The following is a 54439-nucleotide window of genomic DNA, read 5'->3' on the forward strand; positions in this document are numbered from 1 at the left end:
TGGGTCAACTGATTGCGGGCACCTGCTACGTCAAAGTGGACGGCGCTCAACTGACCATCAACGGCGGCTGCGAAGCGCCGCTGATGTCCGTGAAACGGGAAACCATCGTGCCGGGCTTCTACAAGGAAACCGACATTGCCCCGTCCTTCAAGGTCACGGCGCTGCACACCCCGGACTTCCCGCTCAAGCAGCTGGTGGCCGGTTCCGACATGACCGTCACCTGCGAGTTCAGCAACGGCAAGGTCTACGTCCTGGCTGGCGCCTACCTGGTGGAAGAACCGGTTTCCAAGGGTGACGACGCGAGCATCGAACTGAAGTTCGAAGGCATCAAGGGGACCTGGCAATGAGCGATAGCGTAAAGCTGCGTGTGGCCATCGAAGCCCACGGCGAACCGCTGACCGAACTGACCCTGCGCCGCCCGACGGTGCAGGAGGTGCGGGCGATCAAGGCGCTGCCGTACAAGATCGACAAGAGCGAAGAAGTCAGCCTCGACATGGACGTCGCGGCCAAGTACATCGCGGTCTGTGCCGGCATTCCTCCGTCCTCGGTCAACCAGATGGACCTGGCTGACCTCAACGCCCTGAGCTGGGCGGTCGCGAGTTTTTTCATGAGTGCGGCATCGGAGCCATCAGCGACCTGATCGCGGTTGCCTATGACCTGGCCTGGTTCTGGAAGGTTGACCCCGAACAGATGATGGCCAGGCCACTGGATGTGCTCCGGGAGTCCCTGGAGCACGCGCAACGGATCAATGCGATGCAGCAGGTGCAGTGATGGCGAACATCAATCAAAGCTTGAATCAGACGAGCATCAAACAGCGCCTGAGCGTGACCAATGTGCAGACCACGGTGAACATGCTGGTGGTCATGCAAGGCATGCAGAAACTGGACGCCGAACTGGGCGAGGTGCGTTCGAAAGTCAGCCGCTTCAAGAAAAGCATCGAAGACAGCGGCCTGGGCGGGCTGGATTTTTCCGGCCTGATCAAGGGCGGTGGCCTGGCCGCGCCTTTCGTGGCGGGGGTCAATTCCGCCATCGAATTCGAGAACCAGGCGGCGCGGGCCAAGCTGGTGGCGCAGGGCATCGAACCGCCCAAGGATGTGCTGGGCGAGACGGGCACTAACCTGAAGGCGTTCAGCGACAGCGTCGACGACATCTCGCAAAAGTTCGGCAGCGCGCTTCTGCCGGCGGTCAATTCGGTAGTGACCGCCGTGCAACCGCTGCTGGGCTTTGTGGCCAAGGTCATTGAAAGCAACCCGCAGCTGGTCCAGGGCCTCGCCGCCGGCGCCTTGGCCTTCACCGCGATCCGCGGCGCCATGACCCTGGCCTCGTCCGCCGTGACCCTGTTCAGCAGCGGCCTGCTGGCCTCGCCCATCGGCCTGATCGCCCTGGGGATCGCGGTAGCGGCGGGCCTGATCGTGGCCAACTGGGAGCTGCTGTCGGCGTTTTTTGTCACCCTCTGGGCAAGCATCAAGGACGCCGCCGCGCAACTGATGGTGGGGTTGAAGACCGTCTTCGGCTGGACCCCGCTGGGGATGGTGATCGCCAATTGGGGAGCGATCACCGGCTTTTTTGCCGGCCTCTGGGAGCAGCTCAAGACGATGGCCGCGTCCGTGATCGACTTCTTCAAGCAGGTGTTTTCCTGGACGCCGCTGGGGCTGGTGATTGAAAACTGGACGCCCCTGAGCGGCCTGTTTTCCGCGCTGTGGGAGTTGCTCAAGGCGCTGTCCGTCCCGGCGATGGACTTCCTCAAAGGCCTGTTCGCCTGGACGCCATTGGGGATGGTGATCAACAACTGGGGCGCGATCAGCGGTTTCTTCGCCTCGCTCTGGGCCGGCCTGCAAGGTCCGGCGCAGCGGGTCAAGGCCTTCTTCATCGGGCTGTTCGACAGCTCACCACTGGGGATGGTGATCAACAACTGGGGCGCGATCAGCGCTTACTTCGCTTCGCTCTGGGCCGGCCTGCAAGGTCCGGCGCAACAGGTGAAGGACTTCTTCGTCACGTTGTTCGATACCTCGCCACTGGGGATGGTGATCAATAACTGGGGCACGATCGGCACCTACTTCGACGCCATCTGGGCAACCCTGAAAAGCGCGGCGCAGGTCATCAAGGACTTTTTTGTCAGCCTGTTCGAGTGGTCGCCCGTGGGGCAGATCATCGCCAACTGGCAGCCCATCAGCGATGTGTTCGCGGCCCTCTGGGAGGTGTTGAAAGCCCTGGCGGCGCCGGCCATCGAGTTTATGCGCGGTATGTTCGAGTGGTCGCCCCTGGGGCAGATCATCAAGAACTGGGAGCCGATCACCGAATGGTTCAGTGGCCTGTGGCAACGGCTGCAGGCGGTGATCGCACCGATCAGGGAACTGTTCGACGGTGGTTTCGCCGGTTTCGTCGCCCGCGTCACCGGCAAGGTGGAAAACCTCACCGAGGCGCAGCGGCAAACCAATGCCGAAGGCAAAGGCGCGCTGGCGCCGGCGTTCTTCGGTGGCGGCCAGCCGGCGCCGGGTTCTTCGGCGCTTTCCGCCGGCCTGCCGCAAAGCTCCACCTCGCTGTTGCAGCAGAGCGCGGCCAACAACCGCACGCAATTGCAGGGCGGGCTGACGGTGAGCTTCGAAAACGCCCCGGCGGGCCTGCGTACCAGTGCGCCGCAAATCAACCAACCCGGCGTGGCGTTGTCGTCGCGTGTCGGCTACCGCTCACTTTCGCTAGGAGGTTCCAATGAGCTGGCGTGATCGTTTGTTGCCGGCGTCGTTTCGTGGCGTCGGGTTCTGGGTCGACCAGGCGAAAACCCCGGTCGGCCACAAGGGCCAGTTGCACGAGTACCCGCAGCGTGACTTGCCGTTCTACGAGAGCCTGGGGCAGCAGGCGCGGACCCACGACCTGACGGCGTTCATCGTCGGCGCCGATTGCCTGGAGCAGCGCGACAAGCTGCTCCAGGCGCTGGAGGAGGGCAGCGGTGAACTGGTGCACCCGTGGCTGGGGCGCCTGCAGGTCAAGGTCGGTGAATGCGAGATGACCCAGAGCCGCCAGGAAGGCGGCCTGGTGACCTTCACCCTGAAGTTCTACCCCGACCAGCCGTTGCAGTTCCCCAGCGCCACGGTCAACACCCGCCAGCTGTTGCTGGTGTCGGCCGACAGCCTTATCGGCTCGGCGGTGCGCCGCTTCGAGGAGGCCATGACCCTGGTCAAGGCCGCGCGCATCGGCATCGCCGACCTGCGCAACAGCCTCAAGGAGGTCTACCAGACCATCGAGCAGGAGCTCAAGCCGCTGATCGACACCTACCGCGATCTCAACCTGCTGGTGCGGGCGATCAAGGACTTGCCCAAGGAAGTGAGCGCCGAGTTCAAGGGCTTGCTGGGGGACATCAAGGACCTCAAGGACTATGCGCGCAACGGTTACCGCGGCGTGCTGGCCAATGTCTCGCAGCAGGTCGAGGCGGTGAAGAAGATCGACACGCCGAAACTCACCACCGGCAAGGACACCACCGCCGCGGCGCAAGCCATGGCCGACCTGGTGCAGGACGCCGTGCTGGTGCGGATTGCCCAGGCCGTGGCCTCGCTGCCGGTGGCAACCCCGGCGGTCAAGCTGAGCGGCACGCCGCCTTTGGCCAAGCAGGCGATCCAGCCGGTGACCCGCGCGGAAGTGCCGGTGGCCGATGAGGTGCTGGCGCTGCGCAACGCGATCAACGAGGCGATCTGGCAGGCCGCGGAAAAAGCCGACGCCCTGCATTACGAGGTGCTCAACGGCCTGCGCCAGCTGGTCTACGGCCACCTCACCGCGGTGGCTTCGTCCGGAGTGCGGCTGGTGGTCAAGAACCCGATGCAGAGCCTGCCGACGGTGGTGCTTGCCTATCGGTTGTTTGGCGATGCTACCCGGGCGGCCGAAGTGCAGCAGCGCAACGGCGTGGCCCATCCCGGCTTCCTGCCGCCAACCAACGTCAAAGTGGCGGGGGAGTGAGCCATGGGCAACTTCGATAACCGGGTGCTGTTGACGGTGGACGGCCAGGATTACGGCGGCTGGAAAAGCGTGGAAATCAGCGCCGACCTGGAGCGGCAGTTTCGCACCTTCAAGCTCGACGTGACCTGGCAATGGCCAGGGCAGACCCTGGACCAGCGCATCCGTCCCGGCGCCAAGTGCCAGGTGCGGATCGGCGCCGAGCTGTTGCTCAGCGGCCATGTGTTCAAGGCGCCGATCAGCTATGACGGTCGGCAGATCGGCTTGAGCATCGAGGGCAGTTCCCTGACCCAGGACCTGGTGGATTGCGCGGCGATCAACCAGCCCGGCCAATGGCGCGAGCAGAGCCTGCTGAAAATCGTCCAGGCCCTGGCCGCGTCCTACGGCGTCGGGGTGGTCAGCGAGATCGCGGAAACCACGCGGCTGAGCAGCCACAGCATCGTGCCTGGGGAAACCGTGTTCCAGTCCATCGACCGCCTGCTGACCTTGTTCCGGGTGTTCTCCACCGACGATGCCGAAGGCCGGGTGCTGTTGGCCCGGCCGGGCAGCGGCGGGCGCGCGGTGGATGTGCTGGAGTTGGGCAAGAACATCCTCTCGGCCAGCGCGCCGATGGACTTCAGCCAGGTGTTTTCCGAGTACCGGGTGATCGGCCAGCACAAGGGCAACGACCAGAAAAGCGGCGCCGCGGTCAGCGAAGTGTCGGGCGTGGCCAGCGACGGCACGGCCAAGCGCAAGCGGGTCACGGTGATCAACGAACCGGCCCAGCTGACCCAGGAGCTGGCCCAGCAACGGGCCGACTGGGAAAGCGCCATTCGCACCGGCAAGGCCCTGACCAGCACCTACAAGGTGCAGGGCTGGCGCCAGAGCAACGGCGAGCTGTGGCGCCACAACACCCTGGTCCGGGTGATCGACCCGATGCTGGGTTTCGACCAGGACCTGCTGATTTCCAAGGTCACCTACTCGCTCTCCGAGCAGGGCTCGATCACCACCCTGCAGGTGGCGCCGCCCCATACCTTCGACGCCAGCCCCGTGCCACCTAAAGCCTAAAACCCCCCGGTAGTGTAGGAGCGAGCTTGCTCGCGATGGGGGCGACACGGTGTGCCTGTAAGGCCGCTATCGCGAGCAAGCTCGCTCCTGCACAAGGGGCAAGGAAAAAACCATGAGCCTACTGACACGCCTGTTGGCGCGCGGCACCGTCGTGCTCGCCAACTCGGCCAACAAACTGCAATCGCTGCAAATGCGCCTGACCGCCGGCGAAGTGAACGACGACATGGAGCACTTCGAACCCTACGGCTTCACCAGCAACCCGCTGGCCGGCGCCGAAGGTATCGCCACCTTTCTCGGCGGCGATCGCTCCCATGCCATCGTGCTGGTGGTCGCCGACCGCCGTTTTCGCCTCAAGGCCCTGGCCCCCGGCGAAGTGGCGATCTACACCGACGAGGGCGACAAGATTCATTTCAAGCGTGGGCGGATCATCGACATCGAGACCGCCACCCTCAATATCCGCGCCAGCAGCGCGGTGCATATCGACACCCCGACCCTGACCCAGACCGGCAAGATCGTCTCCCAGGGCGACCAGGTCGCTGGCGGCATCAGCCAGATCAAGCACCTGCATGGCGGCGTGCAGTCGGGTAGCGGGCAGACCGGCGCGCCGGCGGGAGGCCAATGATGTTCATCAGCCAAGACCTGCACCGCGCACTGACCCGTGCCGTGCTGATCAGCCTGTTCACCTGGCGCCGCGCGGCGGACGACGACCCGCTGGATGACGAGGAGCGCTTCGGCTGGTGGGGCGACAGCTTTCCCACCGTGGCCGACGACCGCATCGGCTCGCGGCTGTGGCTGCTGCGGCGGGTCAAGCTGACCCGCCAGACCCAGCTCGACGCCGAGTTCTATGCCCGCGAAGCCCTGCAATGGCTGATCGACGATGGCCATTGCAGCGCGGTCGAGATCATCAGCGAACGTCTCGACGACCAGCGCCTGAACCTGCGCACGACGCTGGTCCTGGCCAACGGTGAACGCCTGGACATCAACCCCGATAACAGTTGGCAGGTGACCTATGCCCTTTGATACCCCTTCGCTGCCGGTGCTGATCAAGCGCACCCAAAGCGACCTGGCCAGCGATGCGCTGCGCCAGTCCGATGCGCAAGTGCTGGCCCGTACCCTCGGTGGCGCCGCCTATGGCCTCTACGGCTACCTGGACTGGATCGCCGATCAGATCCTGCCGGACAAGGCCGACGAGTCGACCCTGGAACGCATCGCCGCGCTGCGCCTCAACCAGCCGCGCAAGGCCGCCCAGGCGGCGAGCGGTTCGGTGAGCTTCACGGCGGCGGCAGGCGCGGTGCTGGACGTCGATACCTTGCTGCAGGCCAGTGACGGCCGCACCTACAAAGTCACCGCCGCCCGCACCACCAGCGCCGGCAGCAACAGCACCACCGTCCAGGCCCTCGACGCCGGCACCCTGGGCAATGCCGAGGCCGGCCTGAGCCTGATCCCGGTGCAGCCGATCCAGGGCATCGGCAACAGCTTCACCGTGCTCGCCCCCGGTCTGAGCGGCGGCGTCGCCGCGGAAAGCCTGGAATCGCTGCGTGCCCGGGTGATCCGCTCCTACCGCATCATCCCCCACGGCGGCTCGGCCCAGGACTATGAAACCTGGGCGCTGGAGTGCCCGGGGATTACCCGGGCGTGGTGTCGTGGCAGCTACCTGGGGCCAGGCACCGTGGGTCTGTTCGTGATGCGCGACGACGATGCGCAACCTATCCCGAACGCCGAGCAACTGGCGGAGGTAAAGACCTACATCGAACCCTTGCGTCCGGTGACGGCCGAGTTGCATGTGCTGGCGCCGCAGCAGTCGCCCGTGACCTACAGCCTGCGCTTGTCGCCGGACACCAGCGCGGTGCGCGCGGCGGTCGAGGCCCAGTTGCGCGATCTGCACAACCGCGAGGCCGGCCTGGGCGACACCTTGTTGATCAGCCATATCCGCGAGGCCATCAGCAGTGCCGCCGGCGAGAACGATCACCGGCTCAGCGTACCGGCCGCGGATGTTCCCGCCGCCAGTAACCAGTTGCTGACGTTCGGAGGTTGCGTATGGCTGGAGTAAGAACCGCCGCGCAATACCAGAGCCAGCTGCGCAGCCTGCTGCCCAGCGGTCCGGCCTGGGACCCGGAGCGGGTGCCGGAACTCGAGGAGGTGCTTGAAGGCGTCTCCCAGGAACTCGCCCGCCTCGACGCCCGCGCCGCCGACCTGCTCAACGAAATGGACCCGGCGGGCGCCAGCGAGCTGGTACCGGATTGGGAGCGGGTGATGAATCTGCCCGACCCCTGCCTGGGTGCGACCCCACTGTTCGACGACCGCCGTCTGGCCGTTCGCCGGCGGCTGCTGGCTGTCGGCAGCCAGGCGCTCGCCTACTACGTCGAGATCGCCCGCAGCCAGGGTTATCCGAACGCCACCATCACCGAGCTCGAAGCCCCGCGCATGGGCCGCGCACGGTTTGGTGAAGCGCATTTCGGCACCTGGCAGGCGCAATTCATGTGGACGCTCAACACCGGTGGACGACTGCTCCTGGGCCGCCGCTTTGGCGCGAGTTACTGGGGCGAGCGTTTCGGCATGAATCCGGGCTCGGCCCTGGAATGCCAGATCCACCGCAGCGCGCCGGCCCATACGCGGGTGCATATCAATTATGACTAGGGGATAGACCGATGGATTATCCGAAGAGTGTGCCCAGTGCCGGGTTGGTCAACGGCAGGTTCGTCGATGAGAACCCGCTGACCGGCACCCCGGGTTCGCTGATTCCGGCGGACTGGGGCAATGGGGTGACCCAGGAACTGCTGGCTGTGATCACGGCGGCCGACCTGACGCCCAGCGAGGCGAACCTGACGCAGCTGTTGAGCGCGATTCGCAACATCAGCCGCAAGAGCGCGGGGCTCGGCATTCAGCGCTTCACCGCCAATGGCAACTTCACCGTGCCGGAGGGCGTGACGAAGATCTGGCTGAGTGGGTGTGCGGGTGGGGGCGGGGGCGGGGCGTGTCCGGGAGGCACGAGCGCGACTGCTTCCGGTGGTGGTGGCGGTGGTGCCGGGCAGCCGGTTATCCGCTTTCCTGTCTCCGTGACGCCGGGGCAGGTCATTCCTGTGGTGATTGGGGCGGCCGGGGTGGGTGGCAATGGCGCGGTATTGGCGACCAGTGGGGGAAATACATTGGTCGGTACAGCCGGCTCCCTGCTGTCGCTGTCTGGCGGGAACGGAGGTCCCCCTGGGGTCAATCTCTCTGGTTATGTGCCAGGTCCTCCAGGTGGCAATGGCTTTCCGGCAGGAGGTGATGCTACGGATGTCTCGCCCAATACTGTTGCCGGTATAGGAGGGGCAGGGGCCAGCGGGCCATTCGGTGCGGGTGGAGGTATCGCAAGGTCGGGTACGTCCTCCGGGGTCCCTGGTAAGCCAGCCTTTGGTTATGGCGCAGGCGGCAGCGGCGCGGGTGGCTATTACCTCGCGGGTACCGGACTTGCCCAGCCTGGCGGTAATGGCGTGCCCGGTTTCATGCTGATCGAGTGGTGAAAACATGAGCAAACAGATTCTTTATTGCGTGACCTCGGGAACAGTCATCGATTGGCAGGACCTCGATCAATTCGCCTATGCCGCTCCTGCGCCGACCATGAAGGTACTACCGGTCACTGCCGAACAATGGAAGCGCAAAGATGCACTGCATTTCGTGCTGGATGGCGAGCTGACCCGGGTCGATGTACCTCCACCCTCCGCGGCTCACTACTGGGATGGCAGCCAGTGGGCGCTGGACTCCCAGCAGGCCGCGGCAGCCGCGGAGCAAGAGACGGAGCAACTGTGCCGGCGAGTGGATGCAGAGGCTGACACCGCCCGGCAGATGATCAGTGGCGATCCGCTCAAGGCCGCGGAGTATGCCCAGGCCGCCAGCGACGCCCAGGCGTTCAAGGAGGCCGGCTACCCGAAAAAAGCAGTGCCCCTCGCGGTAAGCGCCTGGGTGGTGAAAGGCCGTACCGCCAGGGAAGCGGCCGACCAGATTCTCGCCAAGGCGGCCGAGCTCAGCAGCAAGCTGCTCGCACTTCGCACGCTGCGATTGCAGGCAAAAGAGCGTATTCGGGCTCAGGCGAGCAAGGGCAAGCAGGAAGCTGCGAAAGACGTCTGTGAGGCAGCGATCGAGGCGATTCGCAAGGTTGCCGGCGACTGATCGGGTTTCTGTCGGGCCTGTCTTTCGTAAACATGCTATGGCGCTCACTGCAAAGTGGGCGGCTTTTCGCACAGAGCTCCCTGAGCAAGGGAAATCGCAGGGCAATGATATGGATTATCCAAAAAGTATCCCCAGCGTCGGGCTGGTCAATGGCTGGTTTGTCGATGAGAACCCCCTTCTCGGAACGCCGGGTTCCTTGATTCCCGCTGCCTGGGGCAACGGGGTGACGCAAGAAATCCTCAATGTCATCAAGGCTGCCGGCCTGGCGCCGGACGAAGCGAAAAACGACCAGTTGGCGCTGGCGATTGCCGCACTGGTCGACTTCACCAAACTGAAGAACACCCCAACCACCTTGAGTGGATATGGCATCACTGATGCCGGTGGGCGTCTGTTGGCGGTGAAGCAGTTCGACACCGTTGGCGTCACGGTCTATCGCCCCAACCCCAAGGCCAGGCGGATTCGGGTCCGTCTGGTCGGTGCGGGAGGCTCAGGTGCCGGTTGTCCGCCGGTAGCGGCCACTTATCAAAGCCTGGGCGGTGGCGGAGGGGCTGGTGCCTATGCGGAGAGTCTTTACGACGTGACTCCCGAAATGTTGGCGGGTGTACCCGTCACATTGGGCGCCGGTGGGGCCGCTCGAACCAGTACGGGGGCCGCAGGAGGCGCAGCGTCGTTTGGCAGCCTCATGAGCGCCGCAGGGGGAGGAGGGGGACAGATTCTGACCTTCGTGTCGAACACCCCTGGATTTGTCCAGGGCGGCATGGGGGGCCAAGTCGTAACGGGTGGCAACCTTGCCAATGCGCGTGGTGCAACGGGGGGGTATGCGATGAGTAATCCCAATTGGGGCCTGCTTTCCGGATGGGGGGCTGCCAGTCCATTCGATGGCGGCGGCCCCTTCAACGGGGTGAATGGCAATGGCAATGCGGGACAACGAGGTTCCGGCGGCAGCGGCAGCTGCTCGAGCAATCCATCTGCTTCATATGTGAGTGGCGCCGGCGGCAATGCCTATTGTGAAATCTGGGAGTACGAATAATGGCCCTCTATGCACGAGTCGAAGACGACGTTGTCGTCGAGCTGATCGAGACCGGCAGCTTCATGATTTCCCAGCTGTTTGCCGCGGATTTTCTCAGTTCGATGGTCGCTGTCCCTGAGGGTGTCGAGGTTGAGCTGGGGAAGCCGATCCACCTTCCCGAACAGGTTGCGCCGCTTTCCCCCGTGGTGGACGTGGTGGCAGCAGTGGCGCTTGCTTCCGAAGTACGGGGCAAGGCGACTGACAAGGATGCTCCGGACCAGGCGCGCAAATGGCGCCAGTCCGTGTTGACGGACAGCCAATGGCTGGTAACCCGCCATCATGATGAACAGGAGCTGGGACGGGGCACGACGCTGACGGCGAAACAGTATCTGGAGTTGCTCGAGTATCGCCAGGCACTGCGCGATTGGCCCGCCTCCGATAGCTTTCCCGAGATGACCGCCCGTCCGCCGATTCCAGAGTGGTCAGTGCGTTTTTTTCAGATAGCTGATTGATCGAGTGCTGCGTTTATTTCAAATAGATCAGCAGCGTATTTATCTGCATCGCGCTCATCACGCCCGCTTCAAGCGGGCTTTTTTTGGCGCGCAGTTGGCCGCTGTATGGCCCTGGTCCGCAGGTGGGCCAACAGAATTTATTATCAGGAGCAAGACCTTGGATTATCCAAAGAGTGTGCCCAGTGTAGGGCTGGTGAATGGAAGGTTTGTTGATGAAGAGCCATTGGCCGGCACGCCAGGCTCGCTCATTCCGGCAAGTTGGGGGAATAGCGTTACCCAGGAAATTCTCGGTGTAGTTCAGGCGGCGGGCATGACGCCGGACGAAGGGGCGAATGATCAACTGCTGGGTGCATTACGCAGTTCAACACTCTTTTCTACACCTCCTCGTTTTGACGTGAGTCGTTCGGTCGCTACTCCAGAGTTTGTACAGCGCGCGCTGGGTAATTACTCCAGCGCTCGAGGAATATCGGAAAGCACGCAACTGACCATTGCCGATGTCGGTTGTTCCATCGGCCTGGGTGGGACTACCGCCTTTACCGTCACCCTGCCGGATGTCTCGACTGTTCCAGATGGCGCGACGATCAGCTTGCATTGTCGTAGTAGCGCGCAAGTGACCGTGGCTAGCAAGAGCGGTGCGCAGATCAGTCCACAAGGGAACTATCTGAACTCCATCGTGATGAGCAGTGGTGAAAGTGCGAATCTGGTTCGGGAGTGGGGAGTCTGGACCGTTTATGGTACGGCTAGCCTCAAGTACTCCGCGTTGTATGGGGCTCAGCTTTCGACCGCGGGTTATCAGAAATATCCGAGCGGCTTGATTGAGCAATGGGTGTTAGGTGGGTCTGACGCCAATGGCGTTATGTCCCTGTCATTACCCATGAAGTTTCCCAATGCAATATTGGGAGGTATTGCTGACGAAGGCTATCCCGCAGGTTGGGGCGGTGCGAATGTTACGGTCTGGTCGTTTGACTTGAGTTCATCAAATACTTCAACAGCTGTCGCCCGTGTCAGATCGGTCGAAGTTGGGACCATTAGAGTGGCCGCGGGTATAACCGGGCGCATAGTTGTGTGGGGACGATAACCATGAAGATTTATTTCTTTGCGAAAACCCTCGGTTTCGATGTTGTCGCCTCTGCGAACGAGGCCCCGCCAGAAGGCGCAGTGGAAATCAGCCAGGCTGAATATGCCGAACTCTTTGCCGGGCAGGGCGTGGGCAAGCGGATTGTGGCCAATGACAACGGTGCGCCCATTCTTGTCGACCCTGCCGGTCCCTCGCCTGAACAATTAGTTTCAATTGAGCGCGCCTGGCGTGACTCGGAGTTGCTCAAGACCGATGCGCTGGTCGCCCGGCACCGCGATGAGCTGGAGTCTCAAGCCACCACCACTTTGTCCGATGCCGACTACAACGCCCTGCAAGCCTATCGCTGCGATTTGCGCAGCTGGCCAAAATCACGAAAGTTTCCTGCCGCCGCAGATCGCCCCGTGCTGCGAATGACTTCCGGCACTACAGGAGCGACGGTGAAAAGAAAGAGGGTGAGAAAGCCGGTGCAGATGACCGAGTCCGTTTGAGTTTGTCGACTCTGTATTGGGCTTTGCCGAATGCTGAAGTTTTTTATGTTTAATTTGTATGAGGGCTAGACAGTGGACTACCCAAAGAGTGTACCGAGTGCCGGTTTGGTAAATGGAAAGTTTGTCGATGAAAATCCGATCGCAGGAACGCCAGGGTCTCTAATCCCCGCGAGTTGGGGGAATGCGGTCACTCAAGAGATTGTTAATGCAATCGATGCGGCAGGAATGTCTCCTGTAGAGGATCAGAACAATCAGCTAACACTGGCTATCAAAGAGCTTGCCAAGCTGGATCCGTTGCAAGCATTTCCGGTTCAGGTCTATCGAAAGAACCATGTGATTAATGGGAACTTCGATATTTGGCAGCGGGGGGGCGCTAACCAGGGGACCAATATTGGAGGATATGTTGCAGATCGGTTTCGTTGTGACTGGAATGGCAATGCTGGAGTCAATATTTCGCGTCAGAGCTTTACTTTGGGACAAACAGAAGTTCCCAATGAGCCACGATTTTTTCTACGTTGGCAGCAAGTCACGGCCGGTGCTGGGGCAAATACACATAAGATTTCACAGTATGTTGAGTCTGTTAGAACCCTGGCCGGAAAGCTGGCAACCGTGACTTTCTGGGCGAAAGCCGATGCAGAGAGAAATATCACGGTGACGGTGACCCAGTCTTTTGGCGGTGGCTCGGAGTCTGTGGTCACGACTGTGGGAGTGTTTAAGCTGACCAGCACATGGGCGCGTTATACAGCGACTGTGAAAGTCCCATCGATTGCAGGCAAAGTCCTGGGCGGTGCGGAGAACGACTCTCTTAGGTTGGCCTTCGATTTGCCATTGAATGTCTTGCAAACAATCGATTTAGCTCAAGTTCAGTTTGAAGAAGGAGCGGTTTCAACGCCTTTTGAGTTTAGAAGTCCCGCCGAAGAGTTGATGCTGTGTCAACGTTATTACGAGAAAACATTCAGGCAGGACATTCAGCCAGGCGATACATCAAGCTCTATTGCTGGGGCTCTTATATCAATCGTCGTGGAGGGGCAGGCGGGCTCTCTTTCCCAACCCTTGGCACAGTGGTCTTTCAAGGTAGAAAAAAGAACGACTCCCAGTATTGCCCTGTACAGGACCTCGCAGAGCGGGACTGTTGGTCAGTGGCGCTCCGGGAGCGACGCGATTTCGTCTGGCAATGCGCGTCCCTTTTCAGTCTCTACACGAGGAGCCTGGGTGTACAACTCGGATGTCGCGGTGGTACCTCAGGCTTATTACATCCATGCAACGGCAGATGCCGAACTATAGGGATAAAACCATATGAGTTATCAACTGACCGCTAATGGGGTCTATCGCCTTGCCGATTCGGTTTTTATTCCAGAAGACTTGGCCAATCGCGATTGGGCTGCCTACTTGCAATGGCTGAGTTATGGGGGAGAGCCACAACCGATCACGATCAATACTGAGTCGGATGGGGCTGAGCGTGTCTGGCGTGATTCGCAGCTGCTACAAACCGATGGCATCGTCGCAAGGCATCGCGATGAGCTGGAGGCTGGGATCGATACAACGATATCAATTGCTGACTATGAGAACTTACAAGCCTACCGCCGGGCTTTGCGTAGCTGGCCGGAGTCCTCGAGTTTTCCTTCTATTGTCGCAAGACCGTCCCTCAACATCGGTTTGATTTCTGCTCTTGCTGTATCGACTGCAGGCGCTTCTGCGCGGAAAGCCGAGGCGATTGAAAGGGCATGGCGCAGCAAGATGCTGGAGTCCACTCAGTGGCTGGTTATTCGTGATAACGAAGAAATGGACATGGGCGAAGGTACGACGCTGAGTGCCGAGCAGTTCAAGGAGCTGCTGGCCTATCGACAGGGGTTGCGGGATTGGCCTTCGGCCGCCGATTTTCCGAACGCCGAGTATCGGCCTGTCGAGCCAGGTTGGCTTGAACCTGTTCTGCAGGAGCATAAATGACCCTGTTTGTTCCGAACGTCCTCGAGGCAGAGGAGGTAGAGTGAAATGCCTGTTACCCTTGAAATGATTCAACGCATCATGCCCAACGCCCGCTCCCAAGCGGGCGTTTTTGTTTCTGCGCTTAACACCGCCATGCTGAACCGCCATATCAACACGCCCAAGCGCATGGCCGCCTTCCTCGCGCAGGTCGGTCATGAGTCGGGGCAGTTGCGTTATGTGCGGGAGCTGGGCAATGACCAGTACCTGAGCAAATACGACACCGGCAGCCTGGCGGCCCGTCTGGGCAATACCCCGGAGGCCGATGGCGACGGCCAGAAATACCGTGGCCGCGGTCTGATCCAGGTCACCGGTCGCAACAACTACCGGCAATGCAGCCTTGGGCTGTTCGGTGACGAGCGTTTGCTGGCGTTGCCCGAATTGTTGGAACAGCCGCAGTGGGCCGCCGAGTCGGCCGCCTGGTTCTGGCAGCAGAACGGTCTTAACGAACTGGCCGACCGCGACCAGTTCAACAGCATCACCCGTCGTATCAACGGCGGCTTGAACGGGCTGGAGGATCGTCTGCAGCTCTGGGCGCGGGCGCGGGAGGTGTTATGCCAGCCTTCGGCCTGATGCCTCTGTCTTCCCGGGCAATGGTTGTCGTCGTGCTGCTGGCCGTGGTGGCCGGCGTCGCGGGGACGCTGGCCTGGCAGGTTCAGGAGTGGCGTTTTGGCCGGCAACTGGCGGAGCAGGCCAGGCTGCACGGCGAAGCTCTGAATCAGTTGAACCTGGCGGCCGCTGCCCGGCAGCGGGACGAGCAGGATAAACGCCTGGCCCTGGAGCAACAGCTGCAAGCCAGCGACCAAACCCATTACCGAGCCTTGAACGATGCACAACGTGATCAAGGTCGCCTGCGCGACCGTCTTGCCACTGCTGATCTGCGCCTGTCAGTCCTCCTCGCCGCCGATGACAGCGCCGGCGGCTGCCCGGTGCCTGCCACCCCCGCCACCGGCGGCGTGGTTCATGGAGCCCCGCGAGCCCGACTTGACCCGGCGCATGCTCAACGAATTATCGGCATCACCGATGCCGGCGACCAGGGACTGATCGCCCTGCAGGCGTGCCAGGCCTACGTCAGGGCGTTGAACCGCTAAACATTTTGATCCGCTCCGTGCCTTGCAAGCGCGTATCGCTCGTGTACGGTAAGACCTCCGCCAACCCGATCAGGAGAGGACCGTGAACGAAATCACCCAGCTTGCCGCTGAACTTGGCAGGCGCCTGCAGATTCTGAATACCCACGTCACCACCGCCGAATCCTGCACCGGTGGCGGGATTGCCGAGGCCATCACCCGCATTCCCGGGAGTTCGGCCTGGTTCGAAGCGGGTTATGTGACCTACTCCAATCGGCAGAAGACCAAACAGCTAGGGGTGCCGGAAGCGCTGTTCGCTTCCGTCGGCGCGGTCAGCCGCGAGGTGGTCGAGGCGATGGTGCAGGGCGCGCAGGGCAAAAGCAGGGCGCGTTTTGCCGTGGCGGTCAGCGGCGTGGCCGGCCCGGACGGCGGCTCGCCGCAGAAACCGGTGGGCACCGTATGGCTGGCCTGGGGCGTGGGAGAGGCGGTAACGGCCGAGTGCCGACACTTTGCCGGGAATCGGGACGACGTCCGCCGACAAACGGTGAAGGCCGCGCTAGAGGGCTTGCTGCAACATGCCGCGGCAGAAATCTCAAAACAGGGGTAGGCGATCCACGAACGCTGTGGAATAATACTGGCTACTTATACAGGTGTTGGCCGTCAGGCCTTATTGATTACGTGAGGACTTTAATGGACGACAACAAGAAGAAAGCCTTGGCTGCGGCCCTGGGTCAGATCGAACGTCAATTCGGCAAGGGTGCCGTAATGCGTATGGGCGATCACGACCGCCAGGCGATCCCGGCCATTTCCACTGGCTCTCTGGGTCTGGACATCGCACTCGGCATCGGCGGCCTGCCAAAGGGCCGTATTGTTGAAATCTACGGTCCGGAATCGTCCGGTAAAACCACCCTGACCCTGTCCGTGATTGCCCAGGCACAGAAGATGGGCGCCACTTGCGCCTTCGTCGACGCCGAGCACGCACTGGACCCGGAATACGCCGGCAAGCTGGGGGTCAACGTTGACGACCTGCTGGTTTCCCAGCCGGATACCGGTGAACAGGCGCTGGAAATCACCGACATGCTGGTGCGCTCCAATGCCATCGACGTGATCGTGATCGACTCCGTGGCGGCATTGGTGCCCAAGGCCGAGATCGAAGGCGAGATGGGCGACATGCACGTGGGCCTGCAGGCCCGTCTGATGTCCCAGGCGCTGCGCAAGATCACCGGCAACATCAAGAACGCCAACTGCCTGGTGATCTTCATCAACCAGATCCGTATGAAAATCGGCGTGATGTTCGGCAGCCCGGAAACCACCACCGGTGGTAACGCGCTGAAGTTCTACGCTTCGGTTCGTCTGGATATCCGTCGTACTGGCGCGGTGAAGGAAGGTGACGAAGTCGTCGGTAGCGAAACCCGGGTCAAGATCGTCAAGAACAAGGTGGCTCCACCGTTCCGCCAGGCTGAATTCCAGATCCTGTACGGCAAGGGTATCTACCTGAACGGCGAGATCATCGATCTGGGCGTGCTGCACGGTTTCCTCGAGAAGTCCGGTGCCTGGTACAGCTATCAGGGCAACAAGATCGGTCAGGGCAAGGCCAACTCGGCCAAGTTCCTGCAGGACAACCCGGAAATCGGTAACGCCCTCGAGAAGCAGATTCGCGACAAGCTGCTGGCTCCGACCGCTGATGTCAAAGCTTCGCCGGTCAACGAGACCATCGATGACATGGCCGACGCGGATATCTGATCGATCCGATGACCGCCGAACTCGATACCCTTGTCGCGGTGCGGCGAACCGCAATGGACCTGCTCGCGCGACGCGAGCACGGTCGAGTCGAGCTGACGCGTAAACTGCGTCAGCGCGGCGCCTCTCCCGAGATGATCGAAACAGCCCTTGACCGTTTGACGGAGGAGGGGCTGCTATCCGAATCCCGCTACCTCGAAAGTTTCGTTTCCTATCGTGCCCGTTCCGGCTACGGCCCCATGCGTATTCGCGAAGAACTCAGCCAGCGCGGTTTGCAGCGTGCCGATATCGAACTCGCCTTGCGTGAGAGCGGCATCGACTGGCAAGCACAACTGGAGGATGTCTGGCGGCGCAAGTTTGCCGGGCATTTCCCGATAGATGCCAAGGAGCGTGCCAAACAAGGCCGCTTTCTGGGGTATCGGGGATATTCGATGGACATGATCGGCCGCTTGTTGAGCGGCCGAAGGGTGGACGATTGACCTGTAGGGCCCGCGAGTCGAATGCGCGGGCCGCTGCTTCCCCGCTCAAGTGACCTTGATCGGTTCTCTATTGCGTTGTGGCGTCCTGGCCTGATTCATCGCCCAGTTTTCCGGCAGGTTGATGAAGTCGATCAGTTCGCGCAGGCGACCATTGTCGCGGGCGTTGAAGGTGAACGACAGGCGTGCCAGATGGCTGAACTCCGGTTCGTTGTGCTCCTCGACATTGTAGGCATGTTGATGGAAGCGATCGCTCAGGCACAGGTCAGCAAAAGCCGTCTGCATCTGCTCGAGCGCCGGTTCGCTGAGCTTGTGATTCATGCGAATGACAAACTGATGTTTCAGCCAGCGACTGGAGTGGAAGTTGCTGTAGAACTGGTTGATTTCTTCGACCGCCTCCTCGGTGTTGTGCGCCAGGCGCATCAGCTTCATGTCGGTTGGCAGGATGTAGCGGTTGTTCTCGAGCTGGTTGTGGATAAAGTCCAGCGCCCCTTGCCAGAAGGTTCCTCCCGGAACATCCAGCAGCACCACCGGTACCAACGGGCTCTTGCCGGTCTGGATCAGGGTCAGTACTTCCAGCGCCTCATCAAGCGTGCCAAAGCCACCCGGGCATAACACCAGGGCATCGGCTTCCTTGACGAAGAACAGCTTGCGGGTAAAGAAGAAGTGGAAGGACAGCAAGTTCTCGGTGCCGTCCACCGTTGGGTTGGCATGCTGCTCGAAGGGCAGGGTGATATTGAACCCCAGGCTGTGATCGCGACCGGCACCTTCGTGGGCCGCGGCCATGATGCCGCCACCGGCGCCCGTGATGACCATCAGGTCGGAGCGGGCCAGGGCCGCACCGAGTTCTCGCGCCAGGCCATACAGCGGGTGTTCGATCGGCGTGCGCGCGGAGCCGAATACCGTCACCTTGCGTCGCCCCTTGAACTGTTCCAGCACGCGAAAAGCATGTTCCAGTTCGCGCAGGGCCTGCAGGGTGATTTTCGCGTTCCAGCGGTTGAGATCGTCCTGGGCCATGCGCAGGACGGTGAGAATCATGTCGCGATAAAGAGGAATGTTGGGGCTGTTGGGAGCGATCAGGTTGAGTTGTTCTTCGACCTTGCTGAGGTCGATACCGTTGCTCTGAAAATGACGACTGAGGAGGTCATTCGGTTCGTAAGGCATTCAACTTCTCCTTCTGCACAGAACCTTTGACACGAACGAAGCATTCGTTGGCATCACGACACTGCATGTGTCGCTGTCAGCCCGGCTTTGGCGGCTGATTCGCCAGGGCGGAAAAACCCTGACGTGGCCAGCGGGCCATCCATACAGGTTCTGCTATTCCTTGATTTAGAAAGCATGTGCACTGCAAGACGCGCTTGGGCGGCCTCCGGATCCACCCAGGAAAATTCAGCATGAACACTTTGAAATCTAGACCTTCATGATGATTCGCGCTGACTTGATCATGGGCCTTGAAAGTCGGGGCTGGCAATCACTTATTAGCGGTGGTGTGCAGCGCTTTCACCGCCTGTCTGAACGCATGCCGGCCGGTGGAGGCTCTGATTTACTAAGTTACAGCGCTAGCAAGACAGCTTGGCGTCAAAGGGCAGGATGCACAGGGCGGGGTTGTCGCGCAGGTAATGGCGAGTGGGGCACGGAGGCTGGTCATGCACAAAGTCGTACTGGAAATAGATGCGCAGCTGTATCAACTGCTGAAGTCAGCGGCAGACGCCAATCATCTGACTCTTGAAGAGGAATGCCGACGCCGGCTTGAAGGTGGGGAGCGCCGTTCGAGCTATTTGCAGGCCCTGTTGGCGGAGCTGCGAGCCGATGATCAACAGCGGCACGCAGCGGGGCACTGAATTACTTTTTCTTCTTCGTCGGGGCCGGGCAGTCCGACTCCTGGAAGCGCGCCGAGGCGACCGGGCGGTTGGTGCGGTTCTCGGTGAATTCGTAGCGCATGATCGCGCCCTTGGCCATCAGCTTGCGGTAGTTCGGGTCACGACAAACGCTGGCGCCCAGTTGCAGGTAGACCGCCTTGGGGTTGGCGCGCATTTTTTCCGCGTGTTCGGCCTGGACGCTGAGGTGGTTGATCAACTCCTTGCCTTCGACGGTATAACCCTGGTCGAGGATGTTCTCGTTGACTTCCCGAGGCGTGCCGACGTTACTTTCCTCGGCGGTTTTCTGCAGGGTCTTGTTCAGTTCGAAGTCTTGCAGCGATGCAGCCTGGGCACTGAACGGCAAGGCCAGCAGAAGGGTGGCGGTGGGAACGATAAAGCGCAACATGAAACTCTCCTGGTTCAGTGACTGATGCTTCGACCAGTCACGCGACTGTGCGTTCAGTGGCGGCGAATTATAGGGGAGCGAGGGTAGGCGGTACAGGTTTGAGCAGAGAGCTCTGATAAACTTGTGCGAATTTTCAGCTTTCCGAGTTCTTTTCGTGTCGATTCCTTCTTTCTGCCAGGGCGGCTTCTAATGAGTCATGCCGTATCCCGCCTGCGTGCCCAACGTCTTGCGCGTGCCGTCAGACCTTTTACCGCCCGGGGTTCCCGGGCGGAGCGCTGTGCGGGCTGTCGGGTGATTCCCAGCCACTGCATGTGCGCCTGGCGCCCCAAGGTTTCCGCGCAGTCGGCGATGTGCCTGATCATGCATGACGTCGAACCCATGAAGCCGAGCAATACCGGCTGGCTGATCGCCGATGTCATAGAAGACACCATGGCGTTCCCCTGGTCGCGAACAGAAGTCGACCCACAATTGCTGGCCTTGCTGGCCGATCCCCAGTGGCAGCCTTATGTGGTGTTCCCCGCAGAGTTCGTCGCGCCACAGCGGGTGGTGAACGAAGTCCACCTGGAGGCGGGCAAGCGCCCGCTGTTTATCCTGCTGGATGCGACCTGGAGCGAAGCGCGCAAGATGTTTCGCAAAAGCCCTTATCTTGAACACTTGCCGGTATTGAGCCTGGAGCCGGAGCAGTTGTCGCGCTACAAGCTGCGGCGCTCCAAGCGCGATGACCATTTCTGTACCGCGGAGGTTGCGGCGCTGTGCCTGGAGTTGGCCGCGGACCGGCAGGCCGGCGAAGTGCTGGATGCTTATCTGGATGTGTTCAGCACCCATTATCTGTCGGCCAAGTTCCAGCTTGAGATCGACCCTGACGACGAGACGCACACGCGCCTCAAGCCTTTTCTGTAATACCTGAGGCAAGGGACTGGAGTTTTTTCGGCCGGAGCTGTGCCACCAGCATCCCGCTCAGCATCAAGGCGCAGCCGTGCGGGCATGGCTTTGTATGATGGCACTGTTATTAGTTAGCAAGCTAAGATGCCGCACAGCCCGAAGCTTGACCACCCCGGCTTCGCTGGGCATGCTTGGCGCCGATTAGGGCGCGACCGATCTTTGAAACGCTGCATTTCCGGGCTCTTGGCGTTGATCGTGCTCTTTGGGTGCAGCATTCTGGCTGACACCTGTGTTGCCTTGGCGAGGACCGAATGCATCGGTACTCCCATAAAAAACAGGATCATTTGAAAAATGGCCACATACGAAATCCTGATTGCCGATGACCACCCCCTCTTTCGTAGCGCACTGCATCAAGCGGTGACCCTGGGCCTCGGCCCGGATGTCCGTCTGGTGGAAGTGGCGAGCATTGCCGAACTGGAAGCCCGCCTGACCGAAAAGGCCGATTGGGACCTGGTGCTGCTGGACCTGAACATGCCGGGCGCTTACGGCTTTTCCGGCCTGGTGCTGTTGCGCGGTCAGTACCCGCAGATTCCGGTGGTGATGGTGTCGGCACAGGAAGAAGCATCAGTGATGGTGCGTTCACGCGAATTTGGCGCCAGCGGTTTTATTCCCAAGTCCAGTTCTCTCGAAGTCATTCAACAGGCCGTGCGCAGCGTGCTCGACGGCGATGTCTGGTGGCCGCCACAGGCCTTTGAAGAGGTCAGCGTCTCCGCTGAGGCCAAGGCGGCCAGCGAAGGCCTGGCGAGCCTGACGCCACAACAGTTCCGCGTGCTGACCATGGTTTGCGAGGGTTTGCTGAACAAGCAGATCGCTTATGAACTGAGCGTTTCGGAAGCCACCATCAAGGCCCATGTGACGGCAATCTTCCGTAAGCTGGGGGTGCGGACCCGCACCCAGGCGGCGCTGCTCCTGCAACAACTTGAGTCAATTTCCAGCCAGTAACTGGCTCTTTCTTCACGCTTTTTTGACTTTTGTTGAACTAGCTTGCCCATTCCTTATTGTTCTAGTTGCCTATTTATGTCGCCTTTCAAAGGTCAAACCGGTCTTAAACGCATCCTCAATGCCTCGGGATACTCCTTCGATGGCCTGCGGGCCGCCTTCACCGGCGAAGCTGCGTTTCGTCAGCTGGTGCTGCTCAACGCGATTCTGATCCCCGTGTCTTTCCTGCTGAATGTCAGCCGGGTCGAGCGGGCGTTGCTGATTGCTGTCTGCCTGCTGGCGCTGATTGTCGAACTGCTCAATTCGGCGGTCGAGGCGGCGATCGACCGGATCTCCCTGGATCGCCATCCACTGTCGAAAAATGCCAAGGACATGGGCAGCGCCGCGCAACTCGTAGCCTTGAGCATGATCACTGTGGTCTGGGCGGTGATCCTGATCTAGGTCTGTACGAAAAGTGGCTGCACTCGGCCATGCTGCGTTAAAAACAGGCTCGTGCGCGAGTCCGATCGGAATGCTCATGTAGGCCCCTAAAGTCGAACGCGACCCCGGCCGTTCCTCGCCTGTTTTTGCCTTGCCTGACCTTCGCTCGCCGACTTTTCGTACAGACCCTAGGGAATGCTCGGCAGCACGATCTCGTCGCTGCGCTGCACCCCGGCGGTAAAGGCACGGCAGAGTTCGAGGAATTCGCGCATCGCCGAGGTCTGATATTTCTGTTTGTGCCAGATGAAATAGAACTGCCGGGCCAGGTCCAGGTCCGGCGTCTCTACCGGCACCAGGCTGCCACGCCGGAAGGCGTCGCGCAGCGCCAGCCTGGAAATGCAGCCAATCCCCAACCCCGACTCCACCGCGCGCTTGATCGCTTCGGTGTGTTCCAGTTCGAGCCGGATATTCAGCGCGCTGCGGTGATGACGCATGGCCTGGTCGAAGGTCAGGCGCGTGCCCGAGCCCTGTTCCCGCAGAATCCAGGCTTCGTGGGTCAGCTCCTCCATGCTCGCATGGCCGCGTTTGGCCAAGGGGTGCTGCGGGGCGCAGAACACCACCAGCTCATCCTCGACCCAGGTTTGTACTTCGATGTCCGGATGGCTGCAGTCGCCTTCGATTAGACCCAGGTCAATTTCGTAGTGGGCGACCTGTTGCACGATATGCGCAGTGTTCTGCACATGCAGTTTGACCTGGCTCTCCGGGTGGACCTGCATGAAGCTGCCGATCAACAGGGTCGCCAGGTAATTGCCGATGGTCAGGGTCGCGCCCACCGACAACGAGCCGAAGCCGGACTTGCCGTTGAGCAGGTCTTCGATTTCCTTGGCCTGGTCCAGCAACGCCACCGCCTGGGGCAGCAGCTGTTTGCCCAGGGCGTTGAGGCTCAGGCGCTTGCCGGCGCGATCGAACAACTGGCAACTGGATTGCCGTTCCAGTTCGGTGATTGAAGTGCTTGCCGCGGATTGGGAAAGGGCCAGCAGGCCGGCAGCACGAGAAACGCTCTCTTGCTGGGCGACGGCGACGAATACTTGCAGTTGACGGAGAGTAAATCGCATATCGATATAACCGATAACCCTTATCTTAATAATCCAGTTAACAGATATTGTCGCCGCCATTAGAATGCTGTGCAATTGCGCTCGGCTCGCTTGTCGCAGAGCAGGCGCCGACAACTTTCCAGGAGTCCCCCGTACATGAGCAACATGAACCACGAGCGTGTCCTCAGTGTTCATCACTGGAACGACACTCTGTTCAGCTTCAAGTGCACCCGCGATCCGGGCCTGCGCTTCGAGAACGGTCAGTTCGTGATGATCGGCCTGCAACAGCCCAATGGCCGCCCGCTTATGCGCGCTTACTCGATTGCCAGCCCGAACTGGGAAGAGCATCTCGAGTTCTTCAGCATCAAGGTTCCCGATGGCCCGCTGACTTCCCAGCTGCAGCATTTGAAGGAAGGCGACGAGATCATCATCAGCAAGAAGCCTACCGGTACCCTGGTACTGGACGACCTGAAGCCTGGCAAGCACCTGTACCTGCTCAGCACCGGCACCGGCCTGGCGCCGTTCATGAGCGTCATCCAGGATCCGGAAACCTACGAGCGTTTCGAGAAAGTGATCCTGTGCCACGGCGTGCGTTACGTCAACGAAGTCGCCTACCGCGAGTTCATCACCGAGCACCTGCCGCAGAACGAGTTCTTCGGCGAAGCGCTGCGTGAAAAACTGATCTACTACCCGACCGTGACCCGTGAGCCGTTCGAGAACGAAGGCCGCCTGACCGACCTGATGCGCAGCGGCAAGCTGTTCAGCGACATCGGCCTGCCGCCGATCAACCCGCAGGACGACCGCGCCATGCTGTGCGGCAGCCCGAGCATGCTCGACGAGACCAGCGAAGTGCTCAACAGCTTCGGCCTGACCGTTTCGCCACGCATGCGCGAGCCGGGTGACTACCTGATCGAGCGCGCTTTCGTCGAGAAGTAAGCGACTCGCAGCACAGAAAAAGCCCGCGTTGCCTGAGAAGGCAACGCGGGCTTTTTCGTTTCCGGCTTCCGGTCAGCGCGCGGGGACCACTTCCAGGACCTGGATCAGGCCCGGCTGGGGGTAGTGCCAGCGCACGTCCAGATCCCAGAACTGCGCGCCGTATTCGCGTTCCGGGGTGGGCGTCTGGTAGGCCGGGCGTGGGTCCTGGGCCAAACATTGCTCGATCAGCTCCACCAGCGGCTCCTGCAGGCGTTGAGCGTGCGTATGAGCCTGTTGCAGGGCGTTGTCGCTCCACTGCACCGGGATCAGCTGCGGCGCCGCGCTGGCGATGCTGTTGCTCGCGCTATCGATGATGTCGGCGTAAGGCACGTAGGGCTTGATATCGAGAATCGGCGTGCCGTCCAGCAGGTCGATGCCGGAGATCCACAGGCGGTTGGCCTCGACCTTGTCCAGCTTGACCACCGACTGGCCAATGCCGTTGGGCCGGTGGGTGGCGCGGGTGGCGAAGACCCCCATGGACTTGTTGCCACCCAGGCGCGGCGGGCGGACCTTGAGCCGCGGTTTGTCTTCCAGCGCCTGGTGAAACAGGAACAGCAGCCAGACGTGGCTGACCTGTTCCAGGCCCTGCACCGCGTCGCCCTGGTTGAAGGGCGCCACCAGCTCCAGCACGCCACGGGCCGCCGGGGCCAGTTGCGGCTGGCGCGGGATGGCGAACTTTTCCTTGAAGCAGGAGCGCACGAAGCCGATGGGGGAAACGCTGTAGGTCATTTTGCAAATCTCAAGTTGCAAGCTTCGAGCTACAAGCTTTGAACTTGCAGCTTGTAGCTGTCTTAAGCCCTGACGCGTAGGGTCAGGCCCTTGAGGAAGTTGCGCAGCAACTGGTCGCCGCACGGGCGGTAGTTGGTGTGGCCGAACTTGCGGAACAGCGCGCTCAGCTCTGGCTTGGACACCGGGAAGTCGGCGGCCTTGAGGATGGCGTGCATGTCGTCTTCCTTCAGCTCGAAGGCGACCCGCAGCTTCTTCAGGATGATGTTGTTGGTCACCGGCAGTTCGATCGGCAACGGCGGACGGCTTTCGTCCTTGCCACGCTTGAAGATCACCAGTCCGTCGAGAAAGTGCGCCATGACCTCGTCCGGGCAATGCACGAAACCTTCTTCCTCGTCCTTTTTCAGGTAGCCGACTATGTCGTCCAGGCTCACGTCAAAGCCGGTGAGCTTGATGATCTCGACGACCTTCTTGTCGCTGATGTCGAGCATGTAGCGCACGCTGCGCAGTACATCGTTATGAATCATGTCTACAGTCCTGGTCTGTTCACGTTGAGCGCCGCATGCACGCGCGGCGTCTGAATGGGTGTCGGCCTAGAATTTTTCTTTGGCGGACAGGTAGCGCCATTGCCCGACCGGCACCTTGCCGATGGAAACCCCACCGATACGGATGCGGCGAATGGCGACCACCTTCAGGCCTACCGCTTCGCAGAGCTGGGCGATCACGCCCGGTTGCGGGTTCTTCATGGCGAAGCGCAGGCGGTTTTCGTTCTGCCAGCTGGCCTTGACCGGCGGCAGTTCCCGGCCCTTGTAAGTCAGGCCGTGGTTCAGGCGGTTAAGGCCGTGGGCGACCATCTCGCCTTCCACCTCGACCACGTATTCCTGCTCGATCTTGGCCGCATCGGCGGTCAGCTTGCGCAGGATCTTCCAGTCCTGGGTGAACACCAGCAGGCCGCTGGCATTGGCTTGCAGGTCGGCGCTGGCGGTCAGGCGCAGGAAGTGGCCCTTGAGCGGTCGTTTGCCGAAGCGGTGCTCCTCGGACAGGCTGGCGGCGCTCAGCGACTGCATGGCGCTGTCGACGTCCTGGCCGGCCGGTACGTTCAGCAGCAGGGTCACCGGCTCCGGCGCGGTGGCCTTGGCCTGTGGGTCGAGTTCGACTTTCTGGGTGTCGACCTTGAACTGCGGCTCGTCGATGACCTCGCCATCCACGGTGACCCAGCCGCCCTCGATGAACAGCTCAGCCTCCCGGCGGGAGCAGCCGACGAGTTCGATGAGGCGTTTGGAGAGACGAATCGGGTCAGTCATGACAGGGGCCGTAGCAAAAGGGGGCAGGCATTGTACCTGCCCGGCGCCGGTTAATCGCGGGTCCATTTGCCCGCTGTGGCTTTTAGCCGCGCAGTGCCTGCTGCTGGGGCTGTTTCAGGCGCATGTGCAGCAGCGGATAGGGCTGGCCCATGCCGTCGTGCTCGGAGCGACCGATGACCTCGAAGCCCTGCTTGAAGTAGAAGCCCAGGGCTTGCGGGTTCTGCTCGTTGACGTCCAGCTCGTCGGCGTTCAGGTGTTCGATGGCGTACCTGAGCAATTGCTTGCCCAGGCCCTGGCCGCGATGGGCGGGATCGATGAAGAGCATCTCGATCTTGCCGGCGGCGACCCCGGCGAAGCCGGTGATGTGCTGGCGCTGGTCCCGGGTGCAGATCAGCATCACTGCATCCAGATAACGGTTCAGCACCAGGTTTCTCAGCAGTTCGATGTAGCTGTCCGGCAGGAAGTCGTGGGTGGCGCGCACCGAGGCCTCCCAGACCCGGGTCAGTTCCGGGTAGTCGCTGTGTTTCGGGGTGTGGATGACCGAATGATGGCGCATGCCGCCTGCTCCTTTGTGGTGACGCATCCGTGGTCCTGAGCAAACGATAGACGTAAAAAAGCCCCGCATCTCGCGAAGAGAGCGGGGCTTTGCGGTTTTTTACGCCTTACAGGACTTCGGCCCACAGGTCGTATTCGTCGGCGTCGGTCACCCGGCACCAGACCTTGTCGCCTGGTTTGAGGTCGCCGGCACCGTCGATGAACACGTTGCCGTCGATTTCCGGGGCGTCGAAGAAGCAGCGGCCCACGGCGCCCTGTTCGTCGACTTCATCGATCAGCACTTCGATTTCCTTGCCGATGCGCTGTTGCAGGCGCGCCGAGCTGATTGCCTGCTGGTGCGCCATGAAGCGCTCCCAACGGTCCTGCTTGACTTCGTCCGGGACCACTTCCAGGTCCAGGTCGTTGGCTGGCGCGCCTTCCACCGGTGAGTACTGGAAGCAGCCGACGCGGTCGAGCTGGGCTTCGGTCAGCCAGTCGAGCAGGTACTGGAAGTCTTCTTCGGTTTCGCCGGGGAAGCCGACGATGAAGGTCGAGCGGATGATCAGCTCGGGGCAGATCTGGCGCCAGTTCTTGATCCGGGCCAGGGTCTTGTCTTCGAAGGCCGGGCGCTTCATGGCCTTGAGCACTTTCGGGCTGGCGTGCTGGAACGGGATGTCCAGGTACGGCAGGATCTTACCGGCGGCCATCAGCGGGATCAGCTCGTCCACGTGCGGGTACGGGTAGACGTAGTGCAGGCGGACCCAGACGCCCAGGGTGCTGAGGGCTTCGCACAGCTCGGTCATGCGGGTTTTCACCGGCGCGCCGTTCCAGAAGCCGGTGCGGTACTTGACGTCGACGCCATAGGCGCTGGTGTCCTGGGAGATCACCAGCAGTTCCTTGACCCCGGACTTGACCAGACGCTGGGCCTCGTCCAGTACATCGCCCACCGGGCGGCTGACCAGCTTGCCGCGCATCGACGGGATGATGCAGAAGCTGCAGCTGTGGTTGCAGCCTTCGGAAATCTTCAGGTACGCGTAGTGGCGCGGAGTCAGCTTGATGCCTTGTGGCGGTACCAGGTCGATCAGCGGGTTGTGGTCCTGTTTCGGCGGCACCACTTCGTGCACCGCGCTGACCACTTGCTCGTACTGCTGCGGGCCGGTCACGGCCAGCACGCTCGGATGCACGTCGCGGATATTGCCTTCTTCCACGCCCATGCAGCCGGTGACGATGACCTTGCCGTTTTCCTTGATGGCTTCGCCGATCACTTCCAGGGATTCGGCCTTGGCCGAGTCGATGAAACCGCAGGTGTTGACCACCACGACGTCGGCGTCCTGGTAGGTGGACACCACGTCATAACCTTCCATACGCAGTTGCGTGAGGATGCGCTCGGAATCGACCAGCGCTTTCGGGCAGCCCAGGGAAACGAAGCCGACCTTGGGGTTGGCTGGCGCGGTAGGGGTGGACATGTCTAACCTCGGCATAGGTGTCGGGTCGCTCGGCGGCTTGGGTAAAACCGCTGGCGACGGACGGGCGCTTGGCGCGCCTCTGATCAAAAAGTGCGCAATTCTAGCGATGGCCGGCGCACTTGACCAGCTTTATGCAGGGAAATACGACGAGTGCTGCGCTATGCTTCGCGCCGTTGCGCCCAGGTGAATTCTTATAGTCAAGAGAACCTCTGTAACTGTAAGTAAAAGGGCGCATGCTGCATTGGCATTCACGAGAGTCTTGCAAGCTTGGCGTTGTCTTGAATGTCATGCCTTTTATAAGAAGCCCCGATCTGGGTAGTAGGAGTGGTGGATGGGTCAGGCAAGTAGTCAGGCGGTAGGCGGCGAGCATTCCAGGGCCAGGCCCCTGGGGATGCTGGTGGCGGCGGTCGGGGTGGTTTATGGCGATATCGGTACCAGCCCGCTTTATACCTTGAAGGAGGTATTCGCGGGGCATTACGGGGTCCCGGTCAACCACGACGGTGTATTCGGCATTCTTGCATTGATCTTCTGGTCGCTGGTCTGGGTGGTCTCGATCAAATACGTGTTGTTCATCCTGCGGGCCGACAACCAGGGCGAGGGTGGCATCATGGCCTTGACCGCCCTGGCCCGGCGGGCGTCGACGCCCTATCCGAGGCTGCGGGTGGTCCTGGTCATCCTGGGCCTGATCGGCGCGGCCTTGTTCTACGGCGACAGCATGATCACCCCGGCGATTTCCGTATTGTCGGCGGTGGAGGGGCTGGAGATTGCCTTCGACGGGCTCGAGCACTGGGTCGTACCGATGGCGTTGATCGTGCTGGTGGCGCTGTTTCTGATCCAGAAACACGGTACCGATCGCATCGGCAAGCTGTTCGGACCGGTAATGGTCCTGTGGTTCGTGACGCTGGGCGGGCTGGGGATCTACGGCATCGCCCAGCATCCGGAAGTGCTGCAGGCGCTGAACCCGGTCTGGGGCGTGCGGTTCTTCATCGTGCATCCGGGCATGGGCGTGGCCATTCTCGGCGCGGTAGTGCTGGCATTGACCGGTGCCGAAGCGCTGTACGCCGACATGGGCCACTTCGGGCGCAAGCCGATCGCTCGCGCCTGGTTCGCTCTGGTGCTGCCGGCGCTGGTGCTCAACTATTTCGGCCAGGGCGCCTTGCTCCTGGAGAACCCGGAAGCGGCGCGTAACCCGTTCTATCTGCTGGCGCCGAGCTGGGCCCTGATCCCGCTGGTGGTGCTGGCGACCCTGGCTACCGTGATCGCCTCCCAGGCGGTGATCTCCGGCGCGTTCTCCCTGACCCGCCAGGCGATCCAGCTGGGTTATATCCCGCGCATGTACATCCAGCACACCTCCAGCGCGGAGCAGGGGCAGATCTACATCGGTGCGGTGAACTGGGCGCTGATGGTCGGGGTGATCCTCCTGGTGCTGGGCTTCGAGTCTTCCGGCGCACTGGCTTCGGCCTACGGCGTGGCGGTGACCGGGACCATGCTGATCACCAGCATCCTGGTGTCGGCGGTGATGCTGTTGCTGTGGAAGTGGTCGCCGGTGCTGACGGTGCCGATCCTGGTGGGCTTCCTGCTGGTGGACGGGCTGTTCTTCGCCGCCAACGTACCGAAGATCTTCCAGGGCGGTGCTTTCCCGGTATTGGCGGGGATTGTGCTGTTCGCCCTGATGACCACCTGGAAACGCGGCAAGGAACTGTTGATGGACCGCCTCGGCGAGGGCGCGTTGCCGCTGCCGATCTTTATCAACAGCATCCGTGTGCAGCCGCCGCATCGAGTCCAGGGCACCGCGGTGTTCCTCACTGCGCGCTCCGACGCCGTGCCCCATGCGCTGTTGCACAACCTGCTGCATAACCAGGTGCTGCACGAGCAAGTGGTGCTGCTGACGGTGGTCTATGAAGATATCCCGCGGGTGCCGACGCAACGGCGCTTCGAGGTGGATTCCTATGGCGAAGGCTTCTTCCGGGTGATCCTGCACTTCGGTTTCACCGACGAGCCGGACGTGCCTGAAGCGCTGAAACTGTGCCATCTCGACGAGCTGGACTTCAGCCCGATGCGCACCACCTACTTCCTCAGCCGCGAGACGGTCATCACCTCCAAGATCGTCGGCATGGCGCGCTGGCGCGAGACGCTGTTCGCCTTCATGCTCAAGAACGCCAACGGCAACCTGCGCTTCTTCAAGCTGCCGGTGAACCGCGTGATCGAGTTGGGTACGCAGATCGAGATGTAAGCTGGCGCGACAGCAGAAGCCCCCGTCACCGCTGTGGTGACGGGGGCTTTTTTGTTGGAGGAGGGCGCTTTCCCCTGTAGGAGCGAGCTTGCTCGCGATGGCGCTCTACCTGGCAGCCCGCGCTGATCGCGAGCTAGCTCCGCTCCCGCAGAGGGGGATTTCAAGGATGAAAAAGCCCCCGGTGCCGGTTGGCAGCGGGGGCCTTGTCTGGGCATTCAGATCACTCTTCGGCGACCTTGTCCTTGCCCTGGCGTTTCTCGATGACGTTGACCAGGCGCTGGGCCAGGGCCGGGTAGTTTTCGTCGAAGTGATGGCCGCCCGGCAGTTTCATGGCTTCGCCGACGGCGGTCTTGTCGGTGCAACCGCTTTCGTCGACTTCTTCCTCGCCGTAGATGCACACCACCTTGGCCGCTGGCAGCTTGGCCATTTCCGGGCCGGTGGCGGCTTCCTTGCCGGCGTTGCCCAGCCAGCCTTCGACTTCGATCTCGAAACTGCCGGTGCGGGCGAAGGCCAGCAGGATAATGGCGTCGACTCGCTGCTGCTCGGCTTCCGGCAGGCGGTTGTAGATGGCTGGCAACACGTCGGCGCCGAACGAGTAGCCGGTCAGCACGAAGCGCTTGGTGCCCCATTTCTGCCGGTAGTGCTGCATCAGTTCGGTCAGGTCGGTGGCGCTCTGCTCCGGGGTCTTGTGCTGCCAGTAGTAGCGCAGGGTGTCGATGCCGACCACCGGGTAGCCGATCTTCGCCATCTCGCCGGCCACGTCACGGTCCAGGTCGCGCCAGCCGCCGTCACCGGAGAGGAACAGGGTCACGGTGTCCTTGGCCTGGCCGGCCGGCACTTCGACCACCGGGATGTTCAGGCCGCCGTTGTCCGAACCCACCAGCAGCTTGCGCAGCTCGTTGTTCAGCACCTGGGGCAGGTGAATGTCGTAGTCGCTGATGCTGGTGCTGGCATTGGGGGTGTCACGCACGAAGCCGGCGCTTTCGTCATCCGGGTTGTCGTTCCAGGCCACCAGCCAGTGGCCGTGGGCCAGGGTCTTGGGCAACGGGTTGGTACAGCCCGGGGCCGGGTTGATGGTAAAGCCCACCGACACGGCCTGGGCCTTGTCGTCGTTCTGGGTGGCGATCCAGCGCCAGGCCAGGGCGGCACCAGGGCCGATGCCGCTGACCAGGGTCGCCGGGCCCGCGAGTTGGCCCAAGGCGGTCTGCAGGGCTTGTTCCTGCAGCTTGCAGTCGTCCTTGGGCAGGATTACCTGGACGATCTGCGCCGCGCCGCCGCGGCTCAAGGCCAGGAGTTGGGTATCGGTCAGGGCTTCGTCGGCGAGGACGGCCACGGCGACCCGGGCTTTGGCCTGGGCGGCCGGGGTGACACGGGTCAGGGTCGAGCCATCGGTCTGGGCCAGGTGTTCCAGGGTCGGTTGTGGTGCCGGACGATTCCAGTACCAGTAGCCGCCTCCCGCTATCAGGGCAAACACCACCAGAGTGGCTAATACATACCGCCAGGAGCGTTGAATCATCAGCGTTTCACCAATCCAGTCAGGCCGCCCGCAATCAGGGCGGCGGTATCGGCCAGTGCCACCAGCGGATCCAGTCCGGCGGGCACGGCCATGTAACGAGGTTCCCAGTCAGGCTGGAATTTGTCTTTGAAACGGCGCAACCCTTGGAAGTTGTACAGCTGCTCACCCCGACGGAAAACCATCGATCCAAGGCGCTGGGTCAGTGGCGCGCCACGCCGGGGTTGCAGACCCGACAACGGCACCATGCCCAGACTGAAGCGGGCATACCCATGGTTTTTATAATGCTGGATCAGGCCGACCATCATGAATTCCATGGTCAGCTTGGGAGCCTCCGGGTGGGCGCGCATCAGGTCGAGGCTGGCCAGGTCATGGCTGTAGGTCTCGAGCAGGTTGGCGAAGGCCACCGGACGTCCTTCAAAACGGATGATCGCGATACGGAAATGCTTGAGGTAGTCCTCGCTGAAACGCCCGAGGGAGAAACCTTTCTCGCGGACATTCTTGCCGGTCAGCCAGGCATCGGAAATGACTTTCAGCTCGTCCATCGGCGCCTGCCCGGCTTCATGGATTTCCAGCGACAGACCGTCGCGGGTACCGCGGTTCCAGGTGTAGCGCAGGTCCTTCATCTCCTTGCCCTTGGCTTCGAGGTCAAAGCGGTTCAGGTCGACCCGGGCTTCTTCGCCAAGCTTGATCGCGGTCAGGCCGATGTCCATGTAGTACGGCAGGTTTTCCGCGCGCACTTGATAGAACACCGGACGCGCATGGTGGACGTCGCACAGGTCGCGGAACTGCCAGATCATCTCGGCCCGTTGCTGGGTCGGCCCGATCGGGTCGTACAGCGCCACCAGGCTGCGGCCGCGCCGGGCATACATGAGGAAGGCGTCGTCGTTGGGATGGAACAGCAGGGCCTTGTCGCCGGTCAGGGACAGGCCGCCGTCGGGCTGCGAAGAGGCCATGAGGATCTTCGCCGCGCGGTCCAGCTCCTCACCATTGGGCAGGTGAATCACCGGGCGCGCGGTGCGCAGCAGCCAGGTCAGGGACACCACCACCAGCAGCACCGCGGCCCCCAGCAGCGAGCGCAGGCCCCGTGGGGCATCGGCGTCGAGGGTGAACTGCCACCACAGCTGATGGCTGTAGGGCACGTCCTGATAGGCGAACAGCAGCAGCCAGATCGATGCGCCCAGCACACAGACGCTGGCCACCAGGTACAGCGGCGAGAATGGCAGTTCGGTGAGGCGGCTCGGCCGGTAGAAGGAGCGGCGGAAGACCGCCAGCAGGCTGGCGGTCAGGGTCATCAGGCTGGCTTCTTCCCAGTCGAAACCCTTGAGCAGCGAGAGCACGGCACCGACCAGCAGCAGGATGGTGGTCAATATCCAGGCCGCGGACAGGCGCCGGCGCAGGCCCTGGGCCAGCAGCAGGCAAAGCACCCCGACCAGGCTGGCGCCGAAGTGCGAGGCATCCACCAGGCGGTGCGGGATCAGAAAACCGATGTGTTGCAGGCGGGTGTCGATTTCCGGGGTCACGCCGGAAAACAGCAGCACCACGCCGGACAGGAACACCAGCACCGCGAGGATCGGTGCGGCCAGGCCCGAGGCCACCCGCAGCGATTGACGGGTCTGGAACAGGCGCTGGGCCTCATTGATCAGCAGCAGGACGCAGGCCACCAGCATCGGCAGGATCACGTAGATCAGCCGGTACAGCAGCAGGGCGGCGGCCAGTGGCGCCGCACCGAGCTTGTCGGCGAAGGCGGCCAGCAGAATCGCTTCGAACACCCCGACGCCGCCGGGTACATGGCTGAGCACGCCGGCCGCCAGGGCCAGCAGGTAGACCAGCAGGAAGGCGCCGAAGGGCGGTGCCTCGGGCAGCAGCAGATAGAGCACGGTGGCTGCGGCGGCGACGTCGAGGGCGGTGATCAGCAGTTGCAGGAGCGTCAGGCGGCGTCCAGGCAGGCGCAGGGTGCGGCGCCCGGCCTTGACCAACAGGTTGTCCGGCAGTGGCTGTTCAGGCAGGCGGCGCCGGTAGATACCGATGACCAGGATCGCGCAGAGCAGCAGTACGGCGCCGGCAATGCTGGCCAGCAGGCCTTCGGAGAGGCGCAGGGCGGCGGAGGCGGCGGGCAGGTTGCTCAGGGTCGCCAGGGCGGCGAGCGGTGGCAGGGCACAACCCAGGGACAAGCTGGCGAACAGCGTCATATGGGCGACGTCGCCGGCACCCACGCTATGCCGGGCATAGAGGCGGTAACGCACCGAACCACCGGAGAGCAGCGACAGGCCGATGGCGTTGCCGATGGCAAAGGCGGTGAAGCCCCCGAGGGCCAGGGTGCGCGGCGGCAGGTTCACCCCGGCGTAGCGGCTGGCGGACCATTCGTAGCCGAGCAGGATGACGAAACCGACCACGGTCGCGGCCAGGGCGCCGAGCAGGGCCGGCTTGGGCACGTCGAGGATCGAATCATGCAGGGCATACAGATCCAGCTCGCTGAGCAGGTGACGACAGGCAATCAGGGCGATGCCGAACAGCAGCAGGGTCACGACCATGCCGATGGGCTGGCGGTATTTGCTCAATAGCTCCAGCCAGCGCAAGCGGGTGGCCGCGACCGGTTGGTTCGCTGTAACGGTATCGGTGTCTTGTGAATCAGACGAGTTGGCACGCATCAATCACCTCGTGGATTGTGCGCGACAGGATGGGGGTATCCAGCCAAGTTACCAATCCCTGCAGAAAAAATAGTTTCAAATATTAACGCGTCTCACCATGGCCCTGCGAGCCCGGACGGCTAGCGTTTTCAAGCGGCTGCCTGGCAATGAGCATAGCGGGTTGGAAAGAGTGGGGGAGGTGACTGACGGTTCACGGGAGGTTGCCAGGTCATTGTTGCGAAAAGATTTTTTCGACAGATACAAAAAAGGCCACTCTTTCGAGTGGCCTTTTTTGTTGTTTGGTTGCGGGAGCCGGATTTGAACCGACGACCTTCGGGTTATGAGCCCGACGAGCTACCAGGCTGCTCCATCCCGCGTCTGTGTGGCGGCATTCTACAGACGAATGCTGGAGTGTCAACCGTTAATGGTCCATTGAGTCAAATAAGTGTTGAATGACTCGCAAGGCGGGTTAAGTCCCGGTACTGCAAAGGGTTTTGTTTTGTGCGACAACAAAACGGGCGCGCACAAAAAAGGCCACTCTTTCGAGTAGCCTTTTTTGATGTTTGGTTGCGGGAGCCGGATTTGAACCGACGACCTTCGGGTTATGAGCCCGACGAGCTACCAGACTGCTCCATCCCGCGTCTGTGTGGCGGCATTCTACAGAGGATCGCCGGCCTGTCAACCAATTGGCCGAAAAAAACTGTTTTCGTTCAATTGCTTAGCTTGAAAATGCAGCCCCTCAATCGGCCCTGAGGGCATGCTGCACAAGGTTTTCAGCTCTATTGAGGGGCTTTGACCGATTGAGAAAATAAATTCATCTTCCGATTTTTCTGGTGATAGGCAGGAGAAATCAAACTACTGGTGCTATATACAGTTCTCGGTGAGATACTGTCGCCCTGTCTTGTGATCGACCTCTTGCTTCCATGAACTCTGCCTTTATATGACGCAGCGCAAAATCATCCACATCGACTGCGATTGCTTCTACGCCGCCATCGAAATGCGCGACGACCCGCAGTTGGCCGGCAGGCCGATGGCGGTGGGCGGCTCGGCGGAGCGACGTGGGGTGATCGCCACCTGCAACTATGAGGCCCGCGCTTTTGGCGTGCGTTCGGCCATGTCCTCTCGGCATGCGCTGACGCTGTGCCCAGACCTGCTGATCGTCAAGCCGCGCATGGAAGCCTACCGGGAAGCGTCGAAAGAGATTCATACGATCTTTCGCGACTACACCGACCTGATCGAGCCTTTATCCCTGGATGAGGCCTACCTGGATGTTTCCGACAGCCCCAACTTCGCCGGCAGCGCCACGCGAATCGCCCAGGACATTCGTCGCCGCGTCTCCAACCAGCTGCATATCACGGTGTCGGCCGGGGTGGCACCGAACAAGTTCCTGGCCAAGATCGCCAGCGACTGGAAAAAGCCCAACGGCCTGTTCGTGATCACCCCGGACCAGGTCGAGGACTTCGTTTCGGCCTTGCCGGTCAACAAGCTGCATGGCGTGGGCAAGGTCACGGCCGACAAGCTGGGACGCCTGGGCATCGTCAGCTGCGAGGCATTGCGCGAATGGGGCAAGCTGGCGCTGGTGCGCGAGTTCGGCAGTTTTGGCGAGCGGTTGTGGAACCTCGCCCGGGGTATCGATGAACGGCCGGTGCAGAACGACAGTCGCCGGCAGTCCATCAGTGTGGAAAACACCTACGACGTCGATCTGCCCGATCTGCAGAGCTGCCTGGATAAACTCCCGGAGCTGATGCAGACCCTGGCCGGCCGGATCGAACGAATCGACAGCAGCTATCGTCCGGGCAAGCCCTTCGTCAAAGTGAAGTTTCACGATTTCACCCAGACCACGCTCGAACAGGCGGGGGCAGGGCGGGACCTGGAGAGTTACCGGCAGCTTTTGACCCAGGCGTTCAAGCGCGGGGACAGGCCGGTGCGGCTATTGGGGATCGGTGTACGTTTGCAGGATCTGCGTGGCGGGCATGAGCAGTTGGAGTTGTTCAGCCGTTCCTGAAACAGCATCGCGAGCCAGCCCACCCCCGCAGTGCGGAAACAGGCTGGCTCGCGATGGTTATCTGATCAGTGGGCGCCGGGATCGGCGACCAGGCGGCCGGCGTTCTTGGTCAGCGACTTGAGAAATTCGCTTTGCAGTTCCGGATCGTTGCGGGTCAGCTCGATCAGGCTCTGTTCCAGTTCGCTGGCTTCTTCTTCCAGACCCAATTCGGAGAGACGCTTGACCCGGTGCACCCACTGGCTCACTTCGTCATCTTCGAGGTCGTCGTAGATCAGGTTGTGCGCTTCCAGCAGCTTGCCGCGCAGGGTGTTGCTGATGGCCAGCGACGAATCGGAATGCACGTCGTCCTGGGCATCCGCGACGCTGATCTGCAGCTTGCCGATGTGGTTCAGGTCCTGTTCGGAAAACGGGCTGTCCAACAGGTTCAGGCGCAGTACGCCGTTGCGGTCGGTGCTCAGCTCGTGGGTTTCCTTGCCGGCCTTGACCTGCACCGGGCGTTCGCTCCAGGGCAGGCTCGAATACTCCACGCGCTTGTCGCGCTGGACTTCATCGATCCCTGCCAGGTTCTGCTGCGCCCGGCCGTGGGACTGCACGTTCATGAACGGGTTGAGCCCGGCCACGCCGTAGCTGATCCAGTCCTTGGTGACGCTGTCCGGCAGGTTGCCCAGGGCAAACACATTGACCACGTTGGCGCCGACACCCGCGACCACGGCCACCGCGCCCAGCGGGATCTCGTAGATCTCCCGCCAGGGTTGATAGGGCGTATAGCGATCGTAGCGACGCGTGACTTCGAACTCGGTGACTTCGAAGGTCTTCTGCTCGTGGATACGTACCCGGCGTTGCGGCAGCTCAAGCACCTTAGGCTCACCGACATCGATCTGCAGGCTGTGATCGAGCAATTTGCGCTCGACACGTTCCTCGTGCTCGCTGCGTTGCGACATCTGGTTGGCACAGCCGCTGAGCAACAGGGCGCCGCACAAGGCGGCGCCACCGAGGCTTAAGGTGTTTCGCTTGAACATGACTTCTCTATCTGGTTTCAGCGACGGATACGGGCTTGGAGGAAGGACAGCACGTCAGCCACCGGCAGCGCTTGCGCCTCGGCTTCGGTACGGCTCTTGTATTCCAGGTTGCCTTCGGCGAGGCCGCGGTCGCTGACCACGATCCGGTGTGGAATGCCGATCAGCTCCATGTCCGCAAACTTGATGCCCGGGCTGGTCTTCTTGTCGCGGTCGTCCAGCAGCACTTCGAAGCCGGCAGCGGTGAGTTGCGCGTACAGCTTGTCGGTGGCTTCGCGAACCTGCTCGGTTTCATAGCGCAGCGGTACCAGGGCGATCTGGAACGGGGCCAGGGTGTCGCTCCAGATGATGCCGTTCTCGTCGTTGTTCTGCTCGATGGCCGCGGCCACCACGCGGGACACGCCAATGCCGTAGCAGCCCATTTCCAGGGTGACCGGCTTGCCGTTCTCGCCCAGCACTTCGCACTTCATCGCCTTGCTGTACTTGTTGCCCAGCTGGAAGATGTGCCCGACTTCGATGCCGCGCTTGATTTCCAGGGTGCCCTTGCCGTCCGGGCTTGGGTCGCCGCTGACGACATTGCGCAGGTCGGCGATGGTCGGGACCGGCATGTCGCGTTCCCAGTTGAAGCCGAAATAGTGCTTGTCGTCGACGTTCGCGCCGATACCGAAGTCGCTCATCAGGGCCACCGAGCGGTCGACGATGATTGGCAGCGGCAGGTTCAGCGGGCCCAGGGAGCCGGCGCCGGCGCCGATGGCGTCACGCAGTTCGGTTTCGGAAGCCATCACCAGAGGGCTGGCGACGCCAGGCTGGTTGGCGGCCTTGATTTCGTTCAGCTCGTGGTCGCCACGGATGATCAGGGCGATCAGCTTGCCGGCTTCCTCGGCGTGCACCACCAGGGTCTTGACGGTCTTTTCGATCGGCAGGTTGTAGCCTTCCACCAGCTGCGCGATGGTTTTCGCGTCAGGGGTGTCGACCAGGCGCAGTTCTTCGCTCGGCGCCGGGCGCGAGGTTTCCCGTGGCACGGCTTCGGCTTTCTCGATGTTCGCCGCGTAGTCGGAGCCGTTGCTGAAAACGATGTCGTCTTCGCCGGACTCGGCCAGTACGTGGAATTCGTGGGAGCCGGCGCCGCCGATGGAACCGTTGTCGGCTTCGACCGGACGGAACTTCAGGCCCAGGCGGGTGAACACGTTGCAGTAGGCCTGGTGCATGCGGTCATAGGTGACCTGCAGCGATGCCTGGTCGGCGTGGAAGGAATAGGCGTCCTTCATGATGAACTCGCGACCGCGCATCAGGCCGAAGCGTGGGCGGATTTCATCGCGGAATTTGGTCTGGATCTGGTACAGGTTGATCGGCAGCTGCTTGTAGCTGCTCAGTTCGTTGCGGGCCAGATCGGTGATCACTTCTTCGTGGGTCGGGCCGGCGCAGAAATCGCGACCGTGGCGATCCTTGAAGCGCAGCAGTTCAGGGCCGTACTCCTCCCAGCGACCGGATTCCTGCCACAGTTCAGCCGGCTGCGTGCTCGGCATCAACACTTCAAGCGAGCCGGCGGCGTTCATTTCTTCACGAACGATGGCTTCGACCTTGCGCATCACCCGCAGGCCCATCGGGAGCCAGGTGTACAGGCCCGAGGCCAGTTTGCGGATCATGCCGGCGCGCAGCATCAGCTGATGGCTGATCACGACCGCATCGGAAGGCGTTTCTTTCTGTGTGGCGAGCAAAAATTGACTGGTGCGCATGGTAGGCCGTTGTCGGTTGCTGAAGACTAGAAATGACGAAGCATTGTACGGGCGAGAACCGTTGGCGTACAGGATTGCGGCCGGGGGAGATCGGGGCGCCGGATGAAGGCCGGCGTGCCCCGGGGTTTCCTAGGGTTCTTCGCTGGCAGCAGCTGCGGGTGGAGTGGCCGGCGGTGTGGCTTCGGGCGCTTGCGGCGGTTCGGCGCGGCGGCTTTCCTGGAACCAGTGCAAGGCGATCAGGACCAGGGTCGGCACGCCGAGCAGGGCGGTGATCAGGAAGAAGTCGTGATAGCCGAACTTCTCCACCATGACCCCCGAATAACCGCCGATCAGGCGCGGCAACAGCAGCATGATCGAGCTGAGCAGGGCGTACTGGGTCGCCGAGAACTTCAGGTTGGTCAGGCTCGACAGATAGGCGACGAAGGCCGAGGTGGCCAGGCCCGAGCTGAAGTTGTCCAGGGAAATGGTCACCACCAGCATCTGCAGGTTGGGGCCCATGTCGGCCAGCATCAGGAACAGCAGGTTGGTCCCGGCCGAGGCGGCGCCGCCGATGAACAGGATCGGGAGGATGCCGAAGCGTACGATCAGCAGGCCGCCCATGCCGGCGCCGACCAGGGTCATGATCAGGCCGAAAATCTTGCTGACGCTGGCGATCTGATCCTTGGTGAAGCCCTGGTCGATGTAGAACACGTTGGCCATCACGCCCATCACCGTGTCCGACATCCGATAGGTGGCGATCAGGCCCAGCAGCAGCAGGGCTTGCCAGCGGTAGCGCAGGATGAAGTCATTGACGGGGGTCAGCACCGGGGCCAGGCCGCGGCGGCCCATGGCCGACAGGCACAGCGAAGTCAGGATGATGTAGAGAATGGCGCGCAGGAACGCCCGGTCTTCCAGCAGCAGGTCCAGCAGGCTGGCGCCTTCGAACAGCACGCTGGCGAAGTCAGTGTTGTACAACTGGGTGAACATCGCCGGCACGGACACCAGCAGCACGATCAGCACGAACACCGACACCAGCTGGTGCACGAAACTGTAGCGCCCGGCCGACAGCTGGGTACGCAGCGGCACCGGCGGTTCGCGCATGAACAGGGTGGTCAGCAGGGCCGGGATCATCAGCACGCCGAACAGCACGTAGGTGCCGGTCCAGGCCGCGTGTTTATAGCTGAAACCGGTGGAGCCGAAACCTTCGGCGAAGAATAGGGCGCCAGCGGTGGCCAGCAGGGCGGCGACGCGGTAGCCGGACATATAGGCGGCGGCCAGGGCGGCCTGGCGGCTGTCTTCGGCGATTTCCAGGCGGTAGGCGTCCACCGCGATGTCCTGGGTGGCAGAGGCGAAGGCGACGATAACGGCAATGGCGATCAGCCAGGACAGGTGCTTTTGCGGATCGCAGAACCCCATGCCGATCAGCCCGAGCAGCACCAGCGATTGCGACAGGACCAGCCAGGAGCGGCGGCGCCCGAGCTTGCCCAGCAGGGGCAGGCGCCATTGGTCGAGCAAGGGCGACCAGACCCATTTGAAGGCGTAGGCCAGACCGATCAGGCTGGCGTAGCCAATGGTTTCGCGAGCAACACCGGCTTCGCGCAACCAGACTGAAAGTGTCGAAAACACCAGCATGTAGGGCAGGCCGGCGGCGAAACCAAGCAGCAACAGCACGAGCGTCGAGGGGCTGGCATAGGCGGCGAGCGCGGCGCGCCAGGTTTTACGGGGCATGGGCTGGAGTCTGCCTCAAGAATTACGGAAACAAAGCGCGCACTCTAACCGCTGTGCTCTACCGGACGCCAGCCATGGCGCCGAATATCCACACGATTGTTCAGGATCGAGACACCTTCCATACGCAGTCGCGCGCGCTGTTCGTCGCCCGAAGCGCTGCCCACGGGCAGGCTGATGCGCCCGCCCGCACCCAGTACGCGGTGCCAGGGCAGGGTGGTGTCGGCGGGCAACTGGCTGAGGGTACGTCCCACCCAGCGCGCCGCGCGACCCAGGCCCGCCATTTCAGCCAGTTGCCCATAGCTGACTACCTTGCCTTCCGGGACTTGGGCCAGGGTCAGGTAGAGCGCCGTGCGTCGGATTTCGGCGGGGCTTTGGTCGGCGTCGAGCGGTTCGATCACGTTCGGGTTTCCTGATGCAGGCCTGTAAACCGTCTGTAGGACAAAGGGTTTATTAACAGTTGAGAATTGAACTCACTATAGATAGTCGAGTCAGTCCCTGCCTGAGGTTTTATTCATGTGGATAATGCCGGTTTTTTTTGCGAACTCGAGCCCTGTATCTGTTTATGTTGTCCAGAACCCTGCTGTGCCTTGCCGTTTTCAGTACCGCCACGCCTTTGCTCGCCGATACCGTCTGGTTGAAGAACGGTGATCGTCTGAGCGGCAAGATCAAAGTGTTCGACGGTGGCAAGTTATTGATCCAGACCGAGTATGCCGGGGCCATCCCGATTGACTGGAAGCAGGTCAAGACGCTGGAGAGCGATCAGGAACTGCTGGTCAAGCAGGATGCCTACACCGGCGAGAAGGCCAAGTCCCTGCACGCGGCGGAAGACGGCAAGGTCACCCTGGCCAATGGCGAGGCGCCGAAGACTGTCGAGCTGGCGAGCATCCAGCAGATCATGAAGCCCAAGCCGGTGGTCGAGGATCTGGTGTGGAAGGGCAATGTCGACATGGCGCTGGATTATCAGCGGGCGGAAAAGGACACCGACGACTACGACATCGACTTCAAGACCTCGGCGCGCCACGGCAAATGGCGGCACACGGCGGAAGGCGAGTACAACCGCGAATTCCAGAACGATGTGGTCACCACCGACAACTGGCGCGGCGAATACGCACTGGATCGCTTCCTTACCGATAAATGGTTCTGGCAAGGGCGGTTGAACTACAAGCGTGACAAGGTCGAGGTCCTGGCTCGTCAGCGCGTGGTGGGTACCGGTCCGGGTTACCAGTTCTGGGATAACGAATTGGGTGCGTTCTCCCTGGGTTCGCTGCTCAACCGCACCGACTACGAGTACAAGGATGGCGGTAAAGACAACTTCTATTCCCTGGCCATGAAGTGGGACTACAACCGTTACCTGATTGGCAAGCGGGTCGAGCTGTTTACCAATGGCGAGGTGGGGCGGCCGCTGTCCAATATTGCCGATTACGCCCTGGATGCCGAGATCGGCCTGCGCTACAAGGTCACGGAATGGGCGTCGCTCAACCTCAAGGCCGAACGGGACATCATCAGTGGCACCAAGGACAGCGATCTCAACAAGACCCGTTACACCGCGGGGTTTGGCGTCGCCTGGTAAGCTTGCAGGCCTTGAAATGAAGAAGTCCCGCGGTTTGCACCCGCGGGACTTTTTGTTTGGCTGCGGGAAGAGGGCTGTCTCAATAGCGCTGCGTTATGTCAGCCTCAACTGCATGCATCTTGACGGGTGCCCGTCTGGTACTGGCATTCGCTCTGCAGGCTGCCGTCCTCGTTCCAGAGGCGCATCCAGCCATGCTCTTTGTCATTCAGGTAATCGGTAGATGATTCCATCTGACCGCTTTCATACCAGGTGACGGCGGGGCCTTCGAGTTTCGCGTCCTTGTAGACCTTGTGCTCCTTGAGCTGGCCGTTGTCGTACCAGGCCTTGAAGTCGCCCTGCTCGCGGTGCTGTTCATCCCATTGCCACTGAAGCGTCTGCACACCCTGTTCGTTCCAGAGGGCATAACTGCGCTGGGTGCCGTGTTCGTCGTTGAACTGCTTCTGTTTTACCTTGCCGTTGGGGTGGTACTGGATTTGCCAGCCCACGGGCTGGTTGTCCACGTAATCGACGGTGCTTTCCAGTGTGCCGTCAGGGTAATAGGACGGGCTGGGGCCGACTTTCTTGCCGGCAACGAACTGCCCGCTGTCTTTGATCTTGCCATCCGGGTAATAGCTGGTGATCGGGCCGTCCGGCAGATTCGCCCGGTAGGTGATGCGCCCGACCCGCTTGCCGTTCTCGTCGTACTCCAGGTATTCGCCGTCGACGCGTTTGCCCTGGCGCCAGTTGTAGGACTCGGCGACTTTGCCATTGTCGTGGTAGGTGCTCTGCCAGCCCTCGAGGAGACCGTCCTGATAGTTCGAGCGCTTAACCACGACACCGCTCTCGGAGTAGGTCAGCGCCTCTCCCTGGCGTTTGCCATTGAGGTCATAGCCAGCGCTGTGGCGGACCTGGCCGTCCGGATAGTAGGTTTTCGAGGCGTGAACAGCTTTGCCCGAAACGAAATCTTCGGCGCTGACGAAATAGTCCCGGCGCAGGGTGCCTGATTCGACGTAGAAGATTTTCGCGTTCCAGGCTTTTTGCTGCTTGTCGTAGCTCATCGGCATCGTCAGGAAGTACGAGGCCTGGCCTTGGCCCGTCGGCGCATAGCGCTCGTCGAGGTAGAGCTTGCCGTCGACCAGGGATGCGGTCAGCTCGCCGCATTCCTGGGCGGTGCAGGGCCGGACCTTTTCGAAAAAGGCTCGTTTTCCGTCGCAGTCCGAGAGGGTCAGCAGGAGTGGGGTCTGGTCATCGATCAGTTGCTGGATTTCCTCCAGGGCCTGGCCGAACGACTCCGTGGGGATGCCTGAGGATTCGGGGGTGAGGTAAACCTCGTTGCTGCCGCAGCGATGGGCGCTGGAAAGCTCCAGCAGTACCGCGCGTCGCAACTCGGGTTGTTGTTGCGAGTCCTTGGCAATGTAGCTGGCGCCGCTGTCCATGCCGAGGATGATCGTTGGATGGTCGGGGCGAGGTGTGGCGTTGAGTGCGAGAGGGAGGGCGAGTGTGAGCACCGCTGCGCTCAACAACTTCCGGTGTCTGAACGGCATCCTGCAGTTTCCATATGATTGTCCGAGGGGGCGGATCATATAGCCTGGGTGCCATTAAGCAAAAACATCCGGGCACAAAAAAGCCCCGCTTTGAGGGCGGGGCTTTTTACTGTTTCAGTACAAGTTAGATAACTTGAACTTCTTCAGCTTGCATGCCTTTCTGACCGCGGGTAGCGATGAAAGAAACCTGTTGGCCTTCTTTCAGGCTTTTGAAGCCGTCGGATTGGATAGCTTTGAAGTGTACGAACAGGTCGTCACCGGATTGTGGAGTGATGAAGCCGAAGCCTTTTTCATCGTTGAACCACTTAACGGTACCGGTTTGGCGATTAGACATGGTGTATCTCCTTGGACAAAGTTAACTGCGACTCAGGAAAAGCCCTGGCCGAGACTGAGTGCAAAGAGCAGGAAAAATTCTTGGAGATGGTTGGATCGAAATTCAACATCGTGTAGAGATTCTCAGTGACACAAGCAGCACAGTGGCGCCACCTTAACCCTTTTTCCGGAACCTGCCAATGTTCTTTGCGAAGGATTCGCGCTTTTAGTGACTGGCGGTGCGGTATATACCTTCCAGCCCGCAAGTATTGCGGCTTTCAGCGAGAAAAGCAGCCCAGACTTTGAACCCGCAGGCGCACCCCGGTAAGATGCCGGACAGAATTTTTCCACCTCGCTATTTCAGGACACCCGCCATGAGCATCAAATCGGACAAGTGGATTCGCCGCATGGCGCAAGAGCACGGCATGATCGAGCCTTTCGTGGAGCGCCAGATGCGCGGCGAAGGCGCGGAGCGGCTGATTTCCTTCGGTGTGTCGAGCTACGGCTACGATGTGCGTTGCGCCGATGAGTTCAAGGTGTTCACCAATATCAATTCGGCCACCGTCGATCCGAAAAACTTCGACGCCGGCAGCTTCGTCGATATCAAGAGCGACGTGTGCATCATTCCGCCGAACTCCTTCGCCCTGGCCCGCACCGTCGAGTACTTCCGTATTCCGCGCAACGTGCTGACCATCTGCCTCGGTAAAAGCACCTACGCCCGTTGCGGCATCATCGTCAACGTCACCCCCCTCGAGCCTGAGTGGGAAGGTCACGTGACCCTGGAATTCTCCAACACCACCACCTTGCCGGCGAAGATCTACGCCAACGAAGGCGTGGCGCAGATGCTGTTCCTGGAGTCCGACGAAGAGTGCGAAGTGTCCTACAAGGACCGTGGCGGCAAATACCAGGGCCAGCGTGGCGTGACCCTGCCGCGTACCTGAGTCGTTCATCTGACAAATAGCGGGAATTCCTCTGCGGGCAGATACTCTAACCAGAGGACTGCCCCGGTTTGCGCACAGCGGACCGTGCTTAGCTCAGGAGTGCCTCATGAAGATCGATCCGCTTATAAGCGCCACACTTGCCAGACTTGAGCCCAATCAGGTCGGCGTCCTGGCCTGGTCATTGCTGGCGCACCCCAGCGCGGCAGGCGGCATTCCCGGTCAACCCGACCCGGACACCCCGCAACCCGCCGAGCCGACCGAACCTGGCGAACCGACCTTGCCGGACGAACCGCCTCCCGCTCCTGTGGCCTGATTGACGCCAACCCATAAAAAAGGCCAGCCCGCCGGACTCCACCGGCGGGCTGGCCTTTGTCCATAGAGGCGCCTGGCTTACTTCAGGTTACCGCTGAGGAACTGCTGCAAGCGCTCGCTCTTCGGATTGCCCAGCACCTCTTCCGGCGCGCCTTCCTCTTCCACCAGGCCCTTGTGCAGGAACAACACCTGGCTCGACACCTTGCGGGCGAAACTCATTTCATGGGTGACCATGATCATGGTCCGGCCTTCCTCGGCCAGGCCCTGGATCACCTTGAGCACTTCGCCCACCAGTTCCGGGTCGAGGGCCGAGGTGGGTTCGTCGAACAGCATCACTTCCGGCTCCATCGCCAGAGCCCGGGCAATTGCCACCCGCTGTTGCTGGCCACCGGAGAGAAAGGCCGGGTACTGGCCGGCCACACGGGGGAGCAGGCCGACCTTGTCCAGGTAGCGCCGGGCGCGCTCCTCGGCGTCCTTCTTGCTAACGCCCAGCACCCGGCGCGGCGCCATGGTGATGTTCTCCAGCACCGTCATGTGGCTCCACAGGTTGAAATGCTGGAACACCATGGCCAGACGGGTGCGAATCCGTTGCAGCTCGTCGGCGTCGGCCACGTGCATGCCATGGCGGTCCTTGACCATGCGGATCGGCTGGCCGTCCAGGCTCATGGCGCCGTCGTCCGGGATTTCCAGGAAGTTGATACAGCGCAGAAAGGTACTTTTGCCCGAGCCGCTGGCGCCGATCAGGCTGATGACGTCGCCGGTCTTCGCCTTGAGCGAAACACCTTTGAGCACTTCATTGTCGCCGTAGCATTTATGCAGGCCTTCAATGGTCAGTTTGTACATGGGGCATGCATCCTCAAGGCGAAAGTAGGTAGCCGCTGCGATAGGCTTCGCGGCCGGCGACATGGGCGATCACCATGCCGGCGGTGGCCATGCGGCGCAGCGAGCGGGCGTAGAGCAGGCCGGCGCAGCTGCAATGAATGGGGGTGACGCGATCGTTGATCGGGTCGATGACTTCGGCCACCTGTTGCCCGGCTTCCAGATACTCCCCGGGCAGGGCGGTGAACACCAGCAGGCCACCCACGGGCGTGGCCACAGGTTCGACGCCGGCCAACGGCGTGGCCGGGTAGGGCAACTCGGGCATGGGCGGAGCCTCGCCGGCGATAGCGCCGAAATGGCTCAGATAATCCAGTATGGCCTGGCAATCCAGGCTGGCCAGGCCATGGTTGACGTCGCCCTGGCCGCGCAGCTCGACGGTGACCGAGAAGCTGCCGTGGGGAATGGCGAAGCGCTCGCCGAAACGCTGCTGCAATTGCCACCAGAGCAGGGTGAAGCACTCGTCGAACGACTGGCCGCCGGAATCGGTGGCCAGCAGGCAAGCTTGCGAGCCGATATAGCAGGCCAGCGGTTCGACCTGCGGCCAGGCCTCGGGTGTGGTGTACAGATGGGCCACGGCTTCGAAATCGCAGTGCAGGTCCAGCACCATGTCCGCGTCGCAGGCCAGGCGCTGCAGGGCCAGGCGCTGGGACTGCAACTGGGTGCCGGCGGTCTGCCGCGCCAGGGCGTTGCGCAGGCTGGCGCGGATGATTTCACGGTTATGCCGCGGATCGTCGCCCAGTTGGCCTTCGATGTCGTTGCCTACCTCCTCGCCAAGGTCGAGGAACCAGCGATTGAAGTTCTGCCCGCTTTCCAGCTCGTAGCGGCCCAGCGGCACGTCCATCAGCACCTGTTCCAGGCCGGCCGGGTTGGCCACCGGGACCAGGACGATTTCGCTGCGCAGGCGGCCCTGGGCCTCCAGTTCCGCCAGGCGTGCCTTGAGGTGCCAGGCCACGAGCATGCCCGGCAGTTCATCGGCGTGCAGCGACGACTGGATGTAGACCTTGCCTTCGGCCCGCTCGGGGCCGAAGTGAAAGCTGTGGATCTGGCGCGAGGTCCCCGGCAGCGGGGCGAGCAGATCATGAGTCTGTTGGCGCATGGATGATGATTTGCCTTGTTCTAGTGAGTCGGCCCGAGGAAGGCCAGCCAGCGGCGTTCGGCGAGGCGGAACAGGCCGACCAGGGCGAAGGTCACGGTGAGGTAGATCAGCGCGGCGATGCCGAAGGACTCGAAGGTCATGAAGGTGGCCGAGTTGGCGTCGCGGGCGACTTTCAGCACATCCGGGATGGTCGCGGTGAAGGCCACGGTGGTCGAGTGCAGCATCAGGATCACTTCGTTGCTGTAGTAGGGCAGCGAGCGGCGCAGGGCCGACGGCATGATCACGTAGGCATACAGCTTCCAGCCGCTGAGGCCGTAGGCCTTGGCCGCCTCGACCTCGCCGTGGGCCATGCTGCGGATCGCCCCGGCGAAAATCTCCGTGGTGTAGGCGCAGGTGTTCAGGGCGAAGGCGAGGATGGTGCAGTTCATCGCGTCGCGAAAGAACGCGTCGAGCACGGGCTGGGCGCGGATCGCGGCGATGCTGTAGATCCCGGTGTAGCAGATCAGCAGCTGGATATAGAGCGGCGTGCCGCGAAACAGGTAGGTGTAGAACTGCACCGGCCAGCGTAGGTAGAGCTTGGGCGAGACCCGGGCGATGGACAGCGGGATCGACACCAGGAAACCGATGAAGATCGAGGCGCTGAGCAGCCACATGGTCATGGCCAGGCCGGTGACGTTGTAGCCGTCGCTGTAGAGGAAAGGTCTCCAGTATTCCTGCAGGAGCTCGATCATCGCACCGCCTCCCGCGAGCCCGCGGCATAACGGCGTTCGAGCCAGCGCAGGACAATATTGGAAGCGCTGGTGATGACCAGGTAGATCAACGCCGCCAGCACCAGGAAGTAGAACAGCTGATAGGTACTCTTGCCGGCATCCTGGGCCGCTTTGACCAGGTCGGCCAGGCCGATGATCGACACCAGCGCGGTGGCCTTGAGCATCACCATCCAGTTATTGCCAATACCCGGCAGGGCAAAACGCATCATCTGCGGAAACACCACGAATCGAAAACGCTGGCCGCGCTTGAGGCCGTAGGCGGTGGCGGCTTCTATCTGCCCGCGCGGCACGGCGAGGATGGCGCCACGGAAGGTTTCGGTGAAGTACGCCCCATAAATGAAGCCCAGGGTGATGACCCCGGCGCTGAATGGGTCGATCTCGATGTATTCCCATTCCATGAAGTTGGTGAAGGTGGTCAGCCAGGTTTGCAGGCTGTAGAAAATCAGCAGCATCAGTACCAGGTCCGGTACGCCGCGGATCAGCGTGGTGTAGACCTGGGCGGGCAGGCGCAGCAGGCCCAGCCGCGAGAGTTTGGCGCTGGCGCCGAGCAGGCCGAGCAGGACACTGAGTAACAGCGACAATACCGAGAGTTTGATGGTCATCCAGGTGCCTTCCAGCAACAACGGACCGAACCCCTTGAGGCTGAAGGCGGAAAGCCCAAGGGTTTGCAGAAGTTCTTCGAACATAAATCAGAGACCTGTGGCGATAAAAAAGGCGCCCATCGAGGATGGGCGCCAGGACCTTATTTACCGCTGTAGAGATTCAGATCGCCAAAGTGCTTTTTCTGAATGGTGGCGTAGGTGCCATCGTCGTGTAACGCTTTGATACCTTTATCCAGAAGCGCCTTGAGCTCTTTGTTACCTTTGGAGATACCGATAGCTGTCTTGGCCGGCAGCAGCGGGCTGTCCACTGGCTTGCTCACCTCGTAGTCGGCGCCTTGTGGCGACTTCAGGAAGCCCAGCTCGGCTTGCAGCATGTCCTGGATCGACGCATCGAGGCGCCCGGAAATCAGGTCGGCATACACCTGGTCCTGGTTCTGGTAGGCCTGGGTTTTCACCCCAGCCTTGTCCAGCACGGCCTTGGCGTAGGCTTCCTGGATGGTGCCCTGCTCGTAGCCGACAGTCTTGCCCTTGAGCGAGGCGGTGTCTTCGGTCAGGCCGGAACCTTTCTTGAACACGAAGGAAGTCGGGCCGGAGAACAGTTCGTTGGAGAAGTCGATGACTTTCTCGCGGGCCGGGGTGACGGTCATGGATGAGATCACGCCGTCGAATTTATTGGCTTTGAGGCCCGGGATCATGCCGTCGAAGTCGCTTTCGACCCATTTGCACTTGACCTTCAGTTCGGCACAGATGGCATTGCCCAGATCAATGTCGAAGCCGACCAGGCTGCCGTCGGCGGCCTTGGATTCAAAAGGTGCGTAGGACGGGTCAACGCCGAAGCGCAGTTCCTTGTATTCCTTGGCCAGCGCGGAACCGGCGGCCATGCAGAGAGCCAGTGCAGAAAGGGTCAGCAATGCTTTTTTCATTATTCAATCCCTAAAAACCAATATGAGCGCTTGTGGCGCATTAGTACTGTTACTGCAAAGCGTCAGACTTAATGAAAGTAGCAATTTCCGAACCAGAGTCCCGAACAAGTGTTTTAAAAGGTGGTGCGAGAGCCTGCCGTGGGTCGGCCGCGCCCCAAAAAAGAGCGTGTGGGAAGCCTTGCATCAATAGGGCGCGTGGGAGATTTCGCGCAGGAAAGGGCGCGGTTGCCGAGAGCGTGGCAGGGCCGGATCGGTGAGGGGATTGAAGTGTTACAGGGCGCAAGCCCGCCCCTTGTGCAGAGGGGCGGGCTGGCCAGTGTTACTTGCCTGGCGCCAGGGTCAGGCGGGTCTTGCCGTAGAGGCGGTCGAAGTTTTGCGGTTGCAGCGGCAGGCTCAGGTACTGGCCCTTGAGCCAGGCGTCGATGCCGTTCAGGTAGTTCGGGCTGGCCGGGTTGCCGGACTGGCCGCTGCTGTTCATCACGCTCAGCGGTTCGCTCTGGCTGAAGTCGACGATCAGCCGTAGCGCCGGAGCCTGGGTCACATTGAAGTCCTGGCCCCAGCGGTACGGCGAACTGTTCAGGGTACTGTGATCGCCACCGGCCTGCAGCGGCCCGCGAATCACCTGGCCACTGGCGTTCTTCCAGTTGTAGCTGTGCAGCTTGCCCCACTGCCAGGCCCGGCGATCGCCACCCAACTGGCTTTCACCGACGCTGATGGCGGCGGCCAGGCTGCGGGCGAGGATCGCCGGCTTGTCTTCTTTCTGCGGGGTGCGGCTGTCATCCCAGAACGGGCTGTCTTCCTGGCCCAGCAGGTGGTCGGCCTGGGCCGAGTAGGACAGCGCGCCGTTGGCCACCAGGGCTTTCCAGGCCGGGCTGGACTCCGGGCCCAGTTTGTCGAGGAAGATCTGCCGGGCGCTTTCCTGCAGGAACAGCTCATAGATCGCCGCATCGGCCGATACCGGGCTGAGTTTGCCGTCGAACGCCATCAGGCGGCTGTAGGCCTCGCGGGCCTTGCTGCGGTCTGCTTCGGGCAGGGCGTCGATGGCTTTCTTCAGGGGCTGCGCCATGCCGGGGGCTTCGAACATCTTCTTCAGCTTGGCGGCGAAGGGAGTGGTCTGGTCGTACTGCATGGCGATCATGCTGCGCCCGTCGTGCTTGCCGCTGCCGGCCAGCTCGGCCAGGCGCTCACCACGCTCGGGGTAGTACCAGGAGTTGGACAGCTGCATGCCATAACCGTGGGGGATGATCCGCTGGTTGGCGGTGCCCAGCCAGCCTTGTGCCGGGTCCTGGTCATAGGGGTGGAGCATCGGGTCGGCATAACCGTCCCAGTCGTAACGGCCTTCCCAGCCCGGCGATGGCAGCAGGCCTTCGCCTTCACGGCGGTTGGGGAAGCGGCCGGTGACCTGCCAGCCGATATGGCTGGCATCGGCGAACAGCATATTCAGGCCGATGGCGCGGATCTCGCGGCTGGCGTCGGAGGCCCGTTCCACGTTTTGCGCCCGTGTCAGGTCGAAGAACGCATCCAGGCTCTTGTCGTCCGCAAGGTCCGGCTGTTGCAGGGCCAGGCCGTAGCCGGCGTTGAGGTTGCTCGAGCTGTTGAGCAGGGCGCCGTGACGGGTTTCATAGACCGCCTCGCGAATCGGCCGCTGGCCTTTGACGAAGTAGGTTTCGTTGCGCACCACGGCCGGCAGCCATTTGCCGTTGGCTTCGTAATACAGGGCATTGCCCTGGCGCTTGAGTTTCTCCAGGAACAGGTCCTGGTTGTCGCCGGCGACCGAGGTCATGCTCCAGGCCACCTGGCCGTTGAAGCCCTGGACGATCATCGGCAGGCCGGCGATCGAAGCGCCCGCGGCCTGGTACTTGGGCGCGCGGATCTGCACCAGGTTCCACGCCGGCGAGTGGCTGTCGGCGGCCAGCAGGCTTCTGCCGCTGCGGCTGCGCTGTGGCGCGATGGCCCAGTTGCTGGCGCCGGCCACGCTCAGCGGGTTGAGTTCGCCGAGCTTGCCGGCGGCGCTGCTGATTTCGCTCAGGCCCGGGACATTCAGGTTGAGACCCTTGAGCTTGTCGCTCTCGGCCAGCGGCAGCGCTTCGTCCGGGTAGCTTGGGGTCAGCCAGGCGAGCTTGTCGGCGCCGACTTTCTGCGCCAGCACCAGGGCGTTGATTTCTTCCGGCAGGTTGGCCGACTGGCTGAAGTTCAACAGGCAGAAAATCAGCGCTGAATCTTCCGGCTTCCAGTATTCGGGCTTGTAGCCGGTGGCGGCCAAGTCCGGCGGCAGCTTGTCGCGATAGCGGAACAGGTAGGCGTTGACCCCGCGGGCGTAAACCTCGAAGAAGCGCTTGATCCGTGGGGACGAGGCTTTGTACAGCTCGCCGGCACTGTTCTTCAGGTTGACCGCGCGCATGTAGCGGTCGACGTCCAGTGCATCTGCGCCGGACATCTCGGCCAGCCGGCCCTGGGCCAGCAGGCGCAGGGTCACCATCTGGTTGATCCGGTCGCTGGCGTGCACGTAACCCAGGGCGAACAACGCATCGTGAAAGGTGTTGCTTTCGATCAGCGGCATGCCCATGGCGTTGCGCCGCACCGAAACGTTCTGGGCCAGGCCCTTGAGCGGTTGCACGCCGGAGGTCGGCGGCAGGCTGTCCTGGGTGTTCCATGACTGGCAACCGGCCAGGCTGAGAACGCCGGCCACTGCCGCGGCAACGCCGAACCGGGGAAGAAAATGTGAGAAGGCTGGCGAGGCCATGGCAAAGCTCCTGCGGGGGGTAGCGTCGATAAAGGCGCTACGTTAGTGAGCAGGCGAGTGCCGCGCAAGCGGGGGCCGAGAGTATTTCTGCGTTGCCGGATAAATAGCCCGCGCCGGCCGCCCGGTGGCTGCCCGAAGCGGAGCAGCCACCGGGGTTTTCCGGCCGGCGATGGGCTGTCGGGCCTCAGGATTTGGGTGGGTTGATCCGGGCGGCGATGGCGTAGGCGCGCGCGGTCGCCGGGCGATCGAGGATGCGGTTGAACCAGCGGTGCAGGTTGGGGAAGTCTTCCAGGTTCTGGCTTTGCCACTTGTGGGAAACGACCCATGGATAGATCGCCATGTCGGCAATGCTGTATTCGCTGCCAGCGACGAAATCCCGGTCGGCCAGGCGCCGGTCCAGCACCCCGTACAAGCGCGCGGTTTCATCGACGTAGCGTTTGATCGCGTAGGGGATCTTCTCCGGGGCGAACTGGCTGAAATGGTGGTTCTGCCCGGCCATCGGCCCGAGGCCGCCCATCTGCCAGAACAGCCACTGCAGGGCTTCCTGGCGGCCACGCAGGTCCTTGGGCAGGAACTGCCCGGTCTTTTCCGCCAGGTACAGCAGAATCGCCCCGGACTCGAACAGCGACAGCGGCGCGCCGCCGTCGGCCGGCTGATGGTCGACGATGGCGGGGATCCGGTTGTTCGGCGCGATCTTCAGGAACTCGGGCTTGAACTGCTCGCCCTGGCCAATGTTGACCGGGTGCACGCTGTAGGGCAGGCCGGTTTCCTCGAGGAACAGAGAAATCTTGTGGCCGTTGGGGGTGGTCCAGTAATACAGATCGATCATGGAGCTCTCCAGGTAAACGAAGGACATTCTGCTACGGACAGCAAACAGCGGTATTCGGTGGTCCGGTCTACGTTCGACGGCTTGCCTGTCGGGAGAGGTGATGTTGAAGTGCGTGGAATTCAATGACCCAGTGTGAGAAAAGTCAGCATGGAGCTTCAGACCAATGCGGCGCTGATCCTGATCGATCAGCAACAGGGCATCCTGCATCCCCGGCTCGGGCGGCGTAACAACCCCGAGGCCGAGGAACGCATCGCCGAGTTGCTGGCTTACTGGCGCCAGACGGCGCGGCCGTTGATCCATGTGCAGCACCTGTCCCGCAGCGAGCAGTCGGTGTTCTGGCCGGGGCAGTCGGGAGTGGAGTTTCAGCAGCGGTTCATGCCGCTGGGCGCTGAAGTGGTGATCCAGAAGCAAGTGCCGGATGCCTTCTGCGCCACGACCCTGGAGGCCGATTTACGCAAGGCCGCGATCGGCCAGCTGGTGATCGTCGGCGTGGCGACCCACAACTCGGTGGAGTCGACGGCGCGGACCGCCGGCAACCTGGGGTTCGATACCTGGGTGGTGGAAGACGCCTGCTACACCTTCGACAAGGCCGACTTTTTCGGCCAGGCCCACAGCGCCGAGGAGGTGCATGCCATGTCGCTGGGCAATCTGCATGGCGAGTACGCGACGGTGACCACGACCCAGCAGATCCTTCATTCGCCCTTGTAGGAGCGAGCTTGCTCGCGATCGGAACGTCTTGGCACCGCAAGGTCCGAGGCGCCTGCATCGCGAGCAAGCTTCGCTCCTACAGAAGATAAAGGCCGGCGTTACGCCATCAGGCGCCGTGGCACTTCTTGAATTTCTTGCTGCTGCCACATGGGCAAGGGTCGTTGCGGCCGACATCTTTCAAGGCGTTGCGCACCGGCTCCTGGTGAGCGTGGTTGCAGTGCGGACCGTGAAC

Annotated in this window: 57 protein-coding genes and 2 tRNA genes (2 of these 59 only partly in view); 33 read left to right on the top strand and 26 right to left on the bottom strand. The window is 61.8% G+C overall.

From position 1 onward, the window contains the following. From AC07VU_RS02320 to recX, 22 genes are all read left to right on the top strand, one after another. On the top strand, positions 1–347 hold the 3' portion of the coding sequence (locus AC07VU_RS02320; protein ID WP_007923973.1) for a phage tail tube protein. 1 nt of this gene lie to the left of the window's left edge; the window shows 347 of its 348 coding nt (coding positions 2–348); its start codon straddles the left edge of the window (only 2 of its three bases are visible, at positions 1–2); its stop codon occupies positions 345–347. Beyond that, positions 344–640, top strand: a complete 297-nt coding sequence (locus tag AC07VU_RS02325) for a phage tail assembly protein (RefSeq protein WP_162094511.1) — start codon at positions 344–346, stop codon at positions 638–640. Before AC07VU_RS02320 ends, AC07VU_RS02325 begins: the two co-directional genes overlap by 4 nt. 130 nt (positions 641–770) lie before the next feature. Further along, positions 771–2723, top strand: coding sequence for a phage tail protein (locus AC07VU_RS02330; protein WP_495029472.1), 1953 nt, complete (start codon positions 771–773; stop codon positions 2721–2723). Next, positions 2710–3948: a DNA circularization protein gene (locus tag AC07VU_RS02335; protein ID WP_495029473.1), complete on the top strand. Its 1239-nt coding sequence runs from the start codon at positions 2710–2712 to the stop codon at positions 3946–3948. The genes AC07VU_RS02330 and AC07VU_RS02335 overlap by 14 nt, the downstream gene beginning before the upstream one ends. 3 nt (positions 3949–3951) lie before the next feature. Continuing rightward, positions 3952–4992, top strand: a complete 1041-nt coding sequence (locus AC07VU_RS02340) for a phage baseplate assembly protein (RefSeq protein WP_495029474.1) — start codon at positions 3952–3954, stop codon at positions 4990–4992. A gap of 112 nt (positions 4993–5104) precedes the next feature. Then, the gene (locus AC07VU_RS02345; protein ID WP_087091407.1) at positions 5105–5614 is read left to right on the top strand and encodes a phage baseplate assembly protein V; all 510 of its coding nucleotides are present in this window, start codon (positions 5105–5107) and stop codon (positions 5612–5614) included. After that, a complete protein-coding gene (locus AC07VU_RS02350) occupies positions 5614–6012 on the top strand; it encodes a phage GP46 family protein (protein ID WP_009047315.1) in 399 nt (132 codons plus the stop codon). The genes AC07VU_RS02345 and AC07VU_RS02350 overlap by 1 nt, the downstream gene beginning before the upstream one ends. Continuing rightward, positions 6002–7042: a baseplate J/gp47 family protein gene (locus tag AC07VU_RS02355; protein WP_274305718.1), complete on the top strand. Its 1041-nt coding sequence runs from the start codon at positions 6002–6004 to the stop codon at positions 7040–7042. The genes AC07VU_RS02350 and AC07VU_RS02355 overlap by 11 nt, the downstream gene beginning before the upstream one ends. After that, the gene (locus tag AC07VU_RS02360) at positions 7030–7629 is read left to right on the top strand and encodes a YmfQ family protein (protein WP_274305719.1); all 600 of its coding nucleotides are present in this window, start codon (positions 7030–7032) and stop codon (positions 7627–7629) included. Before AC07VU_RS02355 ends, AC07VU_RS02360 begins: the two co-directional genes overlap by 13 nt. Before the next feature lie 11 nt (positions 7630–7640). Further along, the gene (locus tag AC07VU_RS02365) at positions 7641–8495 is read left to right on the top strand and encodes a glycine-rich domain-containing protein (RefSeq protein ID WP_495029475.1); all 855 of its coding nucleotides are present in this window, start codon (positions 7641–7643) and stop codon (positions 8493–8495) included. Positions 8496–8499: 4 nt separating this feature from the next. Next, positions 8500–9141 carry a hypothetical protein gene (locus tag AC07VU_RS02370; RefSeq protein ID WP_274305721.1) on the top strand — a complete coding sequence of 214 codons (642 nt, stop codon included), beginning with the start codon at positions 8500–8502 and terminating at the stop codon, positions 9139–9141. A 109-nt stretch (positions 9142–9250) separates the two neighbouring features. After that, a complete protein-coding gene (locus tag AC07VU_RS02375) occupies positions 9251–10171 on the top strand; it encodes a glycine-rich domain-containing protein (RefSeq protein ID WP_274305722.1) in 921 nt (306 codons plus the stop codon). Beyond that, a complete protein-coding gene (locus AC07VU_RS02380) occupies positions 10171–10662 on the top strand; it encodes a phage tail assembly chaperone (RefSeq protein ID WP_274305723.1) in 492 nt (163 codons plus the stop codon). Before AC07VU_RS02375 ends, AC07VU_RS02380 begins: the two co-directional genes overlap by 1 nt. Positions 10663–10819: 157 nt before the next feature. Further along, the gene (locus AC07VU_RS02385) at positions 10820–11740 is read left to right on the top strand and encodes a gp53-like domain-containing protein (protein ID WP_085529977.1); all 921 of its coding nucleotides are present in this window, start codon (positions 10820–10822) and stop codon (positions 11738–11740) included. A 2-nt stretch (positions 11741–11742) separates the two neighbouring features. Beyond that, complete coding sequence (locus AC07VU_RS02390) at positions 11743–12228, top strand: tail fiber assembly protein (protein ID WP_274305724.1); 486 nt, start codon at positions 11743–11745, stop codon at positions 12226–12228. Between the two features lie 72 nt (positions 12229–12300). Then, the gene (locus AC07VU_RS02395; RefSeq protein ID WP_495029476.1) at positions 12301–13512 is read left to right on the top strand and encodes a carbohydrate-binding protein CenC; all 1212 of its coding nucleotides are present in this window, start codon (positions 12301–12303) and stop codon (positions 13510–13512) included. A gap of 12 nt (positions 13513–13524) precedes the next feature. After that, a complete protein-coding gene (locus tag AC07VU_RS02400; protein WP_420801057.1) occupies positions 13525–14175 on the top strand; it encodes a phage tail assembly chaperone in 651 nt (216 codons plus the stop codon). Positions 14176–14220: 45 nt separating this feature from the next. Next, positions 14221–14784 (top strand): glycoside hydrolase family 19 protein, encoded by a 564-nt coding sequence (locus tag AC07VU_RS02405; RefSeq protein ID WP_007923947.1) that lies wholly within the window; start codon positions 14221–14223, stop codon positions 14782–14784. After that, a complete protein-coding gene (locus AC07VU_RS02410) occupies positions 14766–15302 on the top strand; it encodes a lysis system spanin subunit (protein WP_274305726.1) in 537 nt (178 codons plus the stop codon). The genes AC07VU_RS02405 and AC07VU_RS02410 overlap by 19 nt, the downstream gene beginning before the upstream one ends. A gap of 82 nt (positions 15303–15384) precedes the next feature. Next, positions 15385–15885: a CinA family protein gene (locus AC07VU_RS02415; RefSeq protein WP_495029477.1), complete on the top strand. Its 501-nt coding sequence runs from the start codon at positions 15385–15387 to the stop codon at positions 15883–15885. Positions 15886–15968: 83 nt separating this feature from the next. Beyond that, entirely contained in the window at positions 15969–17021 is a 1053-nt protein-coding gene (recA, locus tag AC07VU_RS02420) for a recombinase RecA (protein WP_007923942.1), read from the top strand. An 8-nt stretch (positions 17022–17029) separates the two neighbouring features. Beyond that, positions 17030–17497, top strand: a complete 468-nt coding sequence (gene recX, locus AC07VU_RS02425) for a recombination regulator RecX (RefSeq protein ID WP_274305728.1) — start codon at positions 17030–17032, stop codon at positions 17495–17497. Between the two features lie 45 nt (positions 17498–17542). Here recX and AC07VU_RS02430 read toward each other — a convergent pair whose 3' ends face one another. Then, a complete protein-coding gene (locus AC07VU_RS02430; protein WP_007923940.1) occupies positions 17543–18658 on the bottom strand; it encodes an LOG family protein in 1116 nt (371 codons plus the stop codon). Between the two features lie 482 nt (positions 18659–19140). Here AC07VU_RS02430 and AC07VU_RS02435 point away from each other — a divergent pair, with 482 nt between their 5' ends. After that, positions 19141–19335, top strand: coding sequence for a hypothetical protein (locus AC07VU_RS02435; RefSeq protein ID WP_007923939.1), 195 nt, complete (start codon positions 19141–19143; stop codon positions 19333–19335). A 1-nt stretch (position 19336) separates the two neighbouring features. On the opposite strand, the gene AC07VU_RS02440 is transcribed toward AC07VU_RS02435, so the two are convergent. After that, positions 19337–19759 carry a PA3611 family quorum-sensing-regulated virulence factor gene (locus AC07VU_RS02440; protein ID WP_274305729.1) on the bottom strand — a complete coding sequence of 141 codons (423 nt, stop codon included), beginning with the start codon at positions 19757–19759 and terminating at the stop codon, positions 19337–19339. A gap of 189 nt (positions 19760–19948) precedes the next feature. On the opposite strand from AC07VU_RS02440, the gene AC07VU_RS02445 reads away from it, so the two are divergent. The 3 genes from AC07VU_RS02445 (at position 19949) to AC07VU_RS02455 (ending at position 22081) form a co-directional block, all read left to right on the top strand. Further along, complete coding sequence (locus AC07VU_RS02445; RefSeq protein WP_495029478.1) at positions 19949–20659, top strand: tRNA-uridine aminocarboxypropyltransferase; 711 nt, start codon at positions 19949–19951, stop codon at positions 20657–20659. A gap of 333 nt (positions 20660–20992) precedes the next feature. Next, positions 20993–21643: a response regulator transcription factor ErdR gene (erdR, locus tag AC07VU_RS02450; RefSeq protein WP_007923933.1), complete on the top strand. Its 651-nt coding sequence runs from the start codon at positions 20993–20995 to the stop codon at positions 21641–21643. 75 nt (positions 21644–21718) lie between these two features. Then, entirely contained in the window at positions 21719–22081 is a 363-nt protein-coding gene (locus AC07VU_RS02455) for a diacylglycerol kinase (protein WP_007923932.1), read from the top strand. A gap of 167 nt (positions 22082–22248) precedes the next feature. Here AC07VU_RS02455 and AC07VU_RS02460 read toward each other — a convergent pair whose 3' ends face one another. Beyond that, entirely contained in the window at positions 22249–23175 is a 927-nt protein-coding gene (locus AC07VU_RS02460; RefSeq protein ID WP_007923931.1) for a LysR family transcriptional regulator, read from the bottom strand. Between the two features lie 135 nt (positions 23176–23310). Between AC07VU_RS02460 and fpr the strand changes: the two genes are divergently transcribed. Continuing rightward, positions 23311–24090, top strand: a complete 780-nt coding sequence (fpr, locus tag AC07VU_RS02465; RefSeq protein WP_007923929.1) for a ferredoxin-NADP reductase — start codon at positions 23311–23313, stop codon at positions 24088–24090. A 72-nt stretch (positions 24091–24162) separates the two neighbouring features. On the opposite strand, the gene tsaA is transcribed toward fpr, so the two are convergent. From tsaA to rimO, 5 genes are all read right to left on the bottom strand, one after another. Continuing rightward, complete coding sequence (tsaA, locus tag AC07VU_RS02470; RefSeq protein ID WP_495029479.1) at positions 24163–24858, bottom strand: tRNA (N6-threonylcarbamoyladenosine(37)-N6)-methyltransferase TrmO; 696 nt, start codon at positions 24856–24858, stop codon at positions 24163–24165. 62 nt (positions 24859–24920) lie between these two features. Next, positions 24921–25382, bottom strand: a complete 462-nt coding sequence (locus tag AC07VU_RS02475) for a YehS family protein (protein WP_007923927.1) — start codon at positions 25380–25382, stop codon at positions 24921–24923. Between the two features lie 66 nt (positions 25383–25448). Beyond that, positions 25449–26159, bottom strand: a complete 711-nt coding sequence (locus AC07VU_RS02480) for an rRNA pseudouridine synthase (protein WP_025806691.1) — start codon at positions 26157–26159, stop codon at positions 25449–25451. A gap of 82 nt (positions 26160–26241) precedes the next feature. Next, positions 26242–26715 carry a GNAT family N-acetyltransferase gene (locus AC07VU_RS02485; RefSeq protein ID WP_085529982.1) on the bottom strand — a complete coding sequence of 158 codons (474 nt, stop codon included), beginning with the start codon at positions 26713–26715 and terminating at the stop codon, positions 26242–26244. Between the two features lie 106 nt (positions 26716–26821). Beyond that, positions 26822–28159: a 30S ribosomal protein S12 methylthiotransferase RimO gene (gene rimO, locus AC07VU_RS02490; protein ID WP_007923924.1), complete on the bottom strand. Its 1338-nt coding sequence runs from the start codon at positions 28157–28159 to the stop codon at positions 26822–26824. 331 nt (positions 28160–28490) lie between these two features. On the opposite strand from rimO, the gene AC07VU_RS02495 reads away from it, so the two are divergent. After that, complete coding sequence (locus AC07VU_RS02495) at positions 28491–30392, top strand: potassium transporter Kup (protein WP_495029480.1); 1902 nt, start codon at positions 28491–28493, stop codon at positions 30390–30392. 220 nt (positions 30393–30612) lie between these two features. Here the strand turns inward: AC07VU_RS02495 and AC07VU_RS02500 are convergent, their stop codons facing one another. From AC07VU_RS02500 to AC07VU_RS02515, 4 genes are all read right to left on the bottom strand, one after another. Beyond that, entirely contained in the window at positions 30613–31908 is a 1296-nt protein-coding gene (locus tag AC07VU_RS02500; RefSeq protein ID WP_123573725.1) for a virulence factor family protein, read from the bottom strand. Beyond that, positions 31908–34556, bottom strand: a complete 2649-nt coding sequence (mprF, locus tag AC07VU_RS02505; RefSeq protein ID WP_495029481.1) for a bifunctional lysylphosphatidylglycerol flippase/synthetase MprF — start codon at positions 34554–34556, stop codon at positions 31908–31910. The genes AC07VU_RS02500 and mprF overlap by 1 nt, the downstream gene beginning before the upstream one ends. Before the next feature lie 279 nt (positions 34557–34835). Further along, positions 34836–34912, bottom strand: a tRNA-Met gene (locus AC07VU_RS02510). Between the two features lie 187 nt (positions 34913–35099). Continuing rightward, positions 35100–35176: transfer RNA gene (locus AC07VU_RS02515), tRNA-Met, on the bottom strand. A 299-nt stretch (positions 35177–35475) separates the two neighbouring features. On the opposite strand from AC07VU_RS02515, the gene dinB reads away from it, so the two are divergent. After that, entirely contained in the window at positions 35476–36540 is a 1065-nt protein-coding gene (gene dinB, locus AC07VU_RS02520; protein ID WP_085529986.1) for a DNA polymerase IV, read from the top strand. A gap of 65 nt (positions 36541–36605) precedes the next feature. On the opposite strand, the gene AC07VU_RS02525 is transcribed toward dinB, so the two are convergent. From AC07VU_RS02525 to AC07VU_RS02540, 4 genes are all read right to left on the bottom strand, one after another. Beyond that, positions 36606–37559 carry a hypothetical protein gene (locus AC07VU_RS02525; RefSeq protein WP_085529987.1) on the bottom strand — a complete coding sequence of 318 codons (954 nt, stop codon included), beginning with the start codon at positions 37557–37559 and terminating at the stop codon, positions 36606–36608. Positions 37560–37576: 17 nt separating this feature from the next. Further along, positions 37577–39292, bottom strand: a complete 1716-nt coding sequence (locus AC07VU_RS02530; RefSeq protein ID WP_274305736.1) for a proline--tRNA ligase — start codon at positions 39290–39292, stop codon at positions 37577–37579. Positions 39293–39421: 129 nt separating this feature from the next. Then, on the bottom strand, positions 39422–40999 hold the full coding sequence (locus AC07VU_RS02535) for an AmpG family muropeptide MFS transporter (protein WP_062823492.1): 1578 nt from the start codon (positions 40997–40999) through the stop codon (positions 39422–39424). A 44-nt stretch (positions 41000–41043) separates the two neighbouring features. Next, positions 41044–41397 carry an MGMT family protein gene (locus AC07VU_RS02540; protein WP_009042455.1) on the bottom strand — a complete coding sequence of 118 codons (354 nt, stop codon included), beginning with the start codon at positions 41395–41397 and terminating at the stop codon, positions 41044–41046. A gap of 164 nt (positions 41398–41561) precedes the next feature. Between AC07VU_RS02540 and AC07VU_RS02545 the strand changes: the two genes are divergently transcribed. Then, positions 41562–42569: a DUF481 domain-containing protein gene (locus AC07VU_RS02545; protein WP_009042456.1), complete on the top strand. Its 1008-nt coding sequence runs from the start codon at positions 41562–41564 to the stop codon at positions 42567–42569. 104 nt (positions 42570–42673) lie between these two features. Here AC07VU_RS02545 and AC07VU_RS02550 read toward each other — a convergent pair whose 3' ends face one another. Then, a complete protein-coding gene (locus AC07VU_RS02550; protein ID WP_495029482.1) occupies positions 42674–44056 on the bottom strand; it encodes a toxin-antitoxin system YwqK family antitoxin in 1383 nt (460 codons plus the stop codon). A 160-nt stretch (positions 44057–44216) separates the two neighbouring features. Then, on the bottom strand, positions 44217–44426 hold the full coding sequence (locus AC07VU_RS02555; protein WP_002554837.1) for a cold-shock protein: 210 nt from the start codon (positions 44424–44426) through the stop codon (positions 44217–44219). Positions 44427–44778: 352 nt separating this feature from the next. On the opposite strand from AC07VU_RS02555, the gene dcd reads away from it, so the two are divergent. Both dcd and AC07VU_RS02565 read left to right on the top strand, forming a co-directional pair. After that, positions 44779–45345 (top strand): dCTP deaminase, encoded by a 567-nt coding sequence (gene dcd, locus AC07VU_RS02560; RefSeq protein ID WP_007923906.1) that lies wholly within the window; start codon positions 44779–44781, stop codon positions 45343–45345. Between the two features lie 106 nt (positions 45346–45451). Next, positions 45452–45658: a hypothetical protein gene (locus tag AC07VU_RS02565; protein WP_007923905.1), complete on the top strand. Its 207-nt coding sequence runs from the start codon at positions 45452–45454 to the stop codon at positions 45656–45658. Positions 45659–45735: 77 nt separating this feature from the next. Here the strand turns inward: AC07VU_RS02565 and AC07VU_RS02570 are convergent, their stop codons facing one another. The 7 genes from AC07VU_RS02570 to AC07VU_RS02600 all read right to left on the bottom strand — a co-directional run bounded on the left by AC07VU_RS02570 (position 45736) and on the right by AC07VU_RS02600 (position 53499). Continuing rightward, positions 45736–46500, bottom strand: coding sequence for an ABC transporter ATP-binding protein (locus AC07VU_RS02570; protein WP_495029483.1), 765 nt, complete (start codon positions 46498–46500; stop codon positions 45736–45738). A 13-nt stretch (positions 46501–46513) separates the two neighbouring features. Next, positions 46514–47632 carry a succinylglutamate desuccinylase/aspartoacylase family protein gene (locus AC07VU_RS02575; protein WP_495029484.1) on the bottom strand — a complete coding sequence of 373 codons (1119 nt, stop codon included), beginning with the start codon at positions 47630–47632 and terminating at the stop codon, positions 46514–46516. Between the two features lie 20 nt (positions 47633–47652). Further along, positions 47653–48363 (bottom strand): ABC transporter permease, encoded by a 711-nt coding sequence (locus tag AC07VU_RS02580; RefSeq protein WP_087091473.1) that lies wholly within the window; start codon positions 48361–48363, stop codon positions 47653–47655. Further along, complete coding sequence (locus AC07VU_RS02585; RefSeq protein WP_495029485.1) at positions 48360–49088, bottom strand: ABC transporter permease; 729 nt, start codon at positions 49086–49088, stop codon at positions 48360–48362. The genes AC07VU_RS02580 and AC07VU_RS02585 overlap by 4 nt, the downstream gene beginning before the upstream one ends. A 56-nt stretch (positions 49089–49144) precedes the next feature. Further along, the gene (locus AC07VU_RS02590; protein ID WP_007923900.1) at positions 49145–49927 is read right to left on the bottom strand and encodes a transporter substrate-binding domain-containing protein; all 783 of its coding nucleotides are present in this window, start codon (positions 49925–49927) and stop codon (positions 49145–49147) included. 319 nt (positions 49928–50246) lie between these two features. Next, a complete protein-coding gene (locus tag AC07VU_RS02595) occupies positions 50247–52670 on the bottom strand; it encodes a penicillin acylase family protein (RefSeq protein WP_495029486.1) in 2424 nt (807 codons plus the stop codon). Between the two features lie 184 nt (positions 52671–52854). Further along, on the bottom strand, positions 52855–53499 hold the full coding sequence (locus AC07VU_RS02600) for a glutathione binding-like protein (RefSeq protein ID WP_007923035.1): 645 nt from the start codon (positions 53497–53499) through the stop codon (positions 52855–52857). 147 nt (positions 53500–53646) lie between these two features. On the opposite strand from AC07VU_RS02600, the gene AC07VU_RS02605 reads away from it, so the two are divergent. Next, positions 53647–54207: a cysteine hydrolase family protein gene (locus AC07VU_RS02605; RefSeq protein WP_277588003.1), complete on the top strand. Its 561-nt coding sequence runs from the start codon at positions 53647–53649 to the stop codon at positions 54205–54207. 106 nt (positions 54208–54313) lie between these two features. On the opposite strand, the gene AC07VU_RS02610 is transcribed toward AC07VU_RS02605, so the two are convergent. Continuing rightward, positions 54314–54439, bottom strand: partial view of an SEC-C metal-binding domain-containing protein gene (locus AC07VU_RS02610; RefSeq protein ID WP_007923047.1) — the 3' portion only. 75 nt of this gene lie beyond the right edge of the window; 126 of the gene's 201 nt are visible here — the last part of the coding sequence; its start codon lies beyond the right edge, outside the window — the gene reads right to left on this strand; its stop codon occupies positions 54314–54316.

It is taken from the genome of Pseudomonas sp. GW821-FHT02B10 (assembly GCF_059421865.1).

What these genes read in the sequence shown, in the direction of transcription:
- AC07VU_RS02485 (WP_085529982.1), bottom strand. Translation starts at nt 26,715, where the DNA reads ATGCGCCATCATTCGGTCATCCACACCCCGAAACACAGCGACTACCCG.
- AC07VU_RS02360 (WP_274305719.1), top strand. Translation starts at nt 7,030, where the DNA reads ATGGCTGGAGTAAGAACCGCCGCGCAATACCAGAGCCAGCTGCGCAGC.
- AC07VU_RS02535 (WP_062823492.1), bottom strand. Translation starts at nt 40,999, where the DNA reads ATGCCCCGTAAAACCTGGCGCGCCGCGCTCGCCGCCTATGCCAGCCCC.
- AC07VU_RS02330 (WP_495029472.1), top strand. Translation starts at nt 771, where the DNA reads ATGGCGAACATCAATCAAAGCTTGAATCAGACGAGCATCAAACAGCGC.
- AC07VU_RS02440 (WP_274305729.1), bottom strand. Translation starts at nt 19,759, where the DNA reads ATGTTGCGCTTTATCGTTCCCACCGCCACCCTTCTGCTGGCCTTGCCG.
- AC07VU_RS02595 (WP_495029486.1), bottom strand. Translation starts at nt 52,670, where the DNA reads ATGGCCTCGCCAGCCTTCTCACATTTTCTTCCCCGGTTCGGCGTTGCC.
- AC07VU_RS02555 (WP_002554837.1), bottom strand. Translation starts at nt 44,426, where the DNA reads ATGTCTAATCGCCAAACCGGTACCGTTAAGTGGTTCAACGATGAAAAA.
- AC07VU_RS02525 (WP_085529987.1), bottom strand. Translation starts at nt 37,559, where the DNA reads ATGTTCAAGCGAAACACCTTAAGCCTCGGTGGCGCCGCCTTGTGCGGC.
- AC07VU_RS02530 (WP_274305736.1), bottom strand. Translation starts at nt 39,292, where the DNA reads ATGCGCACCAGTCAATTTTTGCTCGCCACACAGAAAGAAACGCCTTCC.
- AC07VU_RS02590 (WP_007923900.1), bottom strand. Translation starts at nt 49,927, where the DNA reads ATGAAAAAAGCATTGCTGACCCTTTCTGCACTGGCTCTCTGCATGGCC.
- mprF (WP_495029481.1), bottom strand. Translation starts at nt 34,556, where the DNA reads ATGCGTGCCAACTCGTCTGATTCACAAGACACCGATACCGTTACAGCG.
- AC07VU_RS02565 (WP_007923905.1), top strand. Translation starts at nt 45,452, where the DNA reads ATGAAGATCGATCCGCTTATAAGCGCCACACTTGCCAGACTTGAGCCC.
- AC07VU_RS02400 (WP_420801057.1), top strand. Translation starts at nt 13,525, where the DNA reads ATGAGTTATCAACTGACCGCTAATGGGGTCTATCGCCTTGCCGATTCG.
- rimO (WP_007923924.1), bottom strand. Translation starts at nt 28,159, where the DNA reads ATGTCCACCCCTACCGCGCCAGCCAACCCCAAGGTCGGCTTCGTTTCC.
- AC07VU_RS02575 (WP_495029484.1), bottom strand. Translation starts at nt 47,632, where the DNA reads ATGCGCCAACAGACTCATGATCTGCTCGCCCCGCTGCCGGGGACCTCG.
- AC07VU_RS02480 (WP_025806691.1), bottom strand. Translation starts at nt 26,159, where the DNA reads ATGACTGACCCGATTCGTCTCTCCAAACGCCTCATCGAACTCGTCGGC.
- AC07VU_RS02500 (WP_123573725.1), bottom strand. Translation starts at nt 31,908, where the DNA reads ATGATTCAACGCTCCTGGCGGTATGTATTAGCCACTCTGGTGGTGTTT.
- AC07VU_RS02570 (WP_495029483.1), bottom strand. Translation starts at nt 46,500, where the DNA reads ATGTACAAACTGACCATTGAAGGCCTGCATAAATGCTACGGCGACAAT.
- erdR (WP_007923933.1), top strand. Translation starts at nt 20,993, where the DNA reads ATGGCCACATACGAAATCCTGATTGCCGATGACCACCCCCTCTTTCGT.
- AC07VU_RS02325 (WP_162094511.1), top strand. Translation starts at nt 344, where the DNA reads ATGAGCGATAGCGTAAAGCTGCGTGTGGCCATCGAAGCCCACGGCGAA.
- AC07VU_RS02405 (WP_007923947.1), top strand. Translation starts at nt 14,221, where the DNA reads ATGCCTGTTACCCTTGAAATGATTCAACGCATCATGCCCAACGCCCGC.
- AC07VU_RS02430 (WP_007923940.1), bottom strand. Translation starts at nt 18,658, where the DNA reads ATGCCTTACGAACCGAATGACCTCCTCAGTCGTCATTTTCAGAGCAAC.
- AC07VU_RS02375 (WP_274305722.1), top strand. Translation starts at nt 9,251, where the DNA reads ATGGATTATCCAAAAAGTATCCCCAGCGTCGGGCTGGTCAATGGCTGG.
- AC07VU_RS02580 (WP_087091473.1), bottom strand. Translation starts at nt 48,363, where the DNA reads ATGATCGAGCTCCTGCAGGAATACTGGAGACCTTTCCTCTACAGCGAC.
- AC07VU_RS02355 (WP_274305718.1), top strand. Translation starts at nt 6,002, where the DNA reads ATGCCCTTTGATACCCCTTCGCTGCCGGTGCTGATCAAGCGCACCCAA.
- AC07VU_RS02435 (WP_007923939.1), top strand. Translation starts at nt 19,141, where the DNA reads ATGCACAAAGTCGTACTGGAAATAGATGCGCAGCTGTATCAACTGCTG.
- tsaA (WP_495029479.1), bottom strand. Translation starts at nt 24,858, where the DNA reads ATGACCTACAGCGTTTCCCCCATCGGCTTCGTGCGCTCCTGCTTCAAG.
- recX (WP_274305728.1), top strand. Translation starts at nt 17,030, where the DNA reads ATGACCGCCGAACTCGATACCCTTGTCGCGGTGCGGCGAACCGCAATG.
- AC07VU_RS02370 (WP_274305721.1), top strand. Translation starts at nt 8,500, where the DNA reads ATGAGCAAACAGATTCTTTATTGCGTGACCTCGGGAACAGTCATCGAT.
- AC07VU_RS02545 (WP_009042456.1), top strand. Translation starts at nt 41,562, where the DNA reads ATGTTGTCCAGAACCCTGCTGTGCCTTGCCGTTTTCAGTACCGCCACG.
- AC07VU_RS02600 (WP_007923035.1), bottom strand. Translation starts at nt 53,499, where the DNA reads ATGATCGATCTGTATTACTGGACCACCCCCAACGGCCACAAGATTTCT.
- AC07VU_RS02460 (WP_007923931.1), bottom strand. Translation starts at nt 23,175, where the DNA reads ATGCGATTTACTCTCCGTCAACTGCAAGTATTCGTCGCCGTCGCCCAG.
- AC07VU_RS02445 (WP_495029478.1), top strand. Translation starts at nt 19,949, where the DNA reads ATGAGTCATGCCGTATCCCGCCTGCGTGCCCAACGTCTTGCGCGTGCC.
- AC07VU_RS02340 (WP_495029474.1), top strand. Translation starts at nt 3,952, where the DNA reads ATGGGCAACTTCGATAACCGGGTGCTGTTGACGGTGGACGGCCAGGAT.
- AC07VU_RS02455 (WP_007923932.1), top strand. Translation starts at nt 21,719, where the DNA reads ATGTCGCCTTTCAAAGGTCAAACCGGTCTTAAACGCATCCTCAATGCC.
- AC07VU_RS02380 (WP_274305723.1), top strand. Translation starts at nt 10,171, where the DNA reads ATGGCCCTCTATGCACGAGTCGAAGACGACGTTGTCGTCGAGCTGATC.
- AC07VU_RS02365 (WP_495029475.1), top strand. Translation starts at nt 7,641, where the DNA reads ATGGATTATCCGAAGAGTGTGCCCAGTGCCGGGTTGGTCAACGGCAGG.
- AC07VU_RS02350 (WP_009047315.1), top strand. Translation starts at nt 5,614, where the DNA reads ATGTTCATCAGCCAAGACCTGCACCGCGCACTGACCCGTGCCGTGCTG.
- AC07VU_RS02475 (WP_007923927.1), bottom strand. Translation starts at nt 25,382, where the DNA reads ATGATTCATAACGATGTACTGCGCAGCGTGCGCTACATGCTCGACATC.
- AC07VU_RS02410 (WP_274305726.1), top strand. Translation starts at nt 14,766, where the DNA reads ATGCCAGCCTTCGGCCTGATGCCTCTGTCTTCCCGGGCAATGGTTGTC.
- AC07VU_RS02345 (WP_087091407.1), top strand. Translation starts at nt 5,105, where the DNA reads ATGAGCCTACTGACACGCCTGTTGGCGCGCGGCACCGTCGTGCTCGCC.
- dcd (WP_007923906.1), top strand. Translation starts at nt 44,779, where the DNA reads ATGAGCATCAAATCGGACAAGTGGATTCGCCGCATGGCGCAAGAGCAC.
- AC07VU_RS02495 (WP_495029480.1), top strand. Translation starts at nt 28,491, where the DNA reads ATGGGTCAGGCAAGTAGTCAGGCGGTAGGCGGCGAGCATTCCAGGGCC.
- dinB (WP_085529986.1), top strand. Translation starts at nt 35,476, where the DNA reads ATGACGCAGCGCAAAATCATCCACATCGACTGCGATTGCTTCTACGCC.
- AC07VU_RS02390 (WP_274305724.1), top strand. Translation starts at nt 11,743, where the DNA reads ATGAAGATTTATTTCTTTGCGAAAACCCTCGGTTTCGATGTTGTCGCC.
- recA (WP_007923942.1), top strand. Translation starts at nt 15,969, where the DNA reads ATGGACGACAACAAGAAGAAAGCCTTGGCTGCGGCCCTGGGTCAGATC.
- AC07VU_RS02335 (WP_495029473.1), top strand. Translation starts at nt 2,710, where the DNA reads ATGAGCTGGCGTGATCGTTTGTTGCCGGCGTCGTTTCGTGGCGTCGGG.
- AC07VU_RS02605 (WP_277588003.1), top strand. Translation starts at nt 53,647, where the DNA reads ATGGAGCTTCAGACCAATGCGGCGCTGATCCTGATCGATCAGCAACAG.
- fpr (WP_007923929.1), top strand. Translation starts at nt 23,311, where the DNA reads ATGAGCAACATGAACCACGAGCGTGTCCTCAGTGTTCATCACTGGAAC.
- AC07VU_RS02585 (WP_495029485.1), bottom strand. Translation starts at nt 49,088, where the DNA reads ATGTTCGAAGAACTTCTGCAAACCCTTGGGCTTTCCGCCTTCAGCCTC.